Raw genomic sequence first — 57,671 nt, forward strand, 5'->3', positions numbered from 1 at the left:
TTTTATCACCAATCAAATCGTTTAAAACTTTCCAATGTTCCGATTGTTCTAATTCTTTTCCCACCTCATTTTGTAGCTTTTCAATTTGTTTTAAATTCTCTTCTTGATTTTTTAGTAAGCGTAAAAGTTCGTTAAAATCATTTTCTTTTTGTGTCAATGTTTTGTTTTCTTGCAGAAGTAATTCTTTTAATTGCTCTAAAGTTGTTTCACTTTCTTTTTCAGATAATACCTCAATATCTTCTTTTAATTTTTGCTGAAGTGTTTCTAGTTTTATCTTATTATTTTTAAGCTGTTCTTGGTCTTCTAGCCATTGCTGAGCTTCGGTTGCAGAAAGCTTTAGCGACAACGCTTTTTCAACGCTCGAATATCCTTTTGCTTGAAGCTGATCTAGCAGAGTTTCGTTCAACTCCTTAAATTTTTCTTCAACTTTTACTAGAATCTTTTCTGTAGTTATTAGCAATTCTTTTTGCTGTGAAATGTTTTGTTCATTACGATTCCAAGAAGTTTCAATCTCCCCAATTTCTTTTTCAAAATCAGTTCCTTTAAAAAGAAATTCAATAGCTTCACTTTTTGCTTTTCCGTTGGTAATTAATGCTGCTAATTCTTTTGCTTTTTGAGCGAGTTCTTTTAATTTTTCTAAGTCTTCTTGAAGTTGTTTTGCGTGGTTTAATTCGTTTAATTCAGCTTCAAGTTTTGTTTCCATTGCAGAAAACGATTGTTCTTGTTTTTTGGGAAGTATAGACGTAAACTTTTCTTTAAAAACTTGTTGATGCTTTAAAAATTTTAACTCATTCAGCCTAAATTGCTCTTGTGTTTGCTTTTGCAGATTTTGAGAATTTTCAAGTTGTGTTTCTTCTCTAGTTAACTCAGTTTGTAATTGCTGAATTTCTTTTATAAGTTGTTCTACTTCCTTTTTTAAATTATTTTCTGATTGCGGATGTTCTGAAGCAAAAGGATGATGAACAGAACCACAAAGTGGGCAAGCTTCATTTTCCTTTAATTCATTTCGATAATCTTCCAGTTTTTTTTGTAATTGTTCAACTTCTAAGGTTTTTTGTTTTGCTTCAAGTTGAATTTTTTTTAATGTCAAATTTTGCTGGAGCTGATTAATTTTTTGAGGTGAATTTTTTAAAGAATTTTCTAATTTTTCAAGTTCGTTTTTCTTTTGCTGAATTTCTTTTTGAAGTTGATCTAACTGAAATTCTTCTTTTTCAGCTGCCCGAATCATTTTTAATTGCTCTTGAATTTCTTCTTCCCAACTAAATATAGATTTATTTTGAAGCTGAAATTTTTCGTTCAACTTTTCAAAAACTGAAGACTTTTCGGTTTGTTTTTCTTTTAATTCTTGTTGAAATAAATTAGCGTTAAAAGGTTTAGCATTAAATTGAAAATCTTTCACCAAACCTGAAATATTATGTTCTAAGGTTTTGTAAATAGATAACAATTCACTGCGTTCACTAATTAGTTTTCTAATTTTCTCTTTATAAGTTGTAATGTTTGAAGAAGCATTTTCAGGGTTAATTTCTAATTGAAAATGAGATGAAAATTCAGTCTGTAATTGGGTTTGCTTTTCTTTAAAACCCTTTATAGTAAGCTTTGTATTGCTAATCTCTTCGACTTTATTTTTCTGCTCTTGTTGTAGGTTTTGCCAAGCGTTAAAATCATCTGTAAAGAATAGAACTTCTTGGTGCTGTTGAAGTTTTTTTCCTTTTTCTTTTTCAAACTCAGTATTTTTTAAATTAACTTGTTCAATTTCTTTTTCGGTAGTCGTTAATTGCTGTTGTTGTTCTTTCAGCTTTTCTTTTAACTGAATTGCTTCGCTGTTTTTTTCTATAGAAAGTTTTAGGTTTTTCTTTTCTAGTTGAAGTGTTTCCGCTTTTGTTTTCTTTTCAAAATAAATTTCTTCGGCTAATAATTGCTCTTTGAAGTTTTCAATTTTTATTCGTTTCCCATCAATTTGATTACCTATTTCTTTATATTTTAAAAATGCTTGTTGTCCTATTTGACGATAAATTTGAGTGCCAGTTATTTTTTCTAAAAGTGCGCCACGTTCTTTTTTGGGGACTTTTAAAAATTTAGCAAATTCACCTTGAGCTAAAACCACAGATTTTATAAATTGATCGTAGTTTAAGCCTATTAACTCTTCATTTTTTGATGGAACGTCAGATTTTTTTAAATCTAAATGTCCGCTTTCTAAATTCACCAATTCCATATGGTAATCTCTAAGATTACCAGTTCTAGCGGTAGAAATTTCCCAAGTAGAACTAAAAACGCCTTCTTTGCACTCGTATGTAACTTTAGTGTAAGCTTCTTTTTGATTTCGTGTAAGAATGGCTCCTTTTTTTAAAACCTCAGTGGTGCTCAATTTTCCCAATCGCGGAACTTGGTTAAATAATGCTAATGAAATCACATCTAGAATGGTGGTTTTTCCGCTTCCAGTAGGTCCGGTTATCGCGAATAAGCTGTTTTGTGAAAATGGTTCTTTTGTAAAATCTATAAAATGCTCGCCACGAAGCGAGTTAATATTTTTAAAAGCTATTTTTAATATTTTCATTCAAGTTAATTTATATCTTGACTTTATAGCGTCGGCTTAATTTATTTCAGTATCTCATCAAAACTATTTATGCTTAAGATGAGAACCTGAATCAAGTTCAGGGTGACGAAAAATTTTAATTATTAATATTTAGAATTTACTTCTTCTACTAATTCTTGAAAAGCAAGGCTTACTTTTGCTTTTAATTCTTCAGAATAGCTATGTTGGGCTACTAATTTTTCAAAGACTTCTTGCGGTTTTAAATCTTCTAAATGCTGATGATTTGCAAATAATTTTCCGCTTTCTCTCAATTGATTTTTAAAGGTTGCACGATGCTTCACGATTTCTAAATTAGGTTTCTCGAAATTGGTGACTAGCTCATCTAGTTGTGCAATTAAATTTGCATCATAATTCTCCTCTTTCAGTTCTACTTCAATTAAATTAGTCAACTCTCCTTTAGGTTGAACTTTTGCTAAATTTTCTTGAATTTCAGAAATACTGCCACTAATGCGAATTAATTTTCTGAAGGCAGGAATAGCGATGCTTTCTGGCTCAAACCCTTTTTCAGTATCAATTAACAATAATCGTTTTTCATCTTTGCGTTCGCTAAACGAAAGTGGGAGCGGAGAGCCACTGTAAAATGTAGGAATTTGAGCGCTTACGCGTTGTGGTCTATGAATATGACCTAAAGCCACATAACTAAATAAGTCTCCAAACTGGCTGGCTTGAAAAGCGGCTTGATTTCCTATTTGAATATCACGCTCGCTATCTGAAGATTCTATACCAGCAGCATATAAATGCCCCATCGCAATGATAGGGATTTCGGGATAAAGTATATTGCTTTTTTCGGCAGCTTTTAAGAATGTAGTTTCAATACCTTTTCTAATGGCTTCAATGCGATTTTCGTAAATTACATTTTCTTCAACAGGACGTAAATCGCTATCTCGTAAAAATGGAATGGCAGCAACGACCACCTCATTTTTTCCATTTTTTTGTTGAAGTGGAATAAGACAATCTTCTACGTTAGCAGGCATTCCACCAACAATAGTAACCTCTAATTCTTTTAAAATTTCTTTTGGGGCATCGAGCATACTGGGAGAATCGTGATTGCCGCCAGTGATAATAAGTTGACAATTAGTTTTTCTAAGTTGCAATAGCGCACGGTAATATTGCTTTCTAGCTTCTGCAGACGGATTTGCCAGATCAAATACATCTCCAGATATTAAAACTACCTCAATATGTTGAGTTTTTATAAAGGAAATTAGCCAATTTAGAAACAAGTTGAAGTCTTCATATAAATAATGTTTGTGCAGTTTTTTGCCAATATGCCAATCGGCTGTATGTAGTATTTTCATAAAATTGAACGATCAAGAAAAAAAGAAAGTTCAATTTACGAAGTAAAGCGAAGCTATAAAAGAGTGTTGATAAGCTTTTATAAACAAAATTTATTTCGTTTTAAAATTAAATAAAATTAGTGAAAGGAAGACATCTCGATTGAATACCAAGACGAGACTAATTGTAAAATTTTTATCTTCGTATAAAAATAATTAAATGGCAAAGTCTGGCGCTCAAAAAAATACAAAAAATAAAGCGAAACACGCTAAGTTAATGGATCGCAAAAAGAATAAACTTCGCCAAGAAAAAGAAAACCGAAAGTCTAAATTAAAAGAATTAACCGCAAAAATGAAGATGAAGAAAGAAGATTAAAGATCTGTTTTGCCTTTACTGTTTTTATAAAAAAAGTTGAAGTGATTTTTGATCTTTATCGTAATTTGAGGTAGGATAAAATGATTGTCCAATTTTTACTACTTTTCTACTATAATCGAATGCTACAGGAATAATAGGAACTTTCGCTAAAACGGCAATCCAATAAAAACCACTTTTCCATTGTGTTACTTTCTTTCTTGTACCTTCTGGAGCTAATGCTAATCTAAATTCTTCTTTTTGCTGAAACAGTTTTGCTATAGCTTCTACTTTATTTTGATTTCCAGATCTATCTAAAGGTGTTCCGCCTATCCACTTAAAATAATCGCCAAAAGGCCAGCGGAATAATTCTTTCTTACCAATAAAGTGCATCGGTGATTTTACAATACTTCTTGTAAAAACACCTATATAAAAGTCATGCCAGCTCGTATGAGGTACGACAATAATCACACATTTTTTTATGGAGATATTAAACTTCCCTTAAACATTCCAGCCTAATAATTTATGAAAAATGAATTTTGACATCTTTTTGTTTAATCCAGTAAAAATAAGAAATAAAAAAAGCTACCTAAAAATTATCTGTAAGTCATTCTGAAAAATAAATTCAGGGAGACAATAATTCAGGTAGCTTTTTTTTGTTTATACAATTAACGCTCTTCAGTCTGTATTCACTACAGTGTCACTTTCGTTTCTAAAAACCAATTGATCGTCAAAAGCATCTAGTAAAATGATACTATCGGTAGTAATTTCTCCAGATAGAATTTCTTTAGAAAGCTGATTTAAAACTTCTTTTTGTATAGTTCTTTTTACTGGTCTGGCTCCAAATTGCGGATCAAAACCTTGTTTAGCTAAATGTTTAATTGCTTCTGGTGTAGCATCTAATGTAATGTTTTGCTCATTCAGCATTTTGGTCACGCCTTTTAGTTGTAAACCTACAATTTGTGAAATATTTGCTTGCGTGAGCGGAGTAAACATTACAATATCATCAATTCTGTTTAAAAATTCTGGTCTGACTTGTTGTTTTAGCAAACCAAGAACTTCTACTTTCGCACCTTCCATAGCAGTTTCAGGATCTTTTATCGCTTCAAATTTCTCTTGAATAATATCACTTCCCATATTAGAAGTCATAATAATAATAGTGTTTCTAAAATCTGCTAAACGTCCTTTATTATCTGTTAATCTTCCTTCATCTAAAACTTGTAGCAGAATATTAAATGTGTCTGGATGTGCTTTTTCAATTTCATCTAGTAAAACTACAGAATAAGGTTTTCTTCTTACTGCTTCAGTTAACTGTCCGCCTTCATCATAACCTACATATCCTGGAGGCGCTCCAACCAATCTACTCACACTGTGTCTTTCTTGATATTCGCTCATATCGATACGCGTCATCGCATTATCATCGTCAAAGAGGTATTCTGCTAAAGCTTTAGCGAGTTCTGTTTTACCAACTCCGGTAGTACCTAAGAATAAGAAAGAACCAATTGGTTTTTTCTGATCTTGTAAACCAGCGCGACTTCTTCTAATGGCATCACTTACGGCTTGAATAGCTTCTTCTTGCCCGACTACACGTTTGTGTAATTCGTCTTCAAGTTGAAGTAATTTTTCACGCTCGCTTTGTAGCATTTTAGCGACTGGAATTCCTGTCCATTTAGCTACTACTTCAGCAATATCATCATTTGTTACTTCCTCTTGAATTAGCGATTTTTTGCCTTCATTTTTTTGAGCTTCTACTTCTTTTTGCAGTTGTTCTAATTTTTCTTGGGCTTCTTTTATTTTACCGTAACGCAGCTCGGCTACTTTACCGTAATCGCCATCACGTTCTGCACGCTCTGCTTCAAGTTTAAAATTTTCAATATCTGTTTTTGCCTGCTGAATATTATCTACTACTCCTTTTTCATTTTGCCATTGTGCACTTAATTCTGCACGTTCTTCTTTAAGGTTTGCTAAATCTGCTTTTAGAGATTTAAGTTTTGTTTCGTCTTTTTCACGCTTAATGGCTTCAAGTTCTATCTCTAACTGCATAATTTTACGATCTAGCACGTCTAGTTCTTCAGGTTTAGAATTAATTTCCATCCTTAATTTTGAAGCTGCTTCATCCATTAAGTCAATAGCTTTATCGGGTAAAAAGCGATTGGTGATGTAGCGTTGAGAAAGTTCTACAGCAGCAATAATGGCTTCGTCTTTAATTCTTACTTTGTGGTGAGTTTCATATTTTTCTTTAATACCACGGAGTATAGAAATAGCACTTTCTGTATCTGGCTCATTGACGGTTACTTTTTGAAAGCGACGTTCCAAAGCTTTGTCTTGCTCAAAATATTTTTGATATTCATCTAAGGTTGTCGCTCCAATTGCTCTTAATTCTCCACGAGCTAGAGCTGGTTTTAAAATATTTGCAGCATCCATAGCACCTTGGCCGCCACCGGCTCCCACAAGTGTGTGAATCTCATCAATAAATAAAACAATATTTCCGTCACTTGATGTCACTTCTTTAATCACTGCTTTTAAGCGCTCTTCAAATTCACCTTTAAATTTGGCACCTGCAATTAGAGCTCCCATATCTAAAGAGAAAATCTGTTTATTTTTTAAGTTTTCTGGAATATCACCGGCTACAATTCTATGTGCTAAACCTTCTGCAATAGCGGTTTTACCAGTTCCGGGTTCACCTACAAGCATTGGGTTGTTTTTAGTTCTTCGCGATAAAATTTGAAGAATACGTCTTATTTCTTCATCGCGACCAATAACAGGATCTAACTTTCCGCTTTCGGCTAACTGATTTAAGTTTTTAGCATATTTATTTAAAGAGTTGTAAGTTTCTTCTGCGCTTTGAGAGGTTACACGATCGCCATTTCTTAGTTCATCAATTGCTGCTTTCAAGCCTTTTTCATTAGCACCTTGATCTTTTAGAATTTGAGCAACTTCACTTTTTGAATTGAAAATAGCTAAGATGAGGTGTTCGATAGAAACATATTCATCGTTCATTTTTTTAGCTATAGAAGAAGCTTCGTTAATTGTTTTTCCTGCTTCTCTAGATAATACTATATCGCCTCCGCTTACTTTAGGAAAACTTTCTAAAGTTTTGTCTAAAATTTGATTAAATAAAGCAACATTAATATTCAGTTTTTTTAGCAAAAACGGAGTTACATTTTCGTCTACTGAGGTAATGGCTTTAAAAATATGCTCATTTTCAATTTGTTGGTGACCCATTTCTTGAGCAAACTGCTGCGCCTGCTGGATGGCCTCTTGGGATTTTATGGTAAAATTATTAAAGTTCATTTTTTTATTATTTGTTATGAGACATTCAAAACTTATACCTTTCTTGAAAACTGACTAATTGGCAGTTTTCTGCAGGTTATTGCAGACATAATTTCAGTTACTAAATCTTCTCTAAAGTTATTCAAATTAAGTTTATTATTCTTAATTTTAAATCAAACAATTAGAGAAAATGGGAATTTTAGATAAAATATTTAAAGGAAATAATGAAACAAAAAGTACAGAAAAACGTTCTCAAACTCCTTGGAATGAGTTAAAAACTGAATTAGAAATACAACAAGTAAAAGAAGAATCTAAAGAAAAAGTAATAGTGATTTTTAAACACTCTACCCGATGTGGAATTAGTAAAATGGCGAAACGACAGTTTGAAAGTGAATACAATTACAGCGAAGAACAAGTGAAATTATATTATTTAGATTTAATTGCTAATCGTGAAGTTTCTACCAAAGTAGCCGAAGTTTTTGGTGTTTTTCATGAATCTCCACAGATGATAGTGATTAAGGATGGGAATGTCGTTTACCATACTTCACACAATCATATTTCTGCTGAAAAAATAGGGGAGTTTGTTTCTTAGAGTTTCTTTTGATTATTGATAATAGAATATTTAGAAACTATAATTTTTTAATTCAGTTTAAAATAACAAAGCCATTCATTAGTTGAATGGCTTTGTTGTTTTAGATACTTTTTAAGCTTTGTAAATAGGAAGTAGTTTAGTGCTTACTTCTCCAAAGCCAATTCTTACATTTTTGTTCTCACAATGTCCACGAATAATTACTGTATCGTTATCATGAATAAATTTACGGTCTCCACCTTCTTCTAATTTTACAGGTTTATCACCATTCCAAGAAAGTTCTAACATAGAACCTAGGCTCTTTTCATCAGGACCAGAAATGGTTCCGCTTCCCATCATATCGCCACTATTTATTGGGCAACCATTTATGGTATGATGCGCTAATTGCTGGCTCATATTCCAATAAAGATATTTAAAGTTAGAACGAGTTACAATAGTTTCATTTTTACCTTCTGGTTGTATAGCAACTTCGAGGTCAATATCAAAAGTTTTCTTTCCTGTAGATTGTAAATATTCAAGTTGTTTTTTTATAGGTTTAGGCCCTTCAGTTCTAAATGGCTCTAAGGCATCAAGAGTTACAATCCAAGGAGAAACAGAAGAAGCGAAGTTTTTTGCTAAGAATGGCCCTAGAGGAATGTATTCCCATTTTTGAATATCACGGGCACTCCAATCATTAAATAAAACCATTCCAAAGATGTATTCTTCAGCATCTTCTACATTAATAGGTTCTCCTAATGGATTAGCGGCGGTAGTGATAAATGCCATTTCTAATTCAAAATCTACTAAGCGTGAAGGTCCAAAAATAGGATCTTCAGAACCTTTAGGTTTCTTTTGTCCTTTAGGTCTATGTACAGGAATTCCGCTAGTAATAATTGAAGAGCTTCTTCCGTGGTAAGCAACCGGAGCGTGAAGCCAGTTAGGCATCAATGCATTCTCTTTTCCTCTAAACATTTCACCTACATTAGTAGCATGTTCTTTGCTAGAATAAAAATCGGTATAATCACCAACCTGAACAGGAAGCTGCATTTCAATTTCATCCATAGTGAAAAGAACAATCTTTCTATGCTCTTTATTTTCTTTTAAACTTGAATTGTTTTCATCAAAAATATCTGCGATTTTATTTCTTACCGCTCTCCAGGTTTTTCTACCATCGGCAATAAAATCATTTAAGGTATCTTGAAGAAAAATATCATCAGTTAGTGGGATATCATCAAAATATCCTAATTGGTGTAAAGCCCCCAAATCTATAGCGTAATCGCCAATTCTTGTTCCTATGGTAATAATATCATCTCTAGTTAGGAATACACCAAAAGGAATGTTCTGAATTGGAAAATCAGAATCTTTAGACACTTCTAGCCAAGTTTTTCTTTTTGGATCGTTAGCAGTTATTTTCATATTAATTATTCAAGTTTAATAAAAGAATGCATTCAAATATATTATTTTCCCACAATTAACCGAATGCTTTTTATATTTTTGATGAATATTTTAATAGATGCTTAACTATGAACACCAGAGATACTGAAATTTTTGATTTAATAGAAGAAGAAAAAAGCCGCCAATTAAACGGTTTAGAGCTTATTGCAAGTGAAAACTTTGTAAGTAACCAAGTCTTAGAAGCTGCTGGTTCTGTACTTACCAATAAATATGCTGAAGGTTACCCCGGGAAGCGTTATTATGGAGGTTGCGAAGTGGTAGACGAGGTAGAAATTATTGCTATAGAAAGAGCTAAAGAATTGTTTGGAGCAGAATATGCCAATGTGCAACCCCATTCTGGATCACAAGCCAATACTGCTGTTTTTGCAGCTTGTCTAAATCCTGGAGATAAAATTTTAGGTTTTGATCTTTCTCACGGCGGGCATTTAACACATGGCTCTTCTGTAAATTTTTCAGGAAAACTTTACTCTCCAACATTTTATGGTGTAGAAAAAGAAACCGGAATTATAGATTATGAAAATGTTCGTAAAATTGCGAAGAAAGAACAGCCAAAATTAATTATTGCTGGAGCTTCTGCTTATTCTCGCGAAATAGATTATAAAAAATTTAGAGAAATAGCCGATGAAGTTGGTGCAGTTTTATTGGCAGATATCGCTCATCCCGCAGGTTTAATTGCTAAAGGTTTATTATCAGATCCAATTCCACATTGTCATATTGTAACTACTACAACGCATAAAACATTACGCGGACCAAGAGGCGGACTTATATTAATAGGTAAAGACTTTGAAAATCCGTTTGGATTAAAGTTGAAAAACGGTAAGTTGAAAAAGATGTCTTCTTTAATTAATAGTGCTGTATTTCCAGGAAATCAAGGTGGTCCTCTAGAACATATTATTGCCGCTAAAGCAGTAGCATTCGGAGAAGCTTTAACCGATGAGTTTTTACATTATATGGTTCAGGTGAAGAAAAATGCAAAAGCCATGGCAGCAGCATTTGTAGAAAAAGGTTATGATGTTATTTCTGGAGGAACGGATAATCATATGATGCTTATCGATCTTCGAAATAAAGGAGTTACTGGAAAGCAAGCCGAAGAAACTTTAGTGAAAGCTGAAATTACCGTGAATAAAAATATGGTTCCTTTTGATGATCAATCTCCATTTGTAACCAGCGGAATTAGAGTAGGGACAGCAGCGATCACAACTCGTGGTTTAAAAGAAGAAGATATGAAAACCGTGGTAGATTTAGTAGATGCGGTAATTACGAATATTGAAGATGAAACCGTATTAGAAGAAACCAAAAATAAAATACACTCTATGATGAGTGATAAACCATTATTTAACCAATAAACCAATTATTATGAAAAAGTATTTAGTAGCAATTGCTTTAGTAAGCATTAGTTTTGCAGGATTTGCACAAGAAGATGCAGAGTTTAAGAAGGAAATGTTAAATTTCGTTGAAATCCAATCAGGTTCTAGTATCGATGCCGCCTTAAGCCAGGTGATGCCTATGATTCCTGAAGGTGACAGAGAAACTTTTAAAAAGGAATTGAATGCAGAAATGAAAGGAATGTATGATGATATTACCAATATTTATATAGAAAAGGTGGGGAAAGAAGATCTGCAAGAGATGCTAGACTTTTATGAAACAACTGCAGGTAAAAATATTTTAGCTAAAACTCCCGATGTAATTGAAGCAAGTATGGGGTTAACTCAAAAATATATGGTTAAAATTCAGCCAATTATTCAGAAATATATGCAACGATAATTACGATTGCATTAATAAAAAGCCTGCTAATTTTAGCAGGTTTTTTTTATTTATACATTTTTCTCTTTTAATTTTTCTTGTAGCATTTTTATTTCATCTCTAAAACGTGCCGCTGCCATAAAGTCTAAATCTTTAGCTGCTTTTTCCATTTCTTTTCTAACGCTTCTGATGCGATCTTCGAGCTGGTTTTCGTTAAAATAAGTTACCTCTTCTTCGGCTGCTTTTAGATTACTTGCAGGCTCAAATTGATAAGGTTCTGTTTTTTTACCGTATAGAGAATTTCCGTCTAAAGATTTGTTTAATGCAGTTGGGGTAATGTTATGGTTTTTGTTATAATTAATCTGTTTCTGGCGGCGGTATTCAGTTTCATCAATCGTTTTTTGCATACTTGCAGTAATCTTATCTGCATACATAATGGCTTTTCCTTCTAAATGTCGGGCAGCACGACCAATGGTTTGGGTAAGTGAACGATTACTTCTTAAAAAGCCTTCTTTATCTGCATCTAAAATAGCAACCAAAGAAACTTCCGGCAAATCTAAACCTTCTCTCAACAAGTTAACTCCTACTAATACATCAAAAATACCTTTACGTAAGTCTTGCATGATTTCAACCCGTTCTAAAGTATCAATATCACTGTGTATGTAGCGACATCTAATATCTATTCTACTTAAGTATTTTGTCAATTCTTCCGCCATTCGCTTAGTAAGTGTAGTTACTAAAGTTCGCTGATCTTTTTCAACACGAATTTGAATTTCTTCAATTAAATCATCAATCTGATTAAGGCTTGGGCGTACTTCTATAATCGGATCTAATAACCCTGTAGGTCTAATTACCTGTTCTACATAAACTCCGCCAGTTTGACTCATTTCGTAATCTGCTGGTGTAGCACTTACATAAACTACCTGATTTTGTAAAGCTTCAAATTCTTCAAACTTTAAAGGTCTATTATCCATTGCTGCCGGTAGTCGAAAACCATATTCTACTAAATTTTCTTTACGGCTACGGTCACCGCCATACATGGCACCAACTTGTGGTATGGTCACGTGGCTCTCATCTACAATCATTAGAAAATCATCCGGAAAATAATCTAGCAAGCAGAAAGGTCTTGTTCCTGGCTTTCTACCATCTAAATACCTGGAGTAATTTTCAATTCCAGAGCAATAACCAAGTTCTTTAATCATTTCTAGATCAAAGTTGGTGCGTTCTTCTAATCGTTTTGCTTCTAAAGGTTTTGCTATATTTTGAAAATAGTTGATTTGTTTACCAAGATCTAGTGTGATTTCATCGATAGCATTGTGTAATACATCTGGAGAAGTCACAAACATATTAGCAGGATAAATATTTAAACGTTCGTATTTTTCAAGTACTTCGTTAGTTTGCGGATCGAAGGCTTCAATTTCTTCAATTTCATCTCCAAAAAAATGAACTCTAAACGCATCATCTGCATAACCAGGGAAAACATCTACCGTATCTCCTTTAATTCTGAAATTACCACGGTTAAATTCACCTTCAGTTCTTGAATACAAACTTTGTACGAGTCGGTGTAAAAATTTGGTCCTTGAAATTTCCATGTCTTTTTGAATGGAAATTACGTTTTTCTGAAATTCAACTGGATTACCAATACCATATAGACAGCTTACTGAAGCGACGACAATCACATCACGCCGACCTGAAAGTAGGGAAGAGGTGGTACTTAATCTCAGCTTTTCAATTTCTTCATTAATCGATAAATCTTTTTCTATATAGGTTCCTGATGAAGGTATGAATGCTTCTGGTTGGTAATAATCGTAATAAGATACAAAATATTCTACCGCATTGTCAGGGAAAAACGTTTTAAATTCGTTGTATAACTGGGCAGCCAAAGTTTTGTTGTGCGCTAAAACTAAGGTAGGCCGTTCAACTTTTTCAACCACGTTAGCCATGGTGAACGTTTTGCCAGATCCTGTTACCCCTAATAGGGTTTGGTAACGTTCTCCGTCTTCAATTCCTTTAGTTAATTTTTTTATAGCAACTGGCTGGTCTCCAGTAGGTTTGTATTCAGAGTTTAAATTGAATTTCATGAACTGCTTTTAGTTAAATTTTACGCAATTAATAAGCGCAAAAATTAGAAGTATTTTGTCGGAGAATAATCCGAAAAATTACAGCTTCTAAATTAGCAATTTACTATCGCTTTAATGTGAAATGTCCCTTAAAATCTGGAGCGTCTTTAAAAGTTACTAGAAACCAATAATCTGTAGATGGCATTTGCTTGCCATTGTATGTTCCGTCCCAGCGCCCGGTAGGAGCAATTGAAGTTAATAACTTGCCAAATCTATCAAAAATATAAATAAATTCTATTTTTCTATTGAATCTTTGGGTTCCGATTAAACCCCAAGTATCATTGAATCCATCTTGATTTGGAGTGAAAAATTTAGGATAGCCTAAAATCATAATATCTTTAGATGAAATGCCACAGCCATTTAAGTCTTTTACATAAATTTTATGAGCTCCTTGTCTTACATTTTGAAATATATTTGAAGTTTGATAATCACCAAATTGATCATCTAGTGAATAAACGTAACTACCTACGCCATTTGTATTAATCACGACATTATATTGATCTAAATTACCTTGAATATCGTAGGTGAATTCTGCCTTTTCTGACCCGTCTACTGTTATCGAATTGGTGGTAGAACATGTAAATGATTCTCCGTCTATCATTTCAGTTTTGGAGATTTCAACTTGATAAGTCCCTAAAGAATCTACTTGTATTGTTGGAGTGGTTTCACCGTTTTCCCATAAAAAATTATAATCTGTAGAATTACCTAAAATGCCTGCTTCAACGGTTACTCCATCTAAATTTTCTAAACATAAGAATGGGGCTTTATAATTTGCGTTTATTTCTGGGCTAGTAATGCCTTTCAATATAACCTTAATGATCCCTTGACAACCTGTTGGGTTTTGTAATTTTCCGTAAACGGTTTGAGGTAATTCTGAAGGTGAAACTTCAATAGAAGATGATAAAGAATTAGTATTCGTTAACGCATCATCTTCAGAATAAAAATACGTTACCGAGAATTCATTTAAACCACTTTCGTTACTAATTAAAGCTTCGGCATTATTTAAATTAAAAGAAATAGCATCGTCTTCGATGGAGTAGCAATTTACTAAGCTTACTGGATTGTAAGCTGTAAATGATGTTTCTAAAGTAAGTTCTACTAAGGTAAAACAAGTTGAATTTGCTTCTACTCTGGCGAAAACGGTTTGTTCTACTTCTGTAGTTGGAAAATTATTAGAATTTGGTATAGGGTTAACATTTGCCTCTGCTTTAGCTTCAGTTAAGAAATAATTTGTTACTGTAAAATTTGGGTTGTTGTTAGTAATATTTTGAGACGAAGCAGTAAGATTAAAAACGCTTGTGCCGTTACTATTTGTATTACATTCAGAAACAGTTCTGTTTGATAGTGAAGTAAAATCGATATATTCTATTTCTATCGTATCTTCTGCAGTACAGTTTGCTGTGAAAGTGACCACAACTTTATAGGTGCCACCTTGCGTGACTTCATATTCATCTTCATTAGCTCCAGAAGCTAATAAAGTTTCAGTATTATCATCATTTATTAAATACCAATTGTAATTTGTTGGAGTATTTTGAAGGTTTGTGATAGAAAGATTATGGGTTTCACCTTCACATAAAGCATCAGAGCCTGTTATATCTTCACCTAGGTTTGCTCCAATATTAAAACTGTTACCTTCTAAAAATACAGCAGAATCATATCTGTAATTATGATCATCTGCAATGACTAATTTTATGTGGTAAGTTGTTCCAGCAATAACTGTAGCTCTAGCTGTTAAGGGTTTAGTTTGGCCGTTAAAACCAATGGAGTGGTTAACACCGTTAAAAGACTCAAAGTATTGCTCATTTTGGGCAGGGCAACCGTTATTGCCGTCTATAATTTGAGGGTGAACTGTAGTTACTTTAACTGGAGTGTTTGTACCAGGTACTACTGCAATATTTTGATAGCTGCCGCCAATAGGTTTTATTAAAAAACCAAAAACATCTGAATAATCACAAGTACTAGAATCACCTATTTGATATTCTTCTGAAGCAAAAATGTACCTAAACTGAATTGTATTTGCATTTGGTGTAAAGTCAAATTCTATTACGGTAGCATTGTGCGTATTATTCATTCCTAAGATTTGTTCTAAATCTTGATCTGGCCCCCAACCTGGGGCATCATCATCGCTTAAATGATCGTTTGGTCCTGGTACATTTGAGAGTTTACCAGTACTCATTACAATTCCATTTTCGAAAGGGAAATTAGAATTGTTGTTATCAAAGTAACCGTAGCTTTTATTATTATTAAAATTACCAGTAACGCTTCCAGTAACGTTTATGTTTTCTATACAATCACTGTTAATAAGAATATTTTCTATAAGTTCTTGTGGGGTGTAACTATCATGATCTACTGTTATATTTTGTCCGAATGAAATAAAACAATTAAAAAAGAATAGTAAGAAAAGTGGGTTTTTCAAATCAATTATTTTGAGGCTGCAAATTTAGTTAATTTTAAAAAGAAGATCCTAATTATTTGTTTTAATTAATGATATGATAATCTACCTATTGATGTAAACCCAATTTTTATAAATTTTGTTTTCAGCATCATTAAGTTCCAAAACATAATAATAAGTTCCTGTTGGTAATTGGTTACCAGAGTTTATACCGTGAGTACTTGTACCGTCCCATTCAGGTTTACTATTGTTGCCTTCAAATACTAAATTTCCGTTTCTAGAATATATTTTTATTTCGAAGTTTCCGTAGGTTTCATATAAATTTTCGATATGAAAAGTATCATTGATTCCATCATTATTAGGAGAGAAGCCTTGTGGTATAAAGAGAAAAGAATCTTCTTTTTCAATGGTTTCAAGTTTAAAAGTATAAATACTATAACAGCTTGAAGTGCTATTTATTCTAATGAAAATTTCTTGATTATCATTAATACTTTCAAAAGCTTCAGGAGAATTTATTGCATTCATTTGAAAGCTTGCCTCTTGTGCATTAAGGTAATAGCCTTCAATAAATTGAGTAGAGTCGAGCGAAATTGAATTTTCTATAGCGGTTAAATCGAAAATAACAGAGCTTTCAACTAAAGTTTCATCGATAGAATTTACTTCTATATCTTGTACAGAAATTTCAAATGAAGAAGGCTCATAGCAGCTACTTGAATTTTGATTTACAATTCTAGCAAAAATTTCTTGAGGATTACTGGTATTTGTGAAATTTGAAGGATTTGTTATTTCATTTTGAAGATTGTCTGCGTCATTTTCATTTAGGTAATAATTAACATCTCCTGTGCTTTGATTTGCTAAAATGATGTTGTCATTTTCAGTAAGATCAAAATCAGTAAAACCATCGTTAGAGAAATCGTCACACATGATGATGTCTTCACCTTCTGGAGCTAAGCCAATATTAAAACTGTTAGCTTCTAAAAATACTGCAGAATCATATCTATAGTTAGAATCATCTGCAATAACAAGCTTAATATGATAGGTAGTACCTGCTATAACATTAGCTTCTGCTACTAATGGTTTTGTTTGTCCGTTAAAATTTATAGGATGATTTATACCATTAAATGAACCGAAATATTGTTCATTTATTGCGTTACAGCCATTATTGCCATCGACAATTTGAGGATGAACTGTAGTTACTTTGACGGGTGTATTTGTGCCTGGTACAACAGCAATGTTTGAATAAGTACCACCAATAGGTTTAATTAGAAAACCAAAAACATCTGAATACTGACAAGTTCTGGAATCTGAGGCTCTATATTCTTCTGAAGCAAAAATATACTTAAACTGAATGAAGTTAGCGTTAGGTGTAAAATCAAATTCTATTACCGTTGCATTATAGGTGTTACTAATGCCTAAAACTTGTTCTAAATCTTGATCTGATCCCCAACCTGAAGCATCATCATCACTTAAATGATCGTTTGGTCCTGGCACGTTAGAGAGTCTTCCAGTACTCATGACAATACCGCTATCGAAAGGGAAATTTGTATTATTCTTTTCAAAATAACCAAAGCTTTTTTCTGAAGAAAAGTTACCACTAACGCTTCCGGTTACATTAATATTTTGAATACATCCGTTATTAATTAACACATCTTCAACTAATTCTTGCGGAGTGTAATTGTTAGAGTTGACTGTAATGTTTTGACTAACAATAGAACAACTAACTAATAAAATAAATAGAGTAATTGAATTTTTCAAATCGATATTTTTTTGGGAATGCAAAATTAATTTTTTCCCGTAAAATATCGCTGTATAATTAATAATTTAATAATTTGGTAACTTACTTATCTATTTAAGTAAACCCAACCTTTATAACTATTATAGTTAGCATCGTTTAAGTTTAATACATAATAATAGGTTCCGCTAGGTAACTCTTTTCCGCAATTATTCAATCCTTTATTACTCGTACCATCCCATTCAGGTATATTGTTGTTGCCTTTGTAGATTAAACTTCCAAATCGATTATAAATTTTTAAATCAAAATTTTCGAAAATTTCATACAATCCGCTTATTTCGAAAGTATCATTAACCCCATCATTATTGGGAGAGAAACCTTCTGGTATAAATGGCGGACAGTTTTCTACTTTAATTGTAAACTCATAAATTTTGTAACAAGCATCTTGTTGTTCAACCCGTATAAATATAGTTTGAGGATCATTTATAGAAGTATAATTAGCTGGGGTAGTGATAGCGTTATTTAAGAAACTGGCATCTGAAGCTGTGGTATAATAATTTTCAATCGTTTCACTATTACTAAGAGCTAATGATTCTTCAATTTCGGTTAAATCAAAAGTTGCTAAATTAAAACCTTCATCACAATAAATTAATGCTTCGTTTAAAGGAATATTATTTATGGCATTTACAGTTATAGAAAAACTGGTTGTGGTATAGCATTCAGGATGATTTACATTTTCTAATCTCGTATAAATAGTTTGCGGATTTGAAGTGTTTTCAAAATTAGAGGTAATTGCATTGCTATTTTGATTAGCATCGCTTGAAGTCAAATGGTAACTTAACGAACTATTCGGCTGATTATTTAAAAGTAAAGACGAATTTTCAGTAAGATCAAATACTGCTAATTCGTCATTAGAAAAATCGTCACACAAAATTAAATCGTCAGGATTACCAATAACTGGTAAATAATTAACATTTATAAAAAAGGAAGTAGTTTCGTAACAGTCAGGATCTTGATTAGAAGTTACACGAATAAAAATTTCTTCATGATTAGGTCCGTTATTATAATTATCAGGTGTAGAAATTACTGGAGAACCATTTTCAGCATCATTAAGGCTATCGTGATAAGATACAGTTACATTATTTTGATTACCAGCAACAAGTGAAGTGTTAATTGTTAGATCAAAAGAAGCTACTTGATTGTTTGAAATTTCATCACATTCTTCAATATCAATTGGAGGATTAGCAATTACAGGATCGATAATGTTTACACTTTCAGACACTTCATTATTATCAGGATCAATTTCTTGGATTATAGTATTTCCGCTGGCATCTTCATTAACTGTCATAGTCAATGCAAAATCATTAGCAACGTTAGTGGGAATTGTAATAGTAATTTGACCTGTTTCTGAACCGCCAATTGGGATGATATTATTAGTGGCAGTTTGCCCCACTAATTGATTATCTGCAAAAAATATAATATTCGTATTTGCCGGTAAATCTGCTGTACTGTTGTTGTTTGTAACTGTATAATCTACAATGATATCTCTAGAATTACAGCTTGAATTAATGTTGTCTATATTTGGTGCTGGTTCAGGTAAGGTGCTGTTAAATACAGTAACAATATTATTGATCATGATCAAATCTTGCCCAGAGGTTAATTCTATTAATGCGGAAGTGTCACCAATATTTATATTATTCTCTATGTCATAAAAATCAAGATCCATGTTGTAAAAATCAGTATCTCCAGTAAAACTATTTGTGCCATTAAATTGGTTATCGGCAGGATTTAAGGCATTGCTTATTACATTCCCATTTATTCGAAGTTCTTCGGTAACGTCTAAATCTTCATCACCTTCCCAGGCAAGAAAACCTATTTTTGCACCTTCATCGTCAATTACGCTAATATTATTAAGTTGAACAGCTAAATTATTATTATTAGATCCAACGCCTTGAAAACCATCATACACATTTACTTGATTTAAGGGTAGGGTTGAATCTTCATGAATTACTATAATCGACCATCCTCCAAAATTTGTTCTATTTCCGCAGAAGAAATATTGAGATTGATCTTGTACTGTATTTAATAAATCAATATCTGAGACGGTGTAAGTTCCACTTCCCTTAGCACTTACAATACTCGTAACATCTTTAAATGCAGCAAAAAAATCTTGATTTACAGTAACAACAGAACCTGATGGAGTTTGTACGTTTGCTACTAATGTATAAGAAAATGTTCTATCTGGTGTGATAGCTGTATTGTCTAATGTGATATTTAAGTCTCCCGTACCAGAGCCTGCCCAATAAAGATATGCCGCAGCTACATTCTGACCTGAAGTTAAAGTTAAATTGGCAGAAGTTGGAGTAGTGATTATTTGGCAGTTATTTAAATCTGAACATAAATTATTTTCACATAAATTTAAGGTTTTGCCTAATGCCGTGTAATCATACCGACCATTAAATTGAGAATATAATTCTATATTTTGTCCAATAGTATTAGAAATAATTAAAAATAAAAATAATAAAAAGTAAAAGTATTTCATTGATGGCTAGTTTATTGCTACCAATATAATCATAATTTTACAGTTTATCTTTTAAGCGTAAAGCTTCCTCTATATTTTTTACCGTTAGGTAAATTTATTAAATACCAATAGTCGTTAGAAGGCATATTTTTCCCATTGTAGGAGCCATTCCAACCTCGACCTTGTGGGTTGATACTAGTGAGTAATTTTCCAAAACGATCAAAAATAAAGATTTCAATACCTTGCGTATTTTCAGGATTTCTACCTAATAAATTCCAAGTATCATTGATGCCGTCTTGGTTTGGAGTAAAGAACTTCATAATCCCAAGAATATCAAAATCTTTATAAGTTATTCCGCAGCCGTTCAAGTCTTTTACGTAAGTACGATGTTCTCCGGCATTTAAATTCTGAAAAACGGGTTCTTCTTGGTAATTGGAAAATTGATCGTCTATTGAAAATTCATAATCTCCAGTATTATCTTCATCTAAAATAACTTCTACTGTATTTCGATCAGAAAAACCGTCAACTTCTACTTGAAAAACTGCTTGGCTTGAGGCTATTAAATTAATAGTTTTGGTGGCAGTGCATCTGGTAGTTTGGCTGGTTACTGTTACCGTATGCGTAGTAATGTTGTTAGTTGAAATATTTGAAGTCGTTTCACCAGAGGGTTCCCAAAGATAAGTATATTCATTTTGTATAGATTCAGGTATACCGGTTCCTAAAGTGATAGTTGAAGGTAAATTTTCTAAACAATAAATAATTTCTTCATCTTCATTAATGGGGATTATATCTTTGACAAATAAATTTATAGGAATAATCGCCTCGCAACTATCTTCGTTATCGACTCTGGCAACAATTTTTTGTTCAAATGCAATTGAGTTTTGGTAAGAAGAACTATTTGTAATTTCATTTTCCTCTAAAACGGCATCTTGGTCATTTTCGTAAAACCGAACGGAAAAATTAGGATCTAAACTTAATAAATCATCTTCAGCTAATCTTAAATTAAAAATTTCTAACCCATCTCCGTTAGACGAACAAACGCTTAAATTGATAGGTGAGAGGTTGGAATTTGAAACATTTAGTTCGATCTCAGCATAGGAGGAGCAAAATTCAGAAGATATTTTTGCAATAATCGTTTGCGGGTTGGTTGTATTTTCGAAACTATCAGGATTAGAAATTAGGTTCAAATTACTTTGAGCTTCATTTAAATTTTTATAGAACTCTATTTCATTGGTTGCAGAAGAAGTAATCGAATCTCTAGCGTTGGTCAAATCAAAAATAGAAGTATTCTCATCGGAGAATGGGCATTGGGTGAGCGTGGTATTGGTGACTGTTGGATTGCTGTGAAATGTTACGTTGGCAATCCCTATGATGGGGCAAGAACCATCATTTAAATCGATCTCTAATTTGTAGGTTTCTGAATAAGGAAATGTATTAGCAGTATTTGCTGAAATTTCTAAACTTTCTGTAGTTTCTCCAGGTAAAACACTTCCTTCTTTACTCCAAGTATAGGTATTGCTGTTATTGAAGTTTTGAGAATACGTTAAGGTAAAAATTTCATCTTCACATAAATCGAGATTAGTATAAATATTATCAGATGTTTCATCAATAATATTGACGCGTGATGAAAAAATAGATTGAATAAAAGGAGGTAATCCAAAATTTACTATTCTTTTTAGCTCTATAGCTCCATCTGAAATATTTTCAGAGTAATTAACTTGATTTGCATCTAATTCAGGATTATTAATAACTGCTAATTTTGAAGTTGAAATTACTGGCTTATAAATTTTACCATTTGGTGCTAATTGTAAAGCTGTTGCGTTTCTTGTACTAACTCCAGGTATTATGGTAATAGATCTAGAAATATCTGTCGCTTCTAAATCCCACTGATATAAGATTGAACTATTGCCTGATGTTGCCGTGGCATAAGCTTTTTTGGTCTCCATAGAAAACTCTACTCCGTATGGATTTACGTTTTCTACCAGCGAGATGTTGTTAGAGACGATTCCTGTAGCATCATCAAAATCGTATAAATAAACGCCGCCATCTTCAGCAGCATTACTGCCTATTTGATTGTAGGTTCTGGTATTATGCGCTATGAGAAGTTTTTTCCCGTTAGGTGAAATTTTTATATAACCAATAGCAGCTCTTCGATAAGAAGAAATAGGAATAGTTGGCCCAACTTCTGAAACAACAGGAGTTGGGCTGATCCCCGAATTATCGATTTTGAAAGCATAAAACTTATCTATAAAATGAGTAACTAGCCAAATAGAATTGCAATCACTTCCTTTAACCGCAGTGATTTTTTCTGAACATTTGTACTTGATCTCTTCACTATCAGAAGGATTGTAAGTGATTAAATGAACGTTTTTATCTGTTGTGATAACATCACCGAGTCCACCGTCTAGACTCATATCTACAATCGAATAATTTAAACCATTATTAAAACCATCATCATCTTGCGGAACGCTGCTTCCCGCTAAATCTGAATATTCACCAGAAGGAGTTCCCGGACCTTGATTGGGATAAGTATCTGCATTATCATGGTGTGGTTCGTCTACCGTAAATACATAATAAAGATTAGGATTTGTAGGATGCGGTACAATTAAACCGCTAGAAGTACTTGAAGGGTCGCCATTTAATCCATTACCATTAAAGTAATTGGCGTTACTCATAATTTGGTGATCACGGTTCCAAATCGTGCTTCCATCAGTATAAAATAAAAGATTACCGCTTTCATCTGAAATTGAAGAACAACCTTCATTGGTGTTTAATTGACCATTGGTGATGGCTGTCGGTGGAGAGGTGTTAAAATTTACTCCGGCATTAACACCAAAATACCAGTAATTTGCTTCCCCTTGTGCTAAAAAAAAATGAGGAATTATTAAAATGAGGTAAAATAATTTTTTTTTCATTTGAAATAATAACTCCTCAAAACTAAAGCTTTTCGCTTGAATTGATTGCTAGATTCTGTTAAAAAGAAATCATCTACAAATCCCTCTTTTTTAATAAAGCTTGTGATCCCCAAACAAAAATTGCAGTCCAAACTATAACAATGGCTATGCTGTACCAATGCAAAGCATAGTCAATTACAAAATCAGTTTGTAATTGACTTGCTGCAGTTTGTATAAAATTTAACCTGCTAAATGGTTGCTTAATTAAGTTTGCTGTCGCTTCTAAGGGGAAGAACTGCATGACCTTATCTGCTCCAGCTTCTGTACCCATTATTTTAAAAAGTAAGATGAGGTAAATGATTTTTTCGATAATATACCACACAAAAAGAAAGCCTAACGCAAAGGCAGATCTTTTAACTAAAACTCCTAAAAACATACAAAAAGAAAAGAAGCCCACCAGTTTAATGAAGTATGCTAGTATAAATTCTAAATCAGAAAATATAATAGAAGCTTCTGTAAAGTCTGAAAAAAATAAGCCTAAAATTAAAGATAAAATGAAAACAAAAACTGTTGAAGCTAATGATAAAGCAAGAATCATATAAAATTTAGAGAGAATAAATTCTTTTTTACTCAATCCGTCTATTAGGTTCTGTTTTAGGGTTCTATTGGTGTATTCGTTAGACATCATAGATACAATAACGATGGCTAAAAATAATTTTAAAAACGAAATTAAAAATGTATTGAAATGCCAGATGTATGGAAAATTAAAAATTCCTTGATCTGCTACCCGAACATTAATACCAATAAAGTTAAAATCTATAGAAGCGATTAATGAAATTGATAGTGGTATTAAAAAGTAGATAATAGTTAAGATTTTAGTAGATTTACTATATCTTAATTTGTGAAATTCTATATGGAGTAATCTTAACATCTTAAGCGTTTTGTTGTGTTAGTTCTAAAAATTGCTGCTCTAAACTTTCTTTTCTTTTCACTAAGTGTGATAATATAATTCCTTTTTCAAAAAGCATTTGGTTTAATTTTTCAGCTTCTATAGGTTGGGTTAAAATGGCTTTGGTAAGTCCCGTTTCTTTATCTATCGTAATATTTTCAAACCATTCATGGTTTTTTAATACTTCAATTAAAAGAGCGTTTTTTTGAGCTTGCATTTCTACATAGCCATGACTGGCATTCATCTCATCTACTTTTCCTGAGTAAAGCATGACGCCTTTTCTAATAATAATAACGTGAGAACAAACTTTTTCAACTTCATCTAATAAATGTGAAGCTAATAAAATGGTGGTTCCTGTTGCTGCAATTTTTCTGATAATTTCTCTAATTTGATGAATTCCTTGCGGATCTAAACCATTAGTAGGTTCATCTAAAATTAAAATTTCAGGATCATTAAGTAGGGCAGAGGCAATAGCTAAACGCTGCTTCATTCCTAATGAAAAACTACTAAAATTACTATCTTTCCTATCGAGAAGTCCTACCAATTCTAACTTTTCTTCAATTTTGGCGTTGGTTACATTTTTTATTTTGCAAACCAAATTCAAATTTTGTTTAGCTGTCATGTAAGGGTAAAAGTTGGGATGTTCAATAATAGCTCCTACTTTTTTTAAAGCCTGATGTATAGATTGCTCTCCATTAAACCACTGAAAATCTCCACTGGTTTTGTTGACAACATTCAGTACCATGCCCAATGTGGTAGATTTTCCACTTCCGTTTGGGCCTAATATGCCATAAATATTTCCCTTTTCAATGGTAAAAGAAATATTATTTACCGCTGTTAATAGACCAAATTTTTTAGTGAGCTGATTAATTTTTAGAATTGTATTCAAAATTATGTTGGTTTTGTAAATGTGACGATGAAGTTAAACTTTTGTTACAAAGTTTTCTCTTCTTACTCTCTAAATTTTATTAAATTGTCGGTATGGAAGAGAAACTCATGTCTAAGAAAAAACCAATTTTTCCTATTAATGAAAAATTGAGTAACTACTTAACCAAATATAATCGTTATACTAAAATACCTGTTTTTTATGATGATTTGCTTCGGTTTTCAGGGTCTATTGTGGTATATAATAAACATGATGAAGATACATTATGGGTACGTTGCTATTACCCAGATCATGAACGTACAGAAATAGATAACAGTTTAAAGCGTATTTATACCATATTACATTCAGATGGTAGCGATGATGCTTTTCAGTTTTTAAATGTAGATGCCATTGACTATTGTACATTTGGAAATTCTAAGCCTTTTCGGGTAAAAATTAGAAATGTACTTAATGATAACTTTACTTATTTTTATGTAAAAAAAGCTGATGCTTCGAGAATTTATGGTTTAGAATTAGAACATATTTTATCTCCGCATCGTATAAACTTTTTGCTTTATAAAGACACTTTAATTGAAGCGCATATTGCTGGAATACCTGGTGATGTTTTTATAGAAGAGCAATTAGACAAATGTAGTGAATATACTAAAAACATGATCGCTAAAGAGTTTGTCAAATTTAACGAACGTTGTACTATAAGGTTGTTAGGAGATATGCGTTCTTATAACTATGTGATTATACCTACACACGATTTTGATCATGTAGATTATCAAATTAGAGCTATTGATTTTGATCAGCAAAGTTTTGAAGGAAATTTAAAGGTTTACCGCCCCCAATTTTTTAAAGAAAATTATCCGATGGTGAAGTTGGTGACCTCTCATTTAGAAGAAACTTCTATAGATCAGTACAGAAAAGAAGAACGATCTCAAATGGCAAAACGTTTAATTACGAGCCAGAAACGTTTTAAGTTACTGATCACTTGCATGACGGCAGACCATATTTCAACCAGAGAAAATTTAAAAAAATTAAAGTATGATTTAGTTGAATATTCTAAAGATATTAAGTTTAAAAGAGCTCGAAGCATGGGCGGAGTCTTAAAAACAGCACTCGAGTTTGTAAAACGTAATTATGTAGATACAAATTCTAAAGAGATGATGGAGTTTTAATTTTTGAAGTTGAGACTGAAGTCGAAATTGAAAACATTGCGATTCTTGTTTCAAAATGACTTTTTTTAAAATTAGTGAAAAATAAAAAAAGGATTTAAAAGCCATAACTTTTAAATCCTTTTTACTTGAAAACTAAATTAATTAACTCTGTTTATTTTTTTTCTTCTTTGTTGAAGTATACTAAGTAGTAATACATTTGCCGCTCTTCATCCCAACCTTTTTCAATAAATTTTTCAGCACTGTCAGAGTTTACAAAATCCATTTTAATCTGAACATTGGTGTCTAAGCTAATCACACTTTTAATCTTCTTTCTAGCTGCAGAAACCGCAGTGTTTGAAACAGGAAAATCTGTTAAATCTTCAATTTTATACTTAGGCGCTTTTTCTGTTTTGTAATGTTTAAATTCTGGAATTAATTCTGGATTTTCCATCACTTCGTTTAAAAAACTACTCTCTTCAAATTGATCATTCTTAGCAAAGTGATTTACTGCACGATTCATAAATAACACTTCCTGTTGTTTATCTTCTGCTGGTAAAACCACATCTTTAGCAAAATTCTGACAAAATTTTAAATAACTTTTCGTGTTGAAGTTTTCATCAGCAAAGATATCTACATTTAAAAATTCTTGTAACCAATATTTGGTATCATAACGGTTAGAATCTATCGATAATATTTTATAACCTTCTTCTTTATTAGTATTAAAAATAAGTGCTCCTTTATCTAGCTTGTTTAAATTTACGCCTTGCTGAAGTACCGCTTCTAAATTAGCAGCTTTCTCTTCAAACTGAAGGAAATCGTGTTTTAATTCTGATTTAAAAATGCCTATCGCATCTACTTTTTCATTATCTAAAAGTGCGTTTTCAAAATAAACTACATATAATTCACCATTTTTAATATGTGGGTGTTTACCTTCATTAAAAAGTAATTGTGCAATTTTTTTAGATTGCGCATGAATGGTAGTTGGATCTTGAAAAACCGTTGATGTAATCTCATATAAATCGTGAAACTCTAAATCTGTTTCATGAGTAAATTGGTAGTAATTTTCTTCTTTTTCACGAAAAGATTTCAAAAAATACTCTTTTAAAAGCGCATTCATTTCATCGTTAAAAACAAATGGTTCTTCAGACAAGAACACACCTTCGTTTCTACTTTTATTACCTACACGGTGAATAGAAAGCGATTCAATTTGTGTATTATATAAGTTTATCATAATAGTTTTTTAATTTAATTAAGGCATTTCCCTCCTAAAGTCGGGTCGGGCTATTCACTATATCTTTTTTGCCTAGATCACATCGATCTGAATAAAAAGTTGTGCTAGCAAAAAAGGATGCCGCTTCTATCCCTAATGCAAGAATAGGTTAAAAATTAATTCCAATTTTCATCAAAATCGTAATCATCTAGATTTTCAAAATCTACCTCATCTTCACCAAATTCATCTTCTAATTCTGCATCTTCGGCTTCAAAATTCTTTTCTGGTGGGCTGTCTGGTAATTGTCCGTGTGCAAACATTAAGTTAGGGTAATCTCTACCTTCTTCAACTTCTGAAATAGCGGCAAGTTCTACGTAAAACGTCCACATGCTAAAGAAATCATACACATAAATAAGTTTGGTGTTCTTTTCATCTACTACAGAATCCAAACTAGTTTCATTCATCATGCGTACAGAATTCATTCCTTCGCTCATATCAAAAAGAACAATTTCTTCACCTTGATTCCATTCTTCATCAGTAAGATAAAATGATGCCATTTCTGTACCATCAAAACCAAAGGCTTGGGTTACAGAATTATGAAGATCTTCTAGTGTTGCATTCTCTTCAATTTCAATATCTCTAAAAACATCATCTAAAGTATCTAAAACTATTCTGAATTTATAAATCATAATTCTTATAAAAATTTGGGATGCAAAGATACGTTTTCAAAACTGTATTAGGCAAATACATTTTGAGGTAACTAAAACTATTTTATTATTTGCTAAATCTATGTAAAACAAACGTCATAGCAGCCAATAGGCAAAATGCACCAACTTGGTGAGTTACGCCAAGCCATACAGGCACTTGGTAAATAAGCGTAAAAATACCTAGCAAAAATTGTATAAACACGATAATAAGTAAGGTGTTAATTCCATTTTTTTGAGCTGTTGTGAGTGATATTTTCTTAGTTTTATACCAAATAAGAAGTATTGCTGCGACTACGAAATAAGCGAGATAGCGGTGTACAAATTGAACGCCACTTTTACCAGCAATAAAGTTTCTCCAAACTGGGTTTTGTTCTATATAAACCGTTTCATGAATTAATTTTCCTTCTGCCATAAATGGCCAGCTATTATGTATAAAACCTGCATCTAAACCAGCTACAAAAGCACCCCAAGTAATTTGAAGTATTAAAATAATCATTCCAACCCAAATCCATTTTTTCATATTGGGTACGACTGGTTTTATGTTATTTTTATAAATAATATCGAGCGCAACCCAAAATGAATAGGCAAAAGTAATAAAAGCTGTCATTAAGTGAGCTGCTAAGCGATAATGACTAACAGAAGGCCTGTCTATTAATCCGCTTTTTACCATATACCAACCCATAAAACCTTGAAAACCTCCTAAGCATAATAATAAGATAGCTTTTTTAATGGTAGATTTTGTGAGTTGCTTAGTGAATAAAAAATATAAGAACGGAATAATAAATACCACACCTATAAGTCGGCCAATTACACGATGAATCCACTCCCAAAAATAAATTCCTTTAAAGTCTTCTAAGCTAAAGTGGTAATGAAGTTTTTGATATTCTGGGTATTGCTTATAAAGCTCAAAAGCTTCTACCCATTCTTGCTGATTCATAGGGGGAACAACACCATGAATTAATTTGTAATTCGAGATAGAAAGTCCTGAATTAGTTAAGCGTGTTATCCCGCCAACCACTACCATAATAAAAATAAGGGCGCAACCCGTTAATAGCCAATATACTACTTTTTTATTGTCTCTCATTGTTTATAGAATTATCGCTAGTGATCTTATTTTTAGATATTAAGAATATTGTTTACTCATTTTAAAGCTTTAATTGCTTTCCTTTTTCTAACATAAATTGATAAGCAGCTTCATAATTATTTGGAATTTCACCTTCTAAGATAGCTTCTTTTATCGCATTTTTTATGATTCCTATTTCTTTGGAAGGTTTTATATGAAAGGTTTCCATAATTTCTTCTCCTGAAATTGGAGGCTGAAAGTTACGCACATGATCTCTCTCTTCTACTTCTTTTAACTTTTGTCTCACCACTTGAAAATTGTTGTGATATCGTTTGTAACGTTTTGGGTTTTTAGTGGTAATATCTGCCTCACAAAGTGTCATTAAATCTTCAATGTAATCTCCGGCATCAAAAATAAGTCTGCGTACTGCAGAATCAGTCACATGATCTTCTGCAATAACAATAGGGCGGGAGCTCATTAACACCATTTTTTGTACAAACTTCATTTTTTCATTGAGCGGCATTTTTAAGCGTTTGAAAAGTTTAAATACCATTTTGGCACCTACAAATTCGTGACCATGAAATGTCCAACCAATTTTTTTATGAAATCTTTTGGTGGGCGCTTTGCCAATATCGTGTAATAAGGCAGCCCAACGCAGCCAAAGAGAATCTGTGTTTTCAGAAATATTATCGACCACTTCTAAAGTATGCCAGAAGTTATCTTTATGACGCTGACCTTCTTTTTCATCGATACCTTGTAATGCTGAAAGTTCTGGTAGAATAATAGGAAGAAGCTTTGTCTTTCTAAGTAAAGCAAAACCTACTGATGGTTTTGCTGAAAGTAAAATTTTATTGAGTTCTTCAACAATACGTTCTCTAGAGATAATTTTGATACGTTTATGATGTTCTATAATCGCATCGAGTGAATTTTCTTCAATTTTAAAACCCAATTGAGCAGCAAACCTGATGGCTCGCATCATTCTTAACGGATCGTCAGAATAAGTGATTCCTGGTTCAAGTGGTGTTTTGATGAGTTGTTGTTTCAGGTGCTCTAACCCATTAAAAGGGTCAAGAAGTTTTCCGAAATTTTCTTTGTTTAGTTGCAGCGCTAAGGCATTAATCGTGAAATCTCTTCTGTTTTGATCGTCTTCTAATGAGCCCTGTTTAACTTCTGGATTACGAGAATTTTCATTGTAAGATTCTTTTCTGGCTCCAACAAATTCAATTTCCAAATCAAAAGCTCGTAACATAGCTGTGCCATACGTTTTAAAAACTTGCACTTTTGGTTGATGAGGTAATAGTCTAGAAACTTCTTCAGCAAGAGCGATGCCGCTACCTACAGCAACAACATCTATATCTTTAGCTTCACCGCGCTGCAAAAAAAAATCTCTTACGAACCCACCTATAGCATAGGTTTCAAGCGATAAATTTTCTGCAGCTTGACTTATATATTCAAATATTTTATGAGATAGAGCTTCTGTATAAAGTTGATCCTGCGGCATTTTATTTTCTGATAATTTGCACTTTTCCGTCTAGACTTAATTTAATAACTGTTGACGGTTTAGCACTTTTTTTAGACGGTTGCAAATTTACAACATAGTCTACTCCTTTTAAAATTTCCGGACTAATTTGATCGAAAGATTTTGGGGTTGGTTGTCCGCTAATATTTGCTGAAGTAGAAACGATAGGTCTTTTAAATTTTCTAATGAGTTTGTTACAAAAAGTATCTTTACAAACTCGAATGGCTAAGGAGTTGTCTTCTGCAATTAAATTTTCTGCTACGCGAATAGGGTCATCAAAAACAATAGTAGTAGGTTTTTCTGCATATTTTAAAATATCGTAAGCTACTTCTGGTATTTCTTCTACATATTGATTAAGCATTTTGTAATCTGAGACTAAGCAAATCATGCTTTTATTTTCTGCTCTCTTCTTTAAGGCGAAAATTTTATCTATGGCTTCAGCATTTGTTGCATCACAACCAATACCCCAAACGGTGTCTGTAGGGTAGAGTATGAGGCCGCCACGTTTTAAAATGGCCGTAGTATTATTTATTTCTTCTTTCATAATTTTATTTTCTTAAGCGTATTGATCTTTTTATATCTTTAAAAATGCATTTTAAATGTGTACCAAAATAATTGCTAATATTTAAAAATATCCAATTACTTTTTGATGCTAATTTATTTGTGATTTCTTCTCTTTTCTGATCATTTATTTTAAAATTAAGTAATTGATTAGAAGCAACATTTCCATAACCAGTAAACTCATTCACTTTATTTTCTTGGTGAATAATAGACATCCATAACCTTTTATTATTAATTCGTTTTACTAAAGGATCTAATTTCCAGTCTGCATGACTTTTTTGCCAAACAGATTGTGGTTGATTGTTTTCTTCAATTAGACTAATAAATGGATTCCATAATTGACGCTTTTTGCCTAATTTAAAATCTGGTGAAATTTGTAATGTATATCCATCTGCATAATCAAGTGCTTGATGTTTAGTTTCTATAAATCTATCTTGAATGTCTTTTATAAAATTATAAGAAATACAATCGTCATTATCAATTCTAGTAGAAATAATATATTGCGATTTAGATTTTTGTAACTCTTTTTGAATAGACGGTACAAATGCTTGCATGTTATTTACATAACGAGGCTGAAATTTAGGGTATCCCATTGAAAGTCCTAAAATACGGTCTTTAAAAACTTGAGGAGTATCTTCATCAAAATATACTAGCCAAATGAAATTTTGATTGTTTTGGCTTTTAATAGAAGGGAAACAGAAATTTTCAAATAAATTAAAACGTCTTTCTAGCCATTCTTCTGTAAGTACAGGAATGTTGTTTTTAGAAGTGCTCCATCCTTCTTTTTTTAGATTAAATCGCGTAATAAGATAGTGTTGGTACATATATTATAGCTCTTCTATTTTTTGTTTAAGTTTTAATGAATAATTTATACCACCACCTTTTAATAATACTTTAAAAAGATAAAAGTGTTTAGGCTTCACTATAGAACTAAAAAAGTATTTTACTCTTAAATGATTGAGTAAAAGTTTGTGTGCAAAATAGCCATAGTGTTTTCTTATGGTATATAATAAAGAAATTTTCATTTCTGTTTTGCTTAATATTGTACGTGGTGTACTTGCATTTTTATAATGAATATATTTTAAACCTGGTATTAAATAAGTCTTTTTTCCTCTTTCTTTTAATAGCCTTAAGCATAAATCAGATTCTTCATAATAAAGAAAAATATTAGTATCAAAACCACCAACCGTATCAAATTCTTTAGCATCTACAAATAGAAATGAGCCTTGTACATAATTTACTGCTGTAGGTTTAGTGTAAGTTGTTTTTCTATTTAAATATTTTTTTGGATTTAACTTCTCTAATAATGATCTCTTAATTATTTCTCTCTTTAATGATGAAAAATGATCTATGGTTACACTAAAATTTTTATGCTGGTCTAACATCTGAGGTGAACACACCGCTGCATCTGGTGTGTTTATCATAAATTCTTTTAATATCTTTAAACAGTTTCTAGATACTTGTAGCGTGTCATTATTTATAAATGCATAGTAATTAGAAGGAGATGTTTGTAAAACACCATACATGTTACCCCCACCAAAACCAGTATTAATTCTACTTCTGTAAATTTTTACTTTATTATTATTTAATTGATCTAAGCTTTTTTTAAGTAAAGTGAAATCTTCTATTTTAGAGCAATTGTCTACCACAATAATTTCTAAACTTAAATCATTTTCATGAAAATCTAGTATAGATTTTACAGCTTTTGTAGTATATTTAGAAGTATTGTAATTAATTATGATACAACTTATATCAATCATATTAGCTTAAAATTTTTTTCCATCGTTTTGCATTTTCTAAAATAGTAAACTGCTTAGAAAAATTAATGCAATTTTCACTCATTGCTGCTAATGGAGGTTGATTTTTTATAATTTCTTTTATTTTTTTTCCTAAATCACCTTCTTTGTATAAAAAACCTAAATTTTCATCAATTATTTCATTAGGTCCAGAATGATTAGTAGATATTGGTATGGTGCCTTGAGACATGGCTTCAATTAAGACCATTCCAAAAAGTTCTTCCCATTTTTTTGTTTTATGAGAATTTAAAATCAAAAATGTTTTTTTTTCAATATAAGAGGCTAGTAATGTTCTATTGCTTACATATTCTATATACTCTATATTTTTTTTTCGGGTAGATTTATCTAATACTTGATTTTTAAGTTTACCATTTCCTATAATGGTTAATGATAAGTCGGGATTGTTACTGAAAAAATTAATCATTTCTTCAATACCTTTTTCTGGAGTTATTCTTCCTACATAAATAAAGCTTTTCTGATTATCTTTTTTATGAATAGTAGTTTTTAAAAACTCATTCGAGATAGAATGGTAGACCACACTAATTTTATTAGAGTCTAAGTTGTAATTATTTAAAATTTCATTTTTAGTATGATTGGTAACCGTAAAAATATGCTTGCATTTATTTTCTATAAATTTTTCCCAAACTTTTAGAACGCTATGGGCATTTTTTTTAAGCTTTTTTGGCTGAAATGACTTATCCCAACACGTCCATGACGTGTGGTAAAAAACTTGATGTCTATTTAACACCCAAAGTAATCGACTTAATTTACTGTCGTATGGAGCTATACCTAGAATTATTTTTTTATTTTTGGACAATAATAAATGAACAAGAAAAAAAGCATTAGTCATCTGCTTAATAAAAAGTTTTCTGTTAGCCTTGGTTATACTTTTAAGTAGTTTGCTAGCTACCGAAAACTCTCTGTATTTTAAATCAATATTTTGGGTTTTACATAAATGAGCTAAACCTAGGTAATGATTGTTAGCACCATTTTTATGTAAAATATATATTTTTTTTTGTTTCATTTAAAGTTATAATTATAAAAGTAATTAAGGTTTACAAACTTAACATATAATAAATTTATGGTTTACGATTGTTTTATATTTTTTAATGAGTTAGATTTATTAGAATTACGTTTAAATGAATTAGATAAGGTAGTAGATAAATTTGTACTTGTAGAAGCCGATAAAACTTTCCAAAACCAATCTAAACCCTATTATTTTGAAGAGAATAAGCATAGATTTGAAAAATTTTCAGGAAAAATAATTCATATAAAGTTAAATAAATATCCTCGATTTAATAAGCTTTTTAATCCTTTTTCTCCCTGGAAATTAGAATCTTACCAGCGTAATGCGATGGTTGAAGGTTTAAAAGATTGTAAACCAGATGATGTAGTTTTATTTACAGATGTAGATGAAATTCCCTCTTCTACGGTTATTACTGACTTTAAGAAAAACAAAGTAAATCAAATTTGTGGTTTAAAGATGCATATGTTTATGTATTTCTTTAACAATCAAGTAACTTTTTCTGAAGGTAGCAAAATGACAGTAGAGGAGAGTAAGAATGGTTTATGGCATTGTGGCTCTATTATGCCTTACATACTTCTAAAAAAATCACCTCAGAAATATAGACGTGCAATTATGAGAACCAAGCGAAAAGGTGAAGTTTATAAGATAATATCTAATGCAGGGTGGCATTTTACTTATTTGGGCGGTGTAGAAAAAATTCTAGAGAAATTAGAAGCTTTTTCACATACAGAATATAATAACGTTGACTTTAAAGATAAAACTAAAATAGCTCGAAGTTTAGAGGAAGGAAATGATTTGTTTGGTAGAAATATAAGCTACCAGATAATCAAAAAAGAATCTGAGTTATTGCCAAACTATTTACTTACAAACGAAGCTCAAAGAAAGTTTGCTAAGCATTTTTATTCTCTCAAATAGATAGCAAATGGTATCAAAGTATTCAGTAAAATATAAATCTTTTTCTAAGATTATTGAAGAACAAATTAAAAACTTTAATTCTCGGGGAGAGATGTTAGGCAATGCTCAGCGTAATGTAATTAAATTATTTTCTGTTGATAGAGAAGATTTAATTTTAAATATAAAATCTTTTAAAGTCCCCAACCTTGTCAATCAATTTGCTTACAAATACTTTAGAAAAAGTAAGGCAAGAAGATCTTTTGAGTATGCTCAAAAGTTACAAAAATTAGGTTTAGGTACGCCAGATCCTATTGCATATGTAGAATTTCCTTCCGCAACTTTATTTAAAAAAAGTTTTTATGTAAGTGAGCATTTAGAAGCAGATTATACCTATCGCGACTTAACGCATAATTTTGAGATACCCCATCATGAAGATATTTTAAGAGCATTTACCCGATTCACATTCCAGCTTCACCAAAAAAATGTGCTTTTCTTAGATCATTCACCAGGAAATACTTTAATCAAAATTAATAATGAAGATTACCAGTTTTATTTGGTTGATTTAAATAGAATGGAATTTAAAGAACTTTCTTTTAAAGAACGTATTAAGAATTTTGAAAGACTTACTGTTCATAAGTCAATGGTTAAAGTGATGAGTGATGAATATGCTAAATGTAGTGGTGAAAGTTATGACCAAATATTTGAGTTAATGTGGGGTGAAACTCAAAAATTTCAAGAGAAATTTCATAAAAAACGTCAGATAAAAAAGAAACTCAAATTCTGGAAAAAATAATTTATGCTCTATTTTTTCTAAGTAACCACAGTTTTACATAACGCATAAAAACGGTGTAACTCTGTATGTAACTAATGGTTAAGCCTACAACGCCATCTCTAAAACCACCTTGCATAATGTAGTGTTTAAAAAAGCTCCATAAGGGCTTAATTACAAAATGGTAGGGCGTTAGTTTTCCTGTTTTTTTATCATAATCACCAGCTTGCCACCAAGCGTATCGGTTCATTTTTTCTAAATGTTTATCGATGGTGATATAGGTGTTATGATAAAATTTATGTTTTAATTTTCCTATTTTTCCTTCTGCAATAATTTCTGCGTGCACTTGTTTATCTTCATACTTGCAAAAATCTCTTTTAAATAGACGTATTACTTTGTCATTTTTCCAACCACTATGTTTTACGTGTTTTCCCATGAAATGGTTTTTACGACCAATCCAGTAACCAACCGTATTGTCTGTGGGTGGGTTTTTGAGAATGCTAATGATTTCTGCTTCCAATTCAGGAGTTACTCTTTCATCTGCATCAACTAAAAGAATCCATTCATATTTTGCTTGCGGAATTGCCCAGTTTTTTTGAGATGCAGAGTATTGATATTCTCTTCTTATTACTTTATGTGCTAATTGTATAGCTTTTTCATAAGTTCCATCAGAACTAAGGCTGTCTGCTACAAGAATTTCATCAGCAAATTTTACAGAAGAAATAACATCTTCAATATTATGTATTTCGTTACCTGCAGGTATTAAAACTGTAAGTTTTTCCAAAAGGTTTATTTCTAGCGTTTATAGGTTTTCAAAAAAACAACAAAGCATGCTTTATAAAAAGATGATTTGTTTGTTAAAAGGTTGCTTCAAATTTCAAGTTTTTTTTAATTCTGAAAAAGACTTTGGCAAATTTAATTATTTTTGTTTAATCTTATGCTTTAAAATAATCAATTTGAAAGGAAAAAATTTGAAAGTTTCAGTAATCTTAAGTACTTATAATTCTGAAAGTTGGCTTGAAAAAGTACTTTGGGGCTATGAGCAACAGACTAATAGAGACTTTGAAGTAGTGATTGCTGATGATGGTTCTAAAAAACCAACAATTGATTTAATTGATAAGTTAAAGACAAAATTATCTTATAGCATCCAGCATATTTGGCACAAAGATGATGGCTTTCAGAAATCTAAAATACTTAATAAATCTATTCTTGCTGCTAAAGCAGATTATTTGGTAATGAGTGATGGTGATTGTATTCCGCGAAAAGATTTTATAGAGACTCATTTAAATTTTAGAAAAAAAGGATATTTTCTCTCGGGTGGTTATTTTATGCTTCCTCTAGAAATTTCAGAGTCTATTACTAAAGAAGATATTATTTCTCAAAATTGTTTTCAAGTAAATTGGTTAAAAAATAGAGGCTTAAAAACTTCTTTTAAAAACAAAAAATTACAAACAAATTTATTTATACAAGGGTTTCTAAATAATTTAACACCTACTAATGCGAGTTGGAACGGCCATAATGCTAGCGGATGGAAAGAAGATATATTGGCTGTTAATGGCTTTGATGAGCGTATGCAATATGGAGGTCAAGATAGAGAATTGGGAGAGCGGCTCTTTAATTATGGTATTAAGTCTAAACAGATTAGGTATTCTGCTATTTGTTTACACTTAGATCACCCTAGAGGTTATAAAACCCAAGAATCTATCGATAAGAATTTAGCTATTCGAAAAGAAACCAGATCTAAAAATATTATAAAAACTCCTTTTGGGATAGAAAAATTATAATATATTTTTTAGGTAAGATTCCAACTTTTTAAGGAAAAATTCAGCTTTAAACATTTTGTAATAAGATGAAGCTTCTTCTCTTATTTCTTTTAAGTTGTATTTTTTGTAATTTTCAGGATAGTAATCTTCTAAATGAACACTTACATTTTTATTATTTTCATAAAGCGACCAAGCAGCGCGTTTAGTGAAAGGAGCAAAAATTGAAAAAGTAGGAACTTCCAACGCTTTAGCCATATTTACCGCCCCACCTTCATTTCCTATAAAAGCGCTGCATAAAGAAGTTAATGCCATAAATTCTCGTAAGCTTTTCCCGTAAATAGAATAATGAATTCGGTGTTGCGTTTCAAGTTTACAAAGTTTAATTAACCTTTCAACGGTTTCCTTCTGTTTAGGAATGTAATTAAATAATAATTCGGCACCAGTAGTTTCAATAATCTTATTTAAAACTTCAGCTAAATAAGAAAGTGGATAGCTTTTTTCTTCTGAAGATCCCAAAACCCCAATCATAAATAGAGGTTTATTTAATAAGTTTTCTTGATGGAGTATTTTTCTAGCCGAAGTAATTTCTTTCTCGGTCAAATATATTTTTGGTTTTATCGCTACAGGATAGGAGTGATCTAACGATTGTAATAAATTCATACGGTTTTCAACAGCAAGTCCAGCATTGGTGTCAGCTTTAGTTTTGTAGGTGTAAAGCTCATTATAAACTAATTTGCTATACCATTTTTTATAGCCAATTTTTAGTTGGGCTTTAGAGAATTTAGCAATAAGAACGCTTACTGGCTTAGAATACACATCAATCACCACGTCGTAGTTATCTCTTTTAATTTGCTGAAGAAAATGAAAAAGCTTTGTGGGAGACTTTTCTATTTCTTTAGTCATCACTACTTCTTTGTCTATAAACGGATTGTTTTCAATTACAGGAGTGGTATGAACGTTTACTAAAAAATGAACTTCTGATGCAGGATTTTTTTGTTTAATTGCTTCACATATAATTGAAGAGGTAAGGACATCACCAATCATTTTCTGCTGAATAATAAGATATTTGGCGGTTTGTAGAGATAGTTTAGTTTTCATAGAGAAAATGAAGGTTAAGTAAAGCCTCCTCACTTTAAAAGGAGGCTTATAAGAATTTTAAACGGCTACATTATATTCACGTAAAGCATCGTTTAGAGAAGTTTTCTTATTGGTACTTTCTTTACGTTTTCCAATAATTAAAGCACATGGAACATTAAATTCACCAGCAGGGAATTTTTTGGTATAAGAACCCGGAATTACTACCGAACGAGCAGGAACAATTCCTTTCATTTCTAGCGGTTCATCCCCTGTAACATCGATAATTTTTGTGGAAGCAGTCAATACTACATTGGCACCTAAAACAGCTTCTTTTTCTACACGAACGCCTTCAACTACAATGCTTCTAGAACCTAAAAAAGCATTGTCTTCAATAATTACTGGAGATGCTTGTAAAGGCTCTAAAACACCACCAATACCAACGCCGCCAGAAAGGTGTACGTTTTTACCAATTTGAGCGCAACTTCCTACGGTTGCCCAAGTATCGACCATTGTCCCTTCATCAACATAAGCTCCAATATTTACATAGCTTGGCATCATAATTACACCACTGGAAATATAAGCTCCATGTCTTGCTACAGCATTGGGTACCACGCGAATTCCTTTCTCTTTATAACCTGTTTTTAAAGGCATTTTATCATGATATTCAAAAATACCTGCTTCTAAGGTTTCCATTTTCTGAATAGGGAAATATAAAACAACTCCTTTTTTAACCCATTCATTTACTTGCCATCCCTCTGAAGTTGGTTCTGCTGTACGTAGCTCACCAGTGTCTATTAAATTAATGACTTCACGAATTGCTTTCTGGGTTTTATCTTCTTTTAATAGCTCACGGTTATCCCAAGCTTCTAAAATTATTTTTTTTAAATCTTCCATAGGTGAATTTTTGCTCAAATATAAGGCTTCAAATTAAATATTACAGCAATAGCTATAGAAGTGTTACCTTTGCCAAAAAAAATAAGTATGGCTAGAATTTTGGCCTTAGATTTCGGAACTAAACGAACTGGCGTAGCGGTAACAGATGAGTTAAAAATGATTGCGTCAGGTTTAACTACTGTAGAAACACCAAAACTTCTGGTTTTTTTGGAAGATTACTTTTCTAAAGAAAATGTAGAGTTAGTACTTGTAGGAGAACCTAAACAAAAAGATGGCGTCGCATCGCAAAGCGAAGAATTTATTCAGGAGTTTTTAAAAAAGTTTACTGAAAAATTTCCGCAATTGAAACTAGAACGTGTTGATGAACGTTTTACTTCTAAAATGGCAGTACAAACCATGATTGATAGCGGACTAAATAAAAAGAAACGAAGAAATAAAGCTTTAGTAGACGAGATTAGTGCCACTATAATTTTACAATCATACTTATATTGATGATTGATAAGAACATCATCAAATTTTCAAATTAAAAAATTATTAGATTAACATGATATTACCAGTTGTAGCTTACGGAGATCCCGTTTTAAAGAAGAAAGCAAAAGATATTTCTAAAGAATATCCAAAACTAAACGTGCTTATCGAAAATATGTTCGAAACCATGTATGGAGCATTTGGAGTAGGTTTAGCGGCTCCACAAATTGGTTTGCCTATTCGTTTATTTGTGATTGATGCTGCTTCTTTTGCAGAAGATGAAGACCTTTCTCTAGAAGATCAGGAACAATTAAAAAAGTTAAAAAAAGCTTTTATTAATCCTAAAATTACGAGCGAAATAGGAGATGAATGGGCTTTTAATGAAGGTTGTTTAAGTATTCCAGAAGTGCGTGAAGATGTATTTAGAAAACCTGAAATTACGATTGAATATTACGATCAAGACTTTAAAAAGCATACCGAAACTTACGATGGTTTGGCGGCAAGAGTAATTCAGCATGAGTATGATCATATTGAAGGAATTTTATTTACCGATAAATTATCGACGCTAAAGAAAAGACTGATTAAGAGTAAATTACAAAAAATAAGTAAAGGAGAAATTCGTGTAGATTATAGAATGCGTTTTCCTAACGCAAAAAAAGCACGTTAATTTTTGTAAATAAACCAAGAGATTAGATATTTGCGACCCTTAAAAAATTAAAACATGAGTTTAGAAAAAGTATTAGCTATTTCAGGAAAACCGGGATTGTATGAATTAAAAGCACAAACCCGCGGTGGTTTTGTAGCAGAATCATTAGCAGATCGCAAAAAAATATCGGTAAATGTACGTCACAATGTAAGCATGCTTAGTGAAATTGCAATGTACACTTATACAGAAGAAGTTCCTTTAAGAGCAGTTTTTGAGAAAATTTCAGAAAAAGAAGATGGTAAAGAAACTATTAACCATAAAGAATCTAAAGTTAAATTAGAAGCATATTTCAAAGAAGTCTTACCAGATTACGATGAAGATCGCGTGTATTCTAGCGATATTAAAAAAGTATTTCAATGGTATAATATTTTGGTAAAAGCAGGAATAACAGATTTCTCAGAACCAAAAGAAGAAGAGAAAAAAGAAGTTTCTTCAGAAGAAGAATAAATACTTAAAAAAACAGATTAGCCTTGTAATTTTTACAGGGCTTTTTTATGGCAAGACCCTATCGGGTCGGGCTATTCGCTATATCTTTTTTGCATGTAACCTAGAACATATAGAAAGGTCTTTATTAAGCAAAAAAGGATGCCGCTGCTATCCCTCTTGCAAAAACTCATCAAAAACTCCATCCCGAACTATAAATTAACGATGAGATTCCGAAGGAATCGAGTAAACCCTAAATTCTATTCAATAAATCGTACTTTTAAACTTCCAAAACAAAACTCATGAATTCTAGAAAAAACCAATTACAAGCCTTTGATCGATTATTAACCATTATGGATGAACTTCGTGAGAAATGCCCTTGGGATCGTAAGCAAACCATGGAAACACTTCGACCTTTAACCATAGAGGAAGTTTACGAAATGGGCGATGCTATTTTAGATAACGATCTAGAAGAGGTAAAAAAAGAATTAGGTGATGTACTGTTGCATTTGGTTTTTTATGCTAAAATAGGGAGTGAAAAAAAGAGTTTCGATATTGCCGATGTAATCAATAGTCTTTGCGAAAAACTAATTTCTCGTCATCCTCATATTTATGGTGATGTTGAGGTAGAAGATGAAGAAGAAGTAAAAAAGAATTGGGAAAACTTAAAACTAAAAGAAGGAAAAAAAAGTGTTTTAGAAGGCGTGCCGCGTTCGTTACCAGCCTTAGTAAAAGCAAGCCGAATTCAAGATAAAGTTGCCGGAGTAGGATTTGATTGGGAAGAACCGCAGCAAGTTTTTGAAAAAGTAAAGGAAGAACTAAATGAACTTCAACATGAGGTGAATACTCAAAATCAAGATTTAATAGAAGCTGAGTTTGGAGACGTACTTTTTTCTATGATTAATTACGCCAGATTTTTAAAAGTAAATCCAGAAAATGCCTTAGAGCGAACTAATAAAAAATTCATATCACGATTTCAGTATTTAGAAGAAAAAGCTAAAGAAAACAACAAATCGCTTAAAGAAATGACTTTAGAAGAAATGGATATTTTCTGGGAAGAAGCGAAAAGAAAATAAATATATTATAAAGTAGTTCGAGAAGATGTAATTTTGCTAACAGCTAACAGCTAACAGCTAACAGCTAACTGTTCAATCAATTCTGTATTAACTACGTGCTTTCCTTCAAACGGAACAATTCTAAGTTGATCGCCAAACATATCTTTAGCTCGTTTGGTTTCTTGGGTAATTCTATCTTCAGTTAAATATTCATCTTCTGTACCATACCACAGTTCAACATTTGTGTCTTTTAAAAATTCAAAATCTTTTGGGGTGAGTTCTTTTGAGATGGAACCAGAGTGAATTACTAGTGTATCACAGGATAATTTTCTAGAAGCCATCCATCGCATAATGACCGAAACGCCTTGTGAAAATCCTATTAAAATTAAGCGTTTATCATTAGGTATTTTTTCTGCTTCCAAAACAGAGTCTAAATAATTTAAGACATTTTCAGTTTCTTGTTGTGTTTCTTCTTTGGTTAACCAACTTGCTCCCACATGTTTAAAATCAGATTTTTGATAATATTTAGACGGTGCTTGCGGAGCGATTACGTAATTTTCTTCAGCATTTAATCCATTAAAATATCTTATAAAATACCGACTTAAAAATCCTAGTCCGTGACAACAAAACCAAACATTTTTAGTAGTTGAGTTTAACTTATTTATGGTAGAATAAGAATTGGTGGTTTGGTAAGAAACCTTTTTTTCTTGGGTCGCCATGTAGTAGGTATTTTGTATTTTTACAATTGAATAAAATTAAAATAACTTCTCGTAAGATCAATAAAATCTTATGCTTTTCTCATAAAAAATGAAACACTCTAAAGAAGAAATATTAGCGGGTTGTGCAAAAATGTGTAAGAACACTTTAATGGAAACCTTAGCTATAGAATTTATAGATGTAGGCGAAGATTTTCTCATCGCAAAAATGCCAGTTACACCTAAAGTACATCAGCCTGATGGTGTTCTACATGGTGGCGCTATGGTTGCATTGGCAGAAAGTGTGGGCAGTGCAGCGAGTTTTATTTTTTTAGATGGAGCGCATTTTTACATTCGTGGGATTGAGATTTCTGCTAATCACGTAAAAAGTATCGCTAGTGGCGAAGTATTTGCACGTGCAGAATTTATTCATAAAGGGAGGACTACCCAGGTTTGGGATATTAAAATTAGAGATGTAGAAGATAATTTAATATCTGCCGTAAAACTAACCACCATCGCATTACCTAAGAAACAGTAAAATCTTAGGTTTATGCTGAGGTAATCTAATTTTAAATTAGTTTTTTATTCGTTTGATTTCGAGCGGAGTCGAGAACTTTTCAATTTTAAAAATTAATGAACTTACTCAAATATTTTCAACAGTTACAAGAACAGTTAGAAGCAAAATTGCCATTTGTAACGTATCGCCATCCCAATTCAGATGAACTTCAGTTTCAACTTCAGCAAGAAAAAAAACTAGAATATTTAAATAATTTTCAGCAAGAAGGTTTTGTGTTTGCACCGTTCGACAATCAACAGCAGACTATTTTTTTCAATAGAAAAATAGCAGATTTTAAGAGGTTGAAATTTAATATTGAAGAAATAGAATTGAAAACTTCAACTTCAATAGCAACATTTGAAACCAGACTGCAACAGAAAAAAGGTCATGAAAATTTAGTCAACAAAGGTATTCTGGCAATTAAAAATTCAGTTTTAGAAAAAGTAGTACTTTCAAGAAAGCAGGAAATAATTATTGACTCTCAACCCATTGAATACTTTAAACGATTACTGAAAAATTATCCTTCGGCTTTTGTGTATTGTTGGTACCATCCGCAAGTAGGTTTATGGTTGGCAGCTACACCAGAGACTTTAATAAAAACTCAGAACAACCGTTTTAAAACCATGGCATTAGCAGGAACGCAAGCGTTTAACGCAAATACAGAAGTTGAATGGGGAGAAAAAGAGAAAGAAGAGCAAGCTATTGTTACGAGAACTATCGAAAGCGGATTAAAAGAAATTAAGGGAATAGAACGTTTACAACTTTCACCTGTACAAACGCATCGAGCTGGAAATGTTGTGCATTTAAAAACAGATCTAACTGGTGTTTTTCAAAAAGATAGTTTAGAAGAAATAGTAAAAAAACTGCATCCAACACCCGCAGTTTGTGGTTTACCAAAAGCGATAGCGAAAGATTTTATCTTAAAAGAAGAACGCTACGAACGTGAGTTTTATTCGGGATATTTAGGAGAGCTTAATATTCAGGTAGAGAAACCTAGAAACACAAGAAAACGAAATGTAGAAAATTCTGCTTTCAACTTAATCGAGCGACAATCAAATTTATATGTGAATTTGCGTTGCATGCAATTAGTTGAAAAAAAAGTATTTCTATATGTTGGAGGCGGTATTACCAAAGACTCTAACCCGACAGCCGAGTGGGAAGAAACAGTCCGGAAAGCAGAAACTATGCAGAAAGTTTTATAAAACATTAAGGCAAACATGTGTAATTGCTTTAAAATTAATTTAGCTAGCAATCACTAATCAAATTCATAAATCTTCAAATTTTCAATCCATAAAAGTCAGTTTTTAGCTGTATTTTTGTTGTAGAAAATTCAACTTAACTTATGCAATATTCTAGCATACCGCTTGCGCAATCTATAACTTTATTATGTTTATCTAAAGGAATAAAACACGTGGTGATTTCACCAGGATCACGAAATGCGCCATTAACCATTAGCTTTTCTAATCATCCAGATATAGAAGCTTATAGCGTTGTAGATGAGCGTTCTGCTGCTTTTTTTGCTTTAGGTTTAGCACAACAATTGAAAGAACCCGTAGCCTTGTGTTGTTCGTCAGGGAGTGCGCTGTTAAATTATTACCCTGCTATTGCAGAAGCATATTATAGTGATGTACCCTTGGTGGTAATTTCTGCAGATCGCCCCGTAGAGCGTATTGATATTGGTGATGGACAAACTATTCGACAAAAAAATGTGTATCAAAATCATATTTTATATTCGGCTAATTTATATTCTGAATTAGTGTTAGAAGAAGCTGTACCTATCGATCCTAAATTAAAGCAAAAGCTTTTTGAAGCGCAAAAGCACAATGAGCGTGAAATTAATTTAGCGTTAAATATGGCTATAGAGCAAAATGGACCAGTGCATGTTAATGCCCCGTTTTATGAACCATTATATCAGTTAGTAGAAAAATCAAGCGTAGCTCCGTTAAGTATAGAACCTATTCGTGAGCCTAAAACCACGACAAAAAAAGCATTACAACCTTATGCTGAAATTTGGAATAAAGCGAAAAAGAAATTAGTTTTAGTAGGGGTGAACAAACCCAACGCAGTAGAACAAGCATATTTAGATTGGTTGGCAGAAGATCCTTCGGTTTTAGTATTTACAGAGACCACTTCTAATTTACACCATGAAAAATTTATTACTAGAATAGATAAATTAATAGCTCCAATTGAAGCTTCAACTAATAAAGAAAATGAATTTCAGCAATTACAACCAGACCTATTATTAACTTTTGGCGGATTAATTATTTCTAAAAAAATAAAAGCTTTTTTAAGAACTTACCAACCAAAGCATCATTGGCATGTAGATGCCAAAAAAGCTTTTGATACTTTTTTCTGTTTGAACAAACATTTTGATGTGAATGTGAATGAATTTTTTAATAAGTTTAGTAAAATTGTAACTCCTGTAGAAAGTAACTATCGAGACCAATGGCTCGAGGTTAATGCCCAGCGTGATGTGCATCATGATAAATACATGGAAGAAATTCCGTTTTGTGATTTAAAAGCTTTTCGTCAAGTTTTACAGCAGATGCCCGAAGAGCAAGTAGTACATCTTTCTAACAGTAGTGTGGTACGTTATGCGCAATTATTTAGACTTAGCCCAAGCTTGCAAGTCTATTGTAATAGAGGTACGAGTGGTATAGATGGCAGTTCTTCTACAGCAGTTGGTGCTTCGGTAAGAGCAAATTTTCCCACAACATTAATTACTGGTGATATTAGTTTTCTTTATGATAGTAATGCGTTGTGGAATAATTATATACCCAAATCTTTTAGAATTATAATTATCAATAATCAAGGAGGCGGAATTTTTAGAATTTTACCGGGAGCAAAAGAGGCAGCACATTTTTCAACTTTCTTTGAAACAACACATAACTTAAGAGCAAATCATCTAGCTGAAATGTATAATTTTTCTTATCAAGCAGCTACCGATGAAAAAAGTTTAAAAAATGAATTAATTCCTTTTTATGCTGAAGGTGATCGGCCTAAAATCTTAGAAATTTTTACGCCACGTGAAGATAATGACCAGTACTTAAAAAATTATTTTAAAGTTTTGCTGCCTGAAAGTTGATGTTTAAGATTTATTATTATTATTTATAGGTATTATTAATGAAAATTGTTTTAAAAATTTATTAAGGTATTGTTATTTAGCTTATTAATAACAGTTTTGTTACTACGATTTATTTATATTCAGTTCAATTAAAAATCAAAAACTATTATGAGTAAATTCGATGAGAAAGTAGGACAATACATAAAAGATGTAAATAATATAGAAGATTAACCTGATGTAGATTTGCTAAGAAAAATTACAAAAAGTATGGGGCCTTCAATTTACAATGACGATGCTAGTATTGTTGCTTCTTCAGATAAAGCAGAATTAGATCGCGTTAGAAAAAACTTTTTGGTAGGTAAATTAGGTCTTGATGATACAGATGAATTAAATGTAGGAATAAATGCGGTAATTGAAAAGTACGGAAAGTCTAATAGAAATAAACATAGGGTTGTAGTCTATTATTTACTTACTAAATACAATAATAAAGAAGAGTACTTTAAGTAGAATGATATAAAGTGCTGCCCAAAAAGAAAAATTAAATATTTTAGGAGTAATCATTTAAAAGTATTTCTTTTTGGGCATTTTTGTGTTTTAAAAGCACGTATCTTTGCAAACTAAATTTATAGTTATGGTTAACATTGGAGAATATCATACTTTAACGATTGATCGTGATACACCACCGGGTCTTTTTTTAAAAGATGAAAGTGGAGATAAAGATAATGAAGTTTTATTACCAAATAAGTATAAGCCTGAAAATTTTGAAATAGGCGATGAGCTTGAGGTTTTTGTTTATTTAGATCACGATGAGCGCCCTGTAGCGACCACTTTAAAGCCGTATGTTCATTTAGATGAATTTGCTTTTTTAGAATGCGTAGATGTTACGAATATGGGAGCTTTTTTAGATTGGGGATTAGAAAAACATCTTTTTGTCCCTTTTAAAGAACAAGCTTATCCCATGAAAGAGGGTGGTCACTATTTAATATTTTGTTATTTAGATGAAGACACGCAGCGTTTAGTTGCCTCTAGTAAAGTAAACCATTTCTTAGATAATACAGAGCTAACCGTAGAGCCTTATGAAAAGGTAAACCTTATTGTAACAAATAAAACAGATATTGGTTTTAACTTAATTGTGAATGAATTACATCAGGGTTTAGTTTACCATGATGATGTTTTTCAAGAGTTAAAAACAGGAGATCAGGTTACAGGTTGGGTAAAGAAAACGAGAACAGACAACAAAATAGATGTTACACTTCAGCGTCCAGGGTATAGAAGTATAGAGCCTAATGCAGATGCGGTGATGAATGAGTTAGAAATGAAAAATGGTTTTTTACCACTAACAGATAAATCTACTCCAGAAGAAATTAAAGCCGAACTAGAAATGAGTAAAAAGAGCTTTAAAAAAGCAATAGGCATGCTTTATAAAAAACGACTTATTGCCATAGAAGAAGACGGGATTCATCTGGTCATGTAAAAACCAAAATTGCTAGAGCGGTTATTTCTTCTACGTTGATAGGTGCGATAACCGCTGTTATAATAAGGATTAATAAGTGGTTGGCTTACATCTTTATAAACTTCATTTCTTATTCCTCCATCCGGAGTTCCTTGTCCGTAGTAATCTAAATTGAAATTTGTACGGTACTTAAAGTTTTCTCGGTTATTATAATATACTTGCACTTGACCGTTAATTTGCTCTAACTGTTTGGTTGGAAATTGCATATTAATAATTCCACTTTTTTGTTTCCAATGGTCTGATTGTGCAATTGCCATCATATTAATCTCTTTGTTTTTACTTTCATCAAAAAGAGCTCCTTCTTGAACAGAAAATTTTCGCTGTTTTGGTCTTATGTAACCATCAAATTGGGAAATAGAAACTGCATTACCAGTATATAAATCGGCACTTATGATAGATTGATTTATTGCAAAAATATTTGGATTCTTTAGTTCCTGAGCAAATCCAAAAGCAGAAAAACTTAATAGGAATAATAAAAGCTTAAACTTCATAGTAAAATTAATTTCAGCATAAAGATATCAAACATTATGCTAAAAAGATAATATTACATAACAATAGAAAAATCATCAATAATTTTTTAAATGAAAGGTAAAACTGGGAAGTAGTGTTATTGCTTTTGCTATATAAACAAATTTTAAAAAAATCAGTAAACTCAGTTTTTAAATAGAGACAGAAATTCCATTTTTTTGAAAAGAAGCTTATTTTATTCGACTTAAATTCAGAATTATTTGTTTACAGAATAGATGAGGGATTTCAATAATATTTCTTGTAAATTAAGAGATTTTGCAATCGAAAAAATAAAGTTACTTTCATCTAGGCTGTACCTCTTCAGGATTTGGTATACAGTTGTTTTCAAAATTTAAATTTCCACCTAAATAATTATAATTAGGCTGTATGCTTTTTAATAAAGGCATTTCTTTAAAAAGATAATTAGCTCTCTGCGAACTCACATAGGCACGGCTTCCTTTTTTAAATTTCAGCTGCGATGTATAATCTCGTGTATAATTTTCATCTTGATCATAATTTATATTCTCAAGATAAATAGGAAGATTTACTTTTTCAACATCTTTAACTTCTAGTTTTTGTTCTTTTTGATCTTGAGCTAATGCAGAAGAAAAGCTTGCCATAAAACAAATTATGATAAAGAAAAAATTTTTCATTTTTAGTCGTGTGTAAGTATCGTTTGTATAAATTTAATAATTTTTGAATAAAAACCGTAATTTTACAGAAACAAATACTATAACTATGAGCGAAATAAAGTGGGAAACTGCTAAAGAATACGACGATATAACTTATAAGAAATCTAACGGTGTAGCTAGAATAGCATTTAATAGACCTAATGTAAGAAATGCATTTAGACCTAAAACCACTAGTGAATTGCTAGATGCTTTTCAAGATGCGCACGAAGATACATCGATAGGTGCTGTATTGCTTTCTGCTGAAGGTCCATCTACTAAAGATGGAGTTTGGTCTTTTTGTAGTGGCGGCGATCAAAAAGCAAGAGGTAAAGAAGGTTATGTAGGAGAAGATGGTTACCATCGCTTAAATATTTTAGAAGTACAGCGCTTAATTAGATTTATGCCAAAAGCAGTAATTTGCGTAGTTCCGGGGTGGGCAGTAGGCGGCGGACATAGTTTGCACGTGGTTTGCGATATGACTCTAGCAAGTAAAGAGCACGCCATATTTAAACAAACAGATGCCGATGTGACTAGTTTTGATGGAGGTTATGGATCTGCTTATTTAGCAAAAATGGTGGGACAGAAAAAAGCGCGTGAGATTTTCTTTTTAGGAAGAAATTACTCGGCCCAAGAAGCTTTCGATATGGGAATGGTAAATGCTGTAGTGCCGCATGATGAATTAGAAACAACCGCTTACCAGTGGGCCCAAGAAGTGCTAGCAAAATCTCCCATTTCTATAAAGATGCTGAAGTTTGCCATGAACTTAACCGATGATGGTATGGTAGGGCAACAAGTTTTTGCAGGAGAAGCTACTCGTTTAGCTTATATGACAGATGAAGCTAAAGAAGGTAGAAATGCGTTCTTAGAAAAGCGTCAACCAAATTTCGATAAAAAATGGATTCCATAGAGAACCAATTTTCAAATCAACAACTATTTATAAATCTACTGCCAGATTATCGCGCAGTAGATTTTGAACCTATATCAAAGAAAAAACTAACAAAAAGTGTTTATCAAATAAGCATCGGTTTAGTTATTTTTTTAGTAGGCTGGGGTATATTATTTTATTTAATTCCGTTACATTGGAGTGTTTTTCTAGGCTTAGTCGTTATTCTTTTTCTTTTTTCTTTTTCCTATTTTAATGCTTATTTACTTCAACCACGTTATGGGTATGCGTTAAGAGAAAAAGATATTATTTACCGAAGAGGATATCTGGTTAGTAAAACTACGGTGATTCCTTTTAATCGCATTCAGCATGTTTCTATATCTCGAGGAATTTTTGATAAAGCTTTAAACATTTCTACATTAAAAATTTTTACAGCAGGCGGGCAAGGAAGCGATGTGAGTATTCCTGGTTTGTTGCCAGATTTAGCCGTAAAATTAAAAGAAGCTGTGGCTCAAAAATTAAGTGTAGAAGAAGATGAATAAAGACTTTTCTAGTCCGCAAAAACAATCTAAAATAGGGATTTTAGTTATATTTTTTAGTGTTCTCTATAAGTTTACTAAAATATTTTGGGTTTTTGGAGCTTATTTGTTATTTAAAAACCTTTCTGAAAATTTAATTTTTATACTTATAGGTTTATTCACAATTTTATGTTTTGCTATAACTTTTAGTATTCTATCTTACAAAAAATTTAAATTTCATATTGATTACGATCAAAAAGAGTTTGTGCTTCAAAAAGGAGTTTTTTCTACCGAATTTATTAATATTTCTTTTGATAGAATTCAGCAAGTTTATTTTAAAAGATCAATTATACAGCGAATTATAAATGTTTATGAAGTCGCTATTGATACTGCCGGAAGTAGCGATAAAGAAGTAACCATAAAAGCACTTTCTAAAGAAAAAGCTGATGCTTTGCGTAACATATTAATGAATTTGGCTGTAGAAGAAGTTACGCAAGAAAATGAAACTGTAAATGAAGTAAAAAGCACAAAGCAAAAACAATTAGAGTGGAAGCATCGTTTAGAAGTGTTAGATTTATTAAAGTTGGGGCTTACTTCTAATTACCTTAGAGGAATATGGTTAATTTTTCTGTTTTTTGGAACGATTATGAATGAACTTAATCAGCTGAAAATAGAAAACACTTATTTAGATCGAGGTGTAGATTATTTAGATCAGAATTATACTTCTCCTAGCGCGGTAATTTTTGTTGTACTAGTAGCTTTAATATTTACTTTTTTAGTAGGTATTTTAATTTCAACTGTAGAGATTTTTATTAAATATTTTAACCTCACGCTTACACAAACCTCTTTAAGTTTAGATTTAGAAATGGGGCTGAAAACCAACACTAGAACCTCTTTAAAGCCTAGACGCGTTCAAATGTTGCGTTTAAGTACCAATCCTATACAAAAACGATTAGATTTATATGAAGCCGAAGTCTCTTTAGCTAGTAGTTCTGATGATTTTCAGAAGAAAAAAAGTAAAATTAAAATACCGGGCTTAGCTAAAGATAAACTAAAAAAGATAAAAGAGTTTTTGTATAAACGTTCGCAAGAAACTTCAACACCAATAAAACCGCATTCAATTTTATTTGTGAGAAAATTTGTACTCAGTTGTATTCCTGTTTTTTTAGCAATTATTCCTATTATTATATTTGCATGGTATAGATGGGAAATTATTTTACCTGCAGTTTCTATTTATCTACTACTTTCATTTTTTCTGAACAAGAAGTATTACCAATCTATTTCTATTGAATTTACGGAGAATTTTATTGTCAAAAAACAGGGAATTTGGAATCATGAAACCGAAATTATAGAGCTATTTAAATTGCAATCAATTACCGTAAAACAGGCGCTTTGGTTTAGAAAACGTAAACTTTATCATTTAGAATTTCATACCGCAGGAGGAGATTTATTTTTTCCGTTGGTGAGTGAGCAAGATTTAAAAAATATAAATTATAATTTCTATAAAATAGAAACATCCACGAAAGCGTGGATGTAACTAATCAATAATTGATTTCTTTTTCTATTACCTTAGATTTGGAAATTTTTCTGGATTCACTTCGTTAAAAATACTATATACTTTTTCAAATATATCTTCTGCAGAGGGTTTAGAAAAATAATCTCCATCGGTTCCGTAAGCAGGTCTGTGTTCTTTTGCAGTAAGCGTTTGTGGCTTACTATCTAAAAAGCGGTAAGCATTTTGATTTTCTAAGATCTCTTGCATAATATAAGCAGAAGCACCACCTGGAATATCTTCATCTATAACTAGTAAACGATTGGTTTTTTCTACACTTTTTACAATGTCATGATTTATATCAAAAGGTAAAAGTGACTGCACATCAATGACTTCGGCGTCAATTCCTACTTCTAGTAATTCTTTGGCTACATCTTCTACAATTCTTAAAGTAGAACCGTAAGAAACGAGCGTAATGTCATCTCCTTCTTTAACGGTTTCAACAACACCGAGAGGTGTTTTAAATTCTCCTAGATTGGTAGGTAATTTTTCTTTTAATCTATAACCATTTAAACATTCTATGATCAAAGCAGGTTCATCGCTTTCTAATAAAGTGTTGTAAAACCCAGCAGCTTTAGTCATGTTTCTAGGTACTAGAATATGAATACCTCTTAGTAAATGCACTAAACCACCCATCTGTGAACCACTATGCCAAATACCTTCTAAACGGTGACCACGGGTTCTTACAATTAGCGGTGCTTTTTGTTTTCCTTTAGTTCTGTAATGCACGGTAGCTAAATCATCGGCCATAATTTGTAGCGCATACATAATATAATCTAGGTACTGAATTTCTGCAATGGGTCTTAAACCTCGCATTGCCATCCCAATTCCTTGTCCTAAAATTGTAGCTTCTCTAATACCTGTATCTGCTATTCTTAACTCTCCGTATTTTTCTTGTAAACCTTCTAAACCTTGGTTTACATCACCAATATTTCCTGTGTCTTCTCCAAAAATTAAGGCTTCTGGATATTTAGAAAAAATTTTATCGAAGTTTTCCCTAAGAATAATTCTTCCATCTACTAGTTCAGCATCTTCATCATAAGTTGCATTAACTGCTGCTATAGATGTGGCTTTATTGTCTTGTTCGCTATGAAGGTGACTGCTGTATTCTGGTTGTGTTTCTTTCTGAAACGTATTAATCCAATTGATTAAATTGTTTTTAGCTTCAGAGTTTTCTTTGTAAATATATTTTAATGTCTTTCGAGCAATACGTAATACTTCAAATTTTTGAGGTTCTTTAATGTCTGCTAGTTCATCTACTAATGGCTGAATAAAGTTTTTATTACTACTATTGTCTGCAACTTTTTGAAGTAAATCTACAACTATATTTTTTTGTTGAATAGGCTGTTCTGTAAAGGCTTTCCATGCTGCTTTTTTACCCTCTCGAACTGTTTTTTTAGCGTCACTTTCGATTTGCTTTAGTTCATCTTCTGTGGCGATTTCATTTTCAAGCATCCATTCTCTCATTTTTACATTACAATCATTTTCTTGCTCCCACTTTAAGCGAGCTTCAGATTTGTAACGTTCGTGAGAACCAGAAGTAGAATGCCCTTGTGGTTGTGTTAATTCTACTACATGAATTAAAACTGGTATGTGTTGTTCACGAGAAATTCTTCCCGCTGTTTCGTAGGCTTCAATTAATTCAGGATAATTCCAACCTTTAACCACAATAATTTCGTAACCATTATTGTCATCATCACGTTGAAAACCTTTTAATATTTCAGATATATTTTCTTTAGTTGTTTGGTATTTAGCGGGAACAGAAATCCCGTAAGCATCATCCCAAACACTAATCACCATAGGTACTTGCATTACACCTGCGGCATTAAAGGTTTCCCAAAAAAGTCCTTCGCTGGTACTGGCGTTACCAATGGTTCCCCAAGCGACTTCATTACCTTTAGAAGAAAAATTTTCAGTATCAATTCCTTCTACATTTCTATAAATTTTAGAAGCTTGAGCAAGTCCTAATAAACGTGGCATTTGCCCTGCGGTAGGTGAGATGTCTGCGCTTGAGTTTGGTTGTTTAGTAAGGTTTTTCCAAGTGCCATCTTCATGTAAGCTGTGAGTGCCAAAATGACCTCCCATTTGGCGACCTCCAGCCATGGGTTCTTTCTTAATATCTGTATTGGCGTAGAGCCCTGAGAAAAATTGTTCTACGGTTAATAAGTCTAAAGCCAACATAAAAGTTTGGTCACGATAATAACCAGAACGAAAATCACCATTTTTAAAAGCTTTTGCCATGGCAAGTTGAGGGACTTCTTTACCATCTCCAAAAATACCAAATTTAGCTTTGCCGGTTAATACTTCGCGACGACCTAGTAAACTACATTCTCTACTTATAACAGCAGTAGTATAATCTTTTATAACTTGCTCTTTAAACTGTGTAAAAGAAATATCAGTTTTCTCTAAGACCTTATCTTGCATACTTATTTTTTTAATAGGCTACGAAGATAGCAAAAAATGATCGAAATGTCAATTCAAAAATAGAGTGGTTATTGTGGAATTATGATTAATTTCTGATTTAGATGAAATATATGTAATTTTTAGTTAATATACTGAATAATATGTAATAAAGAAGAATTAGACTTGATTTGATTAGTACCATCTTCTAGTGAATAATTTTAGTAAAGTACTGAAGTCTAAAGAGACAATGAATCTTATTCTCTGATCATAATTGTCTTGTGCCGTTTCCCAGCCTAATTTAGAGTAAACTGGTAAGAAAATCTCAAAATAATCTTGTACTAAATTTACTCGTACTCCAGAATCGTAAACAAAAGTAGCTTGTTCGCCAGTATTTTTTATCACGCCAATATCTCCATAAGCGTGAATCCAATTCCAAATGGTAAAGCTACCGTTTAATGTTGAAATAAATCGATTGGCAAATGCAGGTTGTAATTTTGACTTAAAACCGCCTTCAGCTTCAATAAATTGCTGGCTAAATAATCCAGTATTTTCACTTCTTCCGTAGTAATTATAATCAAATAAATAATCGGTAGGTCTATCTAACGCAAAACTAAAATAGTCTGAATTTTCACTATGATTAAATAAGAAAAAACCAGTAAATGATCTTAATTCTATTTGACGATTACTTAAGAATAATTTTCTCCACTTTGCATTCACAGAAATTTTGCTAAATTTTTTAGCGATTTGATAGTCTACAGTCGTTGTAAAATAATCTCTAAAATTTCTATTGCTGTAATTATACTGAATATCAACCACGCTGTAATCTGGATCTTCTGCTGTATTTATAATCGAGCGATCTCTAAATACATTTACATTTCTAACACCAATTGCTTGGCGCTCATTACTTCTTAAATAGTTATTTCTAAAATAAATATTTAGATAAGGAGTAAGTCTATGGTAATACAGATTTTCGGCATAAGCGTATCTATTTGCAGAAAGGCCATAACTTATTTGATTGAGTTGTTGATTTTGAAATTGATGACTATTTGAAAGTGCCATAGAACCAACTAGTGCTTTGCTTCTTAATCCAATTTTAGGAGCAATTTTAAAATTAAAATTTCTTCTTAAGATGGTGCTATTGTAAAATTTAGGACCAATTATAAAGCCGTCGTACAAATTATAGTCAAACTCTGGAATTAGAAATAACTGACTGTATTTTGGGTCTTCAATATCTTCAAACAATCGTAATTGAATAGGTTTATTTAATAACGTAGTTACTCGTTTATAATTATTTCGTTGATTATATTCTGGGATAATAGCTTCATAATTTAAAGCTAAACGTTCAATTTTTTCTCTAGGGATAGTAATGGTTTTTGTAGAGTCAATACCTTCTAACCAATATTTAGCCACAACTTTTTTATCTTTAATTCCATATAAAGAAATGGGCATTTTATGATGTTCTTTATTCTTAACGGTTACAGTTAAAGAATCTTTGGTTGTGCTAATACTTTTAATAGAGAAATCTATTCTTGCATTGGTATTAATATATTCGCTAAAAAACCAATCTAAATCTTTAGAAGAATTAGCTTGTAGTAATTTTTTGAAGTTTACTGAAGCTACGTTCTCATTAAATGTATGCTGCGTATAAAATTCTTTTAAGGTTTTATGTAGCGTTTCTTTATTACCTAAGTAATCGTTAATGTAGTTAAAACCTACTCCCGCTTTATAAGGATTTGCAATATTTTTATTGAATTTTATGAGTGAATCTTGACTCATTTCAAGTGGCTGATCTAAGTTAAGTCTAGCCATATTTATTGCAAAATAAGGGTAACGATCGTTAAATTTTAAATCTGAAGCATGAAACCATCTAATCCCAATAACTTCTGCAAATTCTCCTAATAATTTGGTGTCTGGGTAATAACTTTCAACATAATCCATCATTAAATAAATAAGAATGGCATCTTTTAACCAAGCTTCAGTTCTAGGATTAAGTAAAATACTATTATCGAGATAATCTTTGGTGATGGTTTTAAATAATTTTAAATCGTATTGAAAGCCGTTAGGAAATGGGCTAATAAAAGAAGGAAGTTGATTAAGACCGTAAATAGGGTTTTTAAGGTAATCTTCTTCTGTAACCATTAAGTTTTCTAACGGATAATCACCTAAATTTTTACTTAAAAAGTTTACAATGCGATTAGTAGTTAACTTTTCTAAATCATCATTTACATCATTATCTTTAATATTGGTAATAATATTGAGCTTATCGGTTTTTAAAGTATCAAATTCATTTAGGGTAGCTAAATAAATTCTCTGATCAATATAATTTTTACCTGAAAGTTTTGAAGTAATTAACGAGTCTTCTAAAACATTCTTTTTAAGCGGTAAAGCAGAAGTAAGCTGAAATTGTTTAGGGTAAGTAATTTCTACATCACTATTAAATAAAGGGATAAATTGATCGTTTAAATTTTTATTGCTGAAAAATTCCCAACCTTTATTTCCGTATTTAGCAGGAAGAATATTCCAATAACGAAGCTTATAATAATCACTTCCATAACCATAGCGTGTAAACTTATCAATTGGTATTTTTATTTGATAATTTAATTGAAGCGGATAAGATTCTCCAGGTAAAATTTCTTTTTCTAACCTTACACGTATAATGTCTGGAGCTCCATCAGGTCTATTAAAAGCTAATGGCTTTTCTTGAGAAGATATATTTAGAATGATGGTTTTACCACGTTCTTGCTCTGGAGCATAGTGAAATCTTCTCGAAAATTCTTGTGCAAATCGCTCGGCTAGTGGTGTATTTTTACTACTAAAACTATTAGCCCAGTCTAATAAATAAAGTTCGTGTAATGTATCTTTACTTTTGTTGAAATATAAAATTTCTTGCTCAATAGCGATTACGTTAGTTTTAGCATCAAGCTTAGCTTTAATACTTACACTGGTTTGTGCAAGAATTAGTAGTGGACTAAAAACCGTTAGTAATAAAAGAAACTTTTTTCTTATCAACTTACGTTTAAGGAATTAAAATGAATTCAACATTAAAACGTCGACTCGTTTATACAAACGAGTCGACTACAAAAATGGTATATTTTTTAAAAATTAGGACTTAGATTGTATTGGTTGTAGAAGTTATTTAAAATATCAATCACTTCTTCTGCGGTATCTACTACCTGAACTAAATCTACATCTACAGCACTTATATTCTGAAAACTGTCTAAAAGCGTAGTTTTCACCCAATCTAATAAACCGTCCCAAAATTCGTGTCCTACTAAAATAATAGGAAACTTATCTATTTTATGCGTTTGTATTAAGGTTATGGCTTCAAATAATTCATCTAAAGTTCCAAAACCTCCTGGCATAACTACAAAACCTTGTGAGTATTTCACAAACATTACTTTTCTTACAAAGAAATAATCAAAGTCTAAACTTTTATCTTTATCAATATAAGGATTATCATGCTGTTCAAAAGGCAAATCTATGTTT

At 31.8% G+C, this 57,671-nt stretch carries 48 protein-coding genes and 1 pseudogene (2 of these 49 cut by a window edge); 20 read left to right on the forward strand and 29 right to left on the reverse strand.

Annotated elements, in window-relative coordinates; genetic code table 11:
* Together KW502_RS06080 and KW502_RS06085 are read right to left on the reverse strand one after the other, a co-directional pair.
* Positions 1-2,554 carry the 5' portion of an AAA family ATPase gene (locus tag KW502_RS06080; protein ID WP_219039648.1) on the reverse strand. It extends 467 nt beyond the left edge of the window, so 2,554 of the gene's 3,021 nt are visible here — the first part of the coding sequence; the start codon lies at positions 2,552-2,554; its stop codon lies off the left edge, out of view.
* A gap of 122 nt (positions 2,555-2,676) precedes the next feature.
* Positions 2,677-3,888 (reverse strand): exonuclease SbcCD subunit D C-terminal domain-containing protein, encoded by a 1,212-nt coding sequence (locus tag KW502_RS06085; protein ID WP_219039649.1) that lies wholly within the window; start codon positions 3,886-3,888, stop codon positions 2,677-2,679.
* A gap of 196 nt (positions 3,889-4,084) precedes the next feature.
* On the opposite strand from KW502_RS06085, the gene KW502_RS06090 reads away from it, so the two are divergent.
* Positions 4,085-4,240: a hypothetical protein gene (locus KW502_RS06090; RefSeq protein WP_219039650.1), complete on the forward strand. Its 156-nt coding sequence runs from the start codon at positions 4,085-4,087 to the stop codon at positions 4,238-4,240.
* Between the two features lie 24 nt (positions 4,241-4,264).
* On the opposite strand, the gene KW502_RS06095 is transcribed toward KW502_RS06090, so the two are convergent.
* Both KW502_RS06095 and clpB read right to left on the reverse strand, forming a co-directional pair.
* Positions 4,265-4,705, reverse strand: coding sequence for a 1-acyl-sn-glycerol-3-phosphate acyltransferase (locus tag KW502_RS06095; protein ID WP_439651379.1), 441 nt, complete (start codon positions 4,703-4,705; stop codon positions 4,265-4,267).
* A gap of 189 nt (positions 4,706-4,894) precedes the next feature.
* Positions 4,895-7,510 (reverse strand): ATP-dependent chaperone ClpB, encoded by a 2,616-nt coding sequence (gene clpB, locus KW502_RS06100; RefSeq protein WP_219039651.1) that lies wholly within the window; start codon positions 7,508-7,510, stop codon positions 4,895-4,897.
* A 169-nt stretch (positions 7,511-7,679) separates the two neighbouring features.
* On the opposite strand from clpB, the gene ytxJ reads away from it, so the two are divergent.
* Entirely contained in the window at positions 7,680-8,081 is a 402-nt protein-coding gene (gene ytxJ / locus KW502_RS06105) for a bacillithiol system redox-active protein YtxJ (RefSeq protein WP_219039652.1), read from the forward strand.
* Between the two features lie 111 nt (positions 8,082-8,192).
* Here the strand turns inward: ytxJ and fahA are convergent, their stop codons facing one another.
* Positions 8,193-9,473: a fumarylacetoacetase gene (fahA, locus tag KW502_RS06110; RefSeq protein WP_219039653.1), complete on the reverse strand. Its 1,281-nt coding sequence runs from the start codon at positions 9,471-9,473 to the stop codon at positions 8,193-8,195.
* A gap of 107 nt (positions 9,474-9,580) precedes the next feature.
* On the opposite strand from fahA, the gene glyA reads away from it, so the two are divergent.
* Both glyA and KW502_RS06120 read left to right on the forward strand, forming a co-directional pair.
* Positions 9,581-10,858, forward strand: coding sequence for a serine hydroxymethyltransferase (glyA, locus tag KW502_RS06115; protein WP_219039654.1), 1,278 nt, complete (start codon positions 9,581-9,583; stop codon positions 10,856-10,858).
* Between the two features lie 10 nt (positions 10,859-10,868).
* On the forward strand, positions 10,869-11,276 hold the full coding sequence (locus KW502_RS06120; RefSeq protein WP_219039655.1) for a DUF2059 domain-containing protein: 408 nt from the start codon (positions 10,869-10,871) through the stop codon (positions 11,274-11,276).
* A gap of 50 nt (positions 11,277-11,326) precedes the next feature.
* Here KW502_RS06120 and uvrB read toward each other — a convergent pair whose 3' ends face one another.
* The 7 genes from uvrB to KW502_RS06155 form a co-directional block, all read right to left on the reverse strand.
* Positions 11,327-13,336: an excinuclease ABC subunit UvrB gene (uvrB, locus tag KW502_RS06125; protein WP_219039656.1), complete on the reverse strand. Its 2,010-nt coding sequence runs from the start codon at positions 13,334-13,336 to the stop codon at positions 11,327-11,329.
* A gap of 103 nt (positions 13,337-13,439) precedes the next feature.
* A complete protein-coding gene (locus KW502_RS06130; protein WP_219039657.1) occupies positions 13,440-15,791 on the reverse strand; it encodes a T9SS type B sorting domain-containing protein in 2,352 nt (783 codons plus the stop codon).
* 81 nt (positions 15,792-15,872) lie between these two features.
* The gene (locus KW502_RS06135; RefSeq protein WP_219039658.1) at positions 15,873-17,522 is read right to left on the reverse strand and encodes a choice-of-anchor L domain-containing protein; all 1,650 of its coding nucleotides are present in this window, start codon (positions 17,520-17,522) and stop codon (positions 15,873-15,875) included.
* Positions 17,523-17,608: 86 nt separating this feature from the next.
* Entirely contained in the window at positions 17,609-20,041 is a 2,433-nt protein-coding gene (locus tag KW502_RS06140) for a T9SS type B sorting domain-containing protein (RefSeq protein WP_219039659.1), read from the reverse strand.
* A 44-nt stretch (positions 20,042-20,085) separates the two neighbouring features.
* Positions 20,086-22,935, reverse strand: a complete 2,850-nt coding sequence (locus KW502_RS06145; RefSeq protein WP_219039660.1) for a T9SS type B sorting domain-containing protein — start codon at positions 22,933-22,935, stop codon at positions 20,086-20,088.
* A gap of 73 nt (positions 22,936-23,008) precedes the next feature.
* A complete protein-coding gene (locus KW502_RS06150; RefSeq protein WP_219039661.1) occupies positions 23,009-23,845 on the reverse strand; it encodes an ABC transporter permease in 837 nt (278 codons plus the stop codon).
* A gap of 1 nt (position 23,846) precedes the next feature.
* Positions 23,847-24,752, reverse strand: coding sequence for an ABC transporter ATP-binding protein (locus tag KW502_RS06155; protein WP_219039662.1), 906 nt, complete (start codon positions 24,750-24,752; stop codon positions 23,847-23,849).
* A 92-nt stretch (positions 24,753-24,844) separates the two neighbouring features.
* Between KW502_RS06155 and KW502_RS06160 the strand changes: the two genes are divergently transcribed.
* Positions 24,845-25,912: a hypothetical protein gene (locus KW502_RS06160; protein ID WP_219039663.1), complete on the forward strand. Its 1,068-nt coding sequence runs from the start codon at positions 24,845-24,847 to the stop codon at positions 25,910-25,912.
* Positions 25,913-26,063: 151 nt separating this feature from the next.
* Here the strand turns inward: KW502_RS06160 and KW502_RS06165 are convergent, their stop codons facing one another.
* The 8 genes from KW502_RS06165 to KW502_RS06200 form a co-directional block, all read right to left on the reverse strand.
* Positions 26,064-27,122, reverse strand: coding sequence for a nucleoid-associated protein (locus KW502_RS06165; RefSeq protein WP_219039664.1), 1,059 nt, complete (start codon positions 27,120-27,122; stop codon positions 26,064-26,066).
* Positions 27,123-27,277: 155 nt separating this feature from the next.
* Positions 27,278-27,790, reverse strand: coding sequence for an IS1096 element passenger TnpR family protein (locus tag KW502_RS06170; protein WP_219039665.1), 513 nt, complete (start codon positions 27,788-27,790; stop codon positions 27,278-27,280).
* An 85-nt stretch (positions 27,791-27,875) separates the two neighbouring features.
* A complete protein-coding gene (locus tag KW502_RS06175) occupies positions 27,876-28,892 on the reverse strand; it encodes a COX15/CtaA family protein (protein ID WP_219039666.1) in 1,017 nt (338 codons plus the stop codon).
* Between the two features lie 61 nt (positions 28,893-28,953).
* The gene (locus KW502_RS06180) at positions 28,954-30,372 is read right to left on the reverse strand and encodes a CCA tRNA nucleotidyltransferase (protein WP_219039667.1); all 1,419 of its coding nucleotides are present in this window, start codon (positions 30,370-30,372) and stop codon (positions 28,954-28,956) included.
* Between the two features lies 1 nt (position 30,373).
* The gene (locus KW502_RS06185; RefSeq protein WP_219039668.1) at positions 30,374-30,934 is read right to left on the reverse strand and encodes an L-threonylcarbamoyladenylate synthase; all 561 of its coding nucleotides are present in this window, start codon (positions 30,932-30,934) and stop codon (positions 30,374-30,376) included.
* Positions 30,935-30,938: 4 nt separating this feature from the next.
* Positions 30,939-31,775: a glycosyltransferase gene (locus KW502_RS06190; protein WP_219039669.1), complete on the reverse strand. Its 837-nt coding sequence runs from the start codon at positions 31,773-31,775 to the stop codon at positions 30,939-30,941.
* A 3-nt stretch (positions 31,776-31,778) separates the two neighbouring features.
* Positions 31,779-32,711: a glycosyltransferase gene (locus KW502_RS06195; RefSeq protein ID WP_219039670.1), complete on the reverse strand. Its 933-nt coding sequence runs from the start codon at positions 32,709-32,711 to the stop codon at positions 31,779-31,781.
* A gap of 1 nt (position 32,712) precedes the next feature.
* Complete coding sequence (locus tag KW502_RS06200) at positions 32,713-33,771, reverse strand: glycosyltransferase family 4 protein (protein WP_219039671.1); 1,059 nt, start codon at positions 33,769-33,771, stop codon at positions 32,713-32,715.
* A 57-nt stretch (positions 33,772-33,828) separates the two neighbouring features.
* On the opposite strand from KW502_RS06200, the gene KW502_RS06205 reads away from it, so the two are divergent.
* Together KW502_RS06205 and KW502_RS06210 are read left to right on the forward strand one after the other, a co-directional pair.
* Positions 33,829-34,689 carry a glycosyltransferase family 17 protein gene (locus KW502_RS06205; protein WP_219039672.1) on the forward strand — a complete coding sequence of 287 codons (861 nt, stop codon included), beginning with the start codon at positions 33,829-33,831 and terminating at the stop codon, positions 34,687-34,689.
* 7 nt (positions 34,690-34,696) lie between these two features.
* Entirely contained in the window at positions 34,697-35,461 is a 765-nt protein-coding gene (locus KW502_RS06210; protein WP_219039673.1) for a lipopolysaccharide kinase InaA family protein, read from the forward strand.
* Between the two features lies 1 nt (position 35,462).
* Here the strand turns inward: KW502_RS06210 and KW502_RS06215 are convergent, their stop codons facing one another.
* Positions 35,463-36,221, reverse strand: coding sequence for a glycosyltransferase family 2 protein (locus KW502_RS06215; RefSeq protein ID WP_219039674.1), 759 nt, complete (start codon positions 36,219-36,221; stop codon positions 35,463-35,465).
* Positions 36,222-36,393: 172 nt separating this feature from the next.
* On the opposite strand from KW502_RS06215, the gene KW502_RS06220 reads away from it, so the two are divergent.
* Positions 36,394-37,221, forward strand: a complete 828-nt coding sequence (locus KW502_RS06220) for a glycosyltransferase family 2 protein (RefSeq protein WP_255554135.1) — start codon at positions 36,394-36,396, stop codon at positions 37,219-37,221.
* Here the strand turns inward: KW502_RS06220 and KW502_RS06225 are convergent.
* Positions 37,216-38,298: a glycosyltransferase family 9 protein gene (locus KW502_RS06225; RefSeq protein WP_219039675.1), complete on the reverse strand. Its 1,083-nt coding sequence runs from the start codon at positions 38,296-38,298 to the stop codon at positions 37,216-37,218. The genes KW502_RS06220 and KW502_RS06225 overlap by 6 nt on opposite strands.
* Positions 38,299-38,355: 57 nt before the next feature.
* Entirely contained in the window at positions 38,356-39,171 is an 816-nt protein-coding gene (locus tag KW502_RS06230; RefSeq protein ID WP_219039676.1) for a 2,3,4,5-tetrahydropyridine-2,6-dicarboxylate N-succinyltransferase, read from the reverse strand.
* Positions 39,172-39,258: 87 nt separating this feature from the next.
* Here KW502_RS06230 and ruvX point away from each other — a divergent pair, with 87 nt between their 5' ends.
* The 4 genes from ruvX to mazG all read left to right on the forward strand — a co-directional run bounded on the left by ruvX (position 39,259) and on the right by mazG (position 41,844).
* A complete protein-coding gene (gene ruvX / locus KW502_RS06235; protein WP_219039677.1) occupies positions 39,259-39,663 on the forward strand; it encodes a Holliday junction resolvase RuvX in 405 nt (134 codons plus the stop codon).
* 52 nt (positions 39,664-39,715) lie between these two features.
* Complete coding sequence (gene def, locus KW502_RS06240) at positions 39,716-40,306, forward strand: peptide deformylase (RefSeq protein WP_219039678.1); 591 nt, start codon at positions 39,716-39,718, stop codon at positions 40,304-40,306.
* A gap of 54 nt (positions 40,307-40,360) precedes the next feature.
* Positions 40,361-40,792, forward strand: a complete 432-nt coding sequence (locus tag KW502_RS06245) for a DUF5606 family protein (protein WP_219039679.1) — start codon at positions 40,361-40,363, stop codon at positions 40,790-40,792.
* A 278-nt stretch (positions 40,793-41,070) separates the two neighbouring features.
* Positions 41,071-41,844, forward strand: coding sequence for a nucleoside triphosphate pyrophosphohydrolase (gene mazG, locus KW502_RS06250; protein ID WP_219039680.1), 774 nt, complete (start codon positions 41,071-41,073; stop codon positions 41,842-41,844).
* 50 nt (positions 41,845-41,894) lie between these two features.
* Here mazG and KW502_RS06255 read toward each other — a convergent pair whose 3' ends face one another.
* Entirely contained in the window at positions 41,895-42,542 is a 648-nt protein-coding gene (locus tag KW502_RS06255) for an alpha/beta hydrolase (protein ID WP_219039681.1), read from the reverse strand.
* Positions 42,543-42,630: 88 nt separating this feature from the next.
* Here KW502_RS06255 and KW502_RS06260 point away from each other — a divergent pair, with 88 nt between their 5' ends.
* From KW502_RS06260 to KW502_RS06280, 5 genes and pseudogenes are all read left to right on the forward strand, one after another.
* Entirely contained in the window at positions 42,631-43,056 is a 426-nt protein-coding gene (locus tag KW502_RS06260) for a PaaI family thioesterase (RefSeq protein ID WP_219039682.1), read from the forward strand.
* A gap of 95 nt (positions 43,057-43,151) precedes the next feature.
* On the forward strand, positions 43,152-44,276 hold the full coding sequence (locus tag KW502_RS06265; RefSeq protein ID WP_219039683.1) for a chorismate-binding protein: 1,125 nt from the start codon (positions 43,152-43,154) through the stop codon (positions 44,274-44,276).
* A 140-nt stretch (positions 44,277-44,416) separates the two neighbouring features.
* Positions 44,417-46,159 carry a 2-succinyl-5-enolpyruvyl-6-hydroxy-3-cyclohexene-1-carboxylic-acid synthase gene (menD, locus tag KW502_RS06270; RefSeq protein WP_219039684.1) on the forward strand — a complete coding sequence of 581 codons (1,743 nt, stop codon included), beginning with the start codon at positions 44,417-44,419 and terminating at the stop codon, positions 46,157-46,159.
* Between the two features lie 147 nt (positions 46,160-46,306).
* Positions 46,307-46,645 (forward strand): annotated as a pseudogene (locus KW502_RS06275) (DUF2853 family protein).
* Positions 46,646-46,769: 124 nt separating this feature from the next.
* Complete coding sequence (locus KW502_RS06280; protein WP_219039685.1) at positions 46,770-47,612, forward strand: CvfB family protein; 843 nt, start codon at positions 46,770-46,772, stop codon at positions 47,610-47,612.
* On the opposite strand, the gene KW502_RS06285 is transcribed toward KW502_RS06280, so the two are convergent.
* Positions 47,597-48,142: a hypothetical protein gene (locus KW502_RS06285; RefSeq protein WP_219039686.1), complete on the reverse strand. Its 546-nt coding sequence runs from the start codon at positions 48,140-48,142 to the stop codon at positions 47,597-47,599. The genes KW502_RS06280 and KW502_RS06285 overlap by 16 nt on opposite strands.
* A 318-nt stretch (positions 48,143-48,460) precedes the next feature.
* On the reverse strand, positions 48,461-48,778 hold the full coding sequence (locus KW502_RS06290) for a hypothetical protein (protein WP_219039687.1): 318 nt from the start codon (positions 48,776-48,778) through the stop codon (positions 48,461-48,463).
* 118 nt (positions 48,779-48,896) lie between these two features.
* Here KW502_RS06290 and KW502_RS06295 point away from each other — a divergent pair, with 118 nt between their 5' ends.
* Genes KW502_RS06295 through KW502_RS06305 form a run of 3 tightly spaced genes read left to right on the forward strand, consistent with a single transcriptional unit; the run spans position 48,897 to position 51,767 of the window.
* On the forward strand, positions 48,897-49,736 hold the full coding sequence (locus KW502_RS06295) for a 1,4-dihydroxy-2-naphthoyl-CoA synthase (RefSeq protein ID WP_219039688.1): 840 nt from the start codon (positions 48,897-48,899) through the stop codon (positions 49,734-49,736).
* Positions 49,724-50,254: a PH domain-containing protein gene (locus KW502_RS06300; RefSeq protein ID WP_219039689.1), complete on the forward strand. Its 531-nt coding sequence runs from the start codon at positions 49,724-49,726 to the stop codon at positions 50,252-50,254. Before KW502_RS06295 ends, KW502_RS06300 begins: the two co-directional genes overlap by 13 nt.
* Positions 50,247-51,767 (forward strand): PH domain-containing protein, encoded by a 1,521-nt coding sequence (locus KW502_RS06305; protein ID WP_219039690.1) that lies wholly within the window; start codon positions 50,247-50,249, stop codon positions 51,765-51,767. Before KW502_RS06300 ends, KW502_RS06305 begins: the two co-directional genes overlap by 8 nt.
* 27 nt (positions 51,768-51,794) lie before the next feature.
* On the opposite strand, the gene KW502_RS06310 is transcribed toward KW502_RS06305, so the two are convergent.
* The 3 genes from KW502_RS06310 to KW502_RS06320 all read right to left on the reverse strand — a co-directional run.
* Positions 51,795-54,206 carry an alpha-ketoacid dehydrogenase subunit alpha/beta gene (locus KW502_RS06310; RefSeq protein WP_219039691.1) on the reverse strand — a complete coding sequence of 804 codons (2,412 nt, stop codon included), beginning with the start codon at positions 54,204-54,206 and terminating at the stop codon, positions 51,795-51,797.
* A 171-nt stretch (positions 54,207-54,377) separates the two neighbouring features.
* Positions 54,378-57,194 (reverse strand): gluzincin family metallopeptidase, encoded by a 2,817-nt coding sequence (locus KW502_RS06315; RefSeq protein WP_219039692.1) that lies wholly within the window; start codon positions 57,192-57,194, stop codon positions 54,378-54,380.
* An 86-nt stretch (positions 57,195-57,280) separates the two neighbouring features.
* Positions 57,281-57,671: the 3' portion of an LOG family protein gene (locus KW502_RS06320; RefSeq protein ID WP_219039693.1), read on the reverse strand. Its footprint extends 305 nt past the window's final position; 391 of the gene's 696 nt are visible here — the last part of the coding sequence; its start codon lies beyond the right edge, outside the window; its stop codon occupies positions 57,281-57,283.

This window comes from Mesonia aestuariivivens (genome assembly GCF_019311235.1).
GTDB classification, from domain to species: domain Bacteria; phylum Bacteroidota; class Bacteroidia; order Flavobacteriales; family Flavobacteriaceae; genus Mesonia; species Mesonia aestuariivivens.

Excerpts from the sequence above, each read along its gene's own strand:
- KW502_RS06085 (WP_219039649.1), bottom strand. The coding sequence starts at position 3,888 with ATGAAAATACTACATACAGCCGATTGGCATATTGGCAAAAAACTGCAC.
- KW502_RS06090 (WP_219039650.1), top strand. The coding sequence starts at position 4,085 with ATGGCAAAGTCTGGCGCTCAAAAAAATACAAAAAATAAAGCGAAACAC.
- clpB (WP_219039651.1), bottom strand. The coding sequence starts at position 7,510 with ATGAACTTTAATAATTTTACCATAAAATCCCAAGAGGCCATCCAGCAG.
- ytxJ (WP_219039652.1), top strand. The coding sequence starts at position 7,680 with ATGGGAATTTTAGATAAAATATTTAAAGGAAATAATGAAACAAAAAGT.
- fahA (WP_219039653.1), bottom strand. The coding sequence starts at position 9,473 with ATGAAAATAACTGCTAACGATCCAAAAAGAAAAACTTGGCTAGAAGTG.
- glyA (WP_219039654.1), top strand. The coding sequence starts at position 9,581 with ATGAACACCAGAGATACTGAAATTTTTGATTTAATAGAAGAAGAAAAA.
- KW502_RS06120 (WP_219039655.1), top strand. The coding sequence starts at position 10,869 with ATGAAAAAGTATTTAGTAGCAATTGCTTTAGTAAGCATTAGTTTTGCA.
- uvrB (WP_219039656.1), bottom strand. The coding sequence starts at position 13,336 with ATGAAATTCAATTTAAACTCTGAATACAAACCTACTGGAGACCAGCCA.
- KW502_RS06140 (WP_219039659.1), bottom strand. The coding sequence starts at position 20,041 with ATGAAATACTTTTACTTTTTATTATTTTTATTTTTAATTATTTCTAAT.
- KW502_RS06145 (WP_219039660.1), bottom strand. The coding sequence starts at position 22,935 with ATGAAAAAAAAATTATTTTACCTCATTTTAATAATTCCTCATTTTTTT.
- KW502_RS06150 (WP_219039661.1), bottom strand. The coding sequence starts at position 23,845 with ATGTTAAGATTACTCCATATAGAATTTCACAAATTAAGATATAGTAAA.
- KW502_RS06160 (WP_219039663.1), top strand. The coding sequence starts at position 24,845 with ATGGAAGAGAAACTCATGTCTAAGAAAAAACCAATTTTTCCTATTAAT.
- KW502_RS06165 (WP_219039664.1), bottom strand. The coding sequence starts at position 27,122 with ATGATAAACTTATATAATACACAAATTGAATCGCTTTCTATTCACCGT.
- KW502_RS06170 (WP_219039665.1), bottom strand. The coding sequence starts at position 27,790 with ATGATTTATAAATTCAGAATAGTTTTAGATACTTTAGATGATGTTTTT.
- KW502_RS06175 (WP_219039666.1), bottom strand. The coding sequence starts at position 28,892 with ATGAGAGACAATAAAAAAGTAGTATATTGGCTATTAACGGGTTGCGCC.
- KW502_RS06180 (WP_219039667.1), bottom strand. The coding sequence starts at position 30,372 with ATGCCGCAGGATCAACTTTATACAGAAGCTCTATCTCATAAAATATTT.
- KW502_RS06185 (WP_219039668.1), bottom strand. The coding sequence starts at position 30,934 with ATGAAAGAAGAAATAAATAATACTACGGCCATTTTAAAACGTGGCGGC.
- KW502_RS06190 (WP_219039669.1), bottom strand. The coding sequence starts at position 31,775 with ATGTACCAACACTATCTTATTACGCGATTTAATCTAAAAAAAGAAGGA.
- KW502_RS06195 (WP_219039670.1), bottom strand. The coding sequence starts at position 32,711 with ATGATTGATATAAGTTGTATCATAATTAATTACAATACTTCTAAATAT.
- KW502_RS06200 (WP_219039671.1), bottom strand. The coding sequence starts at position 33,771 with ATGAAACAAAAAAAAATATATATTTTACATAAAAATGGTGCTAACAAT.
- KW502_RS06205 (WP_219039672.1), top strand. The coding sequence starts at position 33,829 with ATGGTTTACGATTGTTTTATATTTTTTAATGAGTTAGATTTATTAGAA.
- KW502_RS06210 (WP_219039673.1), top strand. The coding sequence starts at position 34,697 with ATGGTATCAAAGTATTCAGTAAAATATAAATCTTTTTCTAAGATTATT.
- KW502_RS06225 (WP_219039675.1), bottom strand. The coding sequence starts at position 38,298 with ATGAAAACTAAACTATCTCTACAAACCGCCAAATATCTTATTATTCAG.
- KW502_RS06230 (WP_219039676.1), bottom strand. The coding sequence starts at position 39,171 with ATGGAAGATTTAAAAAAAATAATTTTAGAAGCTTGGGATAACCGTGAG.
- ruvX (WP_219039677.1), top strand. The coding sequence starts at position 39,259 with ATGGCTAGAATTTTGGCCTTAGATTTCGGAACTAAACGAACTGGCGTA.
- def (WP_219039678.1), top strand. The coding sequence starts at position 39,716 with ATGATATTACCAGTTGTAGCTTACGGAGATCCCGTTTTAAAGAAGAAA.
- KW502_RS06245 (WP_219039679.1), top strand. The coding sequence starts at position 40,361 with ATGAGTTTAGAAAAAGTATTAGCTATTTCAGGAAAACCGGGATTGTAT.
- mazG (WP_219039680.1), top strand. The coding sequence starts at position 41,071 with ATGAATTCTAGAAAAAACCAATTACAAGCCTTTGATCGATTATTAACC.
- KW502_RS06255 (WP_219039681.1), bottom strand. The coding sequence starts at position 42,542 with ATGGCGACCCAAGAAAAAAAGGTTTCTTACCAAACCACCAATTCTTAT.
- KW502_RS06260 (WP_219039682.1), top strand. The coding sequence starts at position 42,631 with ATGAAACACTCTAAAGAAGAAATATTAGCGGGTTGTGCAAAAATGTGT.
- KW502_RS06265 (WP_219039683.1), top strand. The coding sequence starts at position 43,152 with ATGAACTTACTCAAATATTTTCAACAGTTACAAGAACAGTTAGAAGCA.
- menD (WP_219039684.1), top strand. The coding sequence starts at position 44,417 with ATGCAATATTCTAGCATACCGCTTGCGCAATCTATAACTTTATTATGT.
- KW502_RS06280 (WP_219039685.1), top strand. The coding sequence starts at position 46,770 with ATGGTTAACATTGGAGAATATCATACTTTAACGATTGATCGTGATACA.
- KW502_RS06285 (WP_219039686.1), bottom strand. The coding sequence starts at position 48,142 with ATGAAGTTTAAGCTTTTATTATTCCTATTAAGTTTTTCTGCTTTTGGA.
- KW502_RS06290 (WP_219039687.1), bottom strand. The coding sequence starts at position 48,778 with ATGGCAAGCTTTTCTTCTGCATTAGCTCAAGATCAAAAAGAACAAAAA.
- KW502_RS06295 (WP_219039688.1), top strand. The coding sequence starts at position 48,897 with ATGAGCGAAATAAAGTGGGAAACTGCTAAAGAATACGACGATATAACT.
- KW502_RS06300 (WP_219039689.1), top strand. The coding sequence starts at position 49,724 with ATGGATTCCATAGAGAACCAATTTTCAAATCAACAACTATTTATAAAT.
- KW502_RS06305 (WP_219039690.1), top strand. The coding sequence starts at position 50,247 with ATGAATAAAGACTTTTCTAGTCCGCAAAAACAATCTAAAATAGGGATT.
- KW502_RS06310 (WP_219039691.1), bottom strand. The coding sequence starts at position 54,206 with ATGCAAGATAAGGTCTTAGAGAAAACTGATATTTCTTTTACACAGTTT.